This is a genomic window from Streptomyces sp. NBC_01116 (assembly GCF_041435495.1).
In the GTDB taxonomy this organism is placed as follows: Bacteria; Actinomycetota; Actinomycetes; order Streptomycetales; family Streptomycetaceae; genus Streptomyces.
Genome location: NZ_CP108644.1, coordinates 6344383 through 6402053, shown reverse-complemented (window position 1 = coordinate 6402053; position 57671 = coordinate 6344383). Strand labels below are relative to the sequence as shown.

The 57671-nt window shown below is 72.4% G+C and carries 47 protein-coding genes (2 of these 47 only partly in view); 14 read left to right on the top strand and 33 right to left on the bottom strand.

Annotation, left to right across the window (positions count from 1 at the left end):
* A protein-coding gene (locus OG245_RS28345) for an MFS transporter (RefSeq protein WP_371626223.1) crosses the window boundary here: on the top strand, positions 1–925 show its 3' portion. 419 nt of this gene lie to the left of the window's left edge; 925 of the gene's 1344 nt are visible here — the last part of the coding sequence; the start codon falls outside the window, past its left edge; the stop codon is at positions 923–925.
* Here the strand turns inward: OG245_RS28345 and OG245_RS28340 are convergent, their stop codons facing one another.
* The 10 genes from OG245_RS28340 to rimP form a co-directional block, all read right to left on the bottom strand.
* Positions 926–2053, bottom strand: coding sequence for an XdhC family protein (locus OG245_RS28340; protein WP_371626222.1), 1128 nt, complete (start codon positions 2051–2053; stop codon positions 926–928). It abuts the gene before it with no gap.
* 49 nt (positions 2054–2102) lie between these two features.
* Positions 2103–3059 (bottom strand): bifunctional riboflavin kinase/FAD synthetase, encoded by a 957-nt coding sequence (locus tag OG245_RS28335; RefSeq protein WP_371626221.1) that lies wholly within the window; start codon positions 3057–3059, stop codon positions 2103–2105.
* A gap of 43 nt (positions 3060–3102) precedes the next feature.
* On the bottom strand, positions 3103–6657 hold the full coding sequence (locus OG245_RS28330; RefSeq protein WP_371626220.1) for a trypsin-like peptidase domain-containing protein: 3555 nt from the start codon (positions 6655–6657) through the stop codon (positions 3103–3105).
* A 210-nt stretch (positions 6658–6867) separates the two neighbouring features.
* Positions 6868–7767 (bottom strand): tRNA pseudouridine(55) synthase TruB, encoded by a 900-nt coding sequence (gene truB, locus OG245_RS28325; RefSeq protein WP_371626219.1) that lies wholly within the window; start codon positions 7765–7767, stop codon positions 6868–6870.
* A complete protein-coding gene (gene rbfA / locus OG245_RS28320; protein WP_371626218.1) occupies positions 7764–8258 on the bottom strand; it encodes a 30S ribosome-binding factor RbfA in 495 nt (164 codons plus the stop codon). Before rbfA ends, truB begins: the two co-directional genes overlap by 4 nt.
* A 36-nt stretch (positions 8259–8294) precedes the next feature.
* Positions 8295–8588 carry a DUF503 domain-containing protein gene (locus OG245_RS28315; protein WP_030085244.1) on the bottom strand — a complete coding sequence of 98 codons (294 nt, stop codon included), beginning with the start codon at positions 8586–8588 and terminating at the stop codon, positions 8295–8297.
* 199 nt (positions 8589–8787) lie between these two features.
* On the bottom strand, positions 8788–11922 hold the full coding sequence (infB, locus tag OG245_RS28310) for a translation initiation factor IF-2 (RefSeq protein WP_371626217.1): 3135 nt from the start codon (positions 11920–11922) through the stop codon (positions 8788–8790).
* A 149-nt stretch (positions 11923–12071) separates the two neighbouring features.
* Positions 12072–12350, bottom strand: coding sequence for a YlxR family protein (locus OG245_RS28305; protein WP_215107251.1), 279 nt, complete (start codon positions 12348–12350; stop codon positions 12072–12074).
* A 113-nt stretch (positions 12351–12463) separates the two neighbouring features.
* Positions 12464–13504: a transcription termination factor NusA gene (nusA, locus tag OG245_RS28300; protein ID WP_007452815.1), complete on the bottom strand. Its 1041-nt coding sequence runs from the start codon at positions 13502–13504 to the stop codon at positions 12464–12466.
* A gap of 2 nt (positions 13505–13506) precedes the next feature.
* Complete coding sequence (rimP, locus tag OG245_RS28295) at positions 13507–14010, bottom strand: ribosome maturation factor RimP (protein ID WP_215107249.1); 504 nt, start codon at positions 14008–14010, stop codon at positions 13507–13509.
* Positions 14011–14186: 176 nt separating this feature from the next.
* Between rimP and OG245_RS28290 the strand changes: the two genes are divergently transcribed.
* From OG245_RS28290 to OG245_RS28280, 3 genes are read left to right on the top strand one after another with little or no spacing between them, the layout of a single operon-like run.
* Complete coding sequence (locus tag OG245_RS28290) at positions 14187–14723, top strand: hypothetical protein (RefSeq protein ID WP_371626216.1); 537 nt, start codon at positions 14187–14189, stop codon at positions 14721–14723.
* Entirely contained in the window at positions 14720–15238 is a 519-nt protein-coding gene (locus OG245_RS28285; RefSeq protein ID WP_371626215.1) for a ferritin-like domain-containing protein, read from the top strand. The genes OG245_RS28290 and OG245_RS28285 overlap by 4 nt, the downstream gene beginning before the upstream one ends.
* A gap of 31 nt (positions 15239–15269) precedes the next feature.
* A complete protein-coding gene (locus OG245_RS28280; RefSeq protein ID WP_371626214.1) occupies positions 15270–16184 on the top strand; it encodes an aminoglycoside phosphotransferase family protein in 915 nt (304 codons plus the stop codon).
* Between the two features lie 73 nt (positions 16185–16257).
* On the opposite strand, the gene OG245_RS28275 is transcribed toward OG245_RS28280, so the two are convergent.
* The 11 genes from OG245_RS28275 to OG245_RS28225 all read right to left on the bottom strand — a co-directional run bounded on the left by OG245_RS28275 (position 16258) and on the right by OG245_RS28225 (position 33140).
* Positions 16258–17961, bottom strand: coding sequence for a proline--tRNA ligase (locus OG245_RS28275; protein WP_371626213.1), 1704 nt, complete (start codon positions 17959–17961; stop codon positions 16258–16260).
* A gap of 69 nt (positions 17962–18030) precedes the next feature.
* Positions 18031–18609, bottom strand: a complete 579-nt coding sequence (locus OG245_RS28270) for a GNAT family N-acetyltransferase (RefSeq protein WP_371626212.1) — start codon at positions 18607–18609, stop codon at positions 18031–18033.
* Positions 18610–18677: 68 nt separating this feature from the next.
* Complete coding sequence (locus OG245_RS28265; RefSeq protein ID WP_371626211.1) at positions 18678–19523, bottom strand: GNAT family N-acetyltransferase; 846 nt, start codon at positions 19521–19523, stop codon at positions 18678–18680.
* A gap of 187 nt (positions 19524–19710) precedes the next feature.
* On the bottom strand, positions 19711–20868 hold the full coding sequence (gene ispG, locus OG245_RS28260; RefSeq protein ID WP_073739463.1) for a flavodoxin-dependent (E)-4-hydroxy-3-methylbut-2-enyl-diphosphate synthase: 1158 nt from the start codon (positions 20866–20868) through the stop codon (positions 19711–19713).
* 170 nt (positions 20869–21038) lie between these two features.
* Complete coding sequence (locus OG245_RS28255) at positions 21039–22349, bottom strand: RIP metalloprotease (RefSeq protein ID WP_371626210.1); 1311 nt, start codon at positions 22347–22349, stop codon at positions 21039–21041.
* Positions 22346–23599: a 1-deoxy-D-xylulose-5-phosphate reductoisomerase gene (gene dxr / locus OG245_RS28250; protein WP_371626209.1), complete on the bottom strand. Its 1254-nt coding sequence runs from the start codon at positions 23597–23599 to the stop codon at positions 22346–22348. Before dxr ends, OG245_RS28255 begins: the two co-directional genes overlap by 4 nt.
* Positions 23600–23770: 171 nt before the next feature.
* Complete coding sequence (gene aroA / locus OG245_RS28245) at positions 23771–25009, bottom strand: 3-phosphoshikimate 1-carboxyvinyltransferase (RefSeq protein WP_371626208.1); 1239 nt, start codon at positions 25007–25009, stop codon at positions 23771–23773.
* An 85-nt stretch (positions 25010–25094) separates the two neighbouring features.
* Complete coding sequence (locus OG245_RS28240; RefSeq protein WP_371626207.1) at positions 25095–27050, bottom strand: acyl-CoA dehydrogenase family protein; 1956 nt, start codon at positions 27048–27050, stop codon at positions 25095–25097.
* Between the two features lie 214 nt (positions 27051–27264).
* Positions 27265–28710 (bottom strand): aldehyde dehydrogenase family protein, encoded by a 1446-nt coding sequence (locus OG245_RS28235; protein ID WP_371626206.1) that lies wholly within the window; start codon positions 28708–28710, stop codon positions 27265–27267.
* A 190-nt stretch (positions 28711–28900) separates the two neighbouring features.
* Positions 28901–30475, bottom strand: coding sequence for a PucR family transcriptional regulator (locus tag OG245_RS28230; protein WP_371626205.1), 1575 nt, complete (start codon positions 30473–30475; stop codon positions 28901–28903).
* A 232-nt stretch (positions 30476–30707) separates the two neighbouring features.
* Entirely contained in the window at positions 30708–33140 is a 2433-nt protein-coding gene (locus tag OG245_RS28225; RefSeq protein ID WP_371626204.1) for an ATP/GTP-binding protein, read from the bottom strand.
* Positions 33141–33416: 276 nt separating this feature from the next.
* On the opposite strand from OG245_RS28225, the gene gabT reads away from it, so the two are divergent.
* Together gabT and OG245_RS28215 are read left to right on the top strand one after the other, a co-directional pair.
* Positions 33417–34757, top strand: a complete 1341-nt coding sequence (gene gabT / locus OG245_RS28220; protein ID WP_371626203.1) for a 4-aminobutyrate--2-oxoglutarate transaminase — start codon at positions 33417–33419, stop codon at positions 34755–34757.
* Between the two features lie 148 nt (positions 34758–34905).
* A complete protein-coding gene (locus tag OG245_RS28215; protein WP_371626202.1) occupies positions 34906–35754 on the top strand; it encodes a phosphatase PAP2 family protein in 849 nt (282 codons plus the stop codon).
* On the opposite strand, the gene OG245_RS28210 is transcribed toward OG245_RS28215, so the two are convergent.
* The 8 genes from OG245_RS28210 to OG245_RS28175 form a co-directional block, all read right to left on the bottom strand.
* Complete coding sequence (locus OG245_RS28210) at positions 35705–37531, bottom strand: chitinase (RefSeq protein WP_371626201.1); 1827 nt, start codon at positions 37529–37531, stop codon at positions 35705–35707. The genes OG245_RS28215 and OG245_RS28210 overlap by 50 nt on opposite strands.
* Before the next feature lie 88 nt (positions 37532–37619).
* The gene (locus OG245_RS28205) at positions 37620–38093 is read right to left on the bottom strand and encodes a hypothetical protein (protein ID WP_371626200.1); all 474 of its coding nucleotides are present in this window, start codon (positions 38091–38093) and stop codon (positions 37620–37622) included.
* 147 nt (positions 38094–38240) lie between these two features.
* Positions 38241–39656: an NAD(P)/FAD-dependent oxidoreductase gene (locus OG245_RS28200; RefSeq protein WP_371626199.1), complete on the bottom strand. Its 1416-nt coding sequence runs from the start codon at positions 39654–39656 to the stop codon at positions 38241–38243.
* A gap of 23 nt (positions 39657–39679) precedes the next feature.
* Complete coding sequence (locus tag OG245_RS28195) at positions 39680–40483, bottom strand: ABC transporter permease (RefSeq protein ID WP_371626198.1); 804 nt, start codon at positions 40481–40483, stop codon at positions 39680–39682.
* Positions 40483–41424 (bottom strand): ABC transporter permease, encoded by a 942-nt coding sequence (locus tag OG245_RS28190; protein WP_371626197.1) that lies wholly within the window; start codon positions 41422–41424, stop codon positions 40483–40485. Before OG245_RS28190 ends, OG245_RS28195 begins: the two co-directional genes overlap by 1 nt.
* Complete coding sequence (locus OG245_RS28185; RefSeq protein ID WP_371626196.1) at positions 41421–42575, bottom strand: ABC transporter ATP-binding protein; 1155 nt, start codon at positions 42573–42575, stop codon at positions 41421–41423. Before OG245_RS28185 ends, OG245_RS28190 begins: the two co-directional genes overlap by 4 nt.
* Before the next feature lie 96 nt (positions 42576–42671).
* Positions 42672–43919: a PotD/PotF family extracellular solute-binding protein gene (locus OG245_RS28180; RefSeq protein WP_371626195.1), complete on the bottom strand. Its 1248-nt coding sequence runs from the start codon at positions 43917–43919 to the stop codon at positions 42672–42674.
* Between the two features lie 62 nt (positions 43920–43981).
* Positions 43982–45496: a gamma-aminobutyraldehyde dehydrogenase gene (locus OG245_RS28175; RefSeq protein ID WP_371626194.1), complete on the bottom strand. Its 1515-nt coding sequence runs from the start codon at positions 45494–45496 to the stop codon at positions 43982–43984.
* 207 nt (positions 45497–45703) lie between these two features.
* Here OG245_RS28175 and OG245_RS28170 point away from each other — a divergent pair, with 207 nt between their 5' ends.
* On the top strand, positions 45704–46261 hold the full coding sequence (locus OG245_RS28170; protein WP_371626193.1) for an NADAR family protein: 558 nt from the start codon (positions 45704–45706) through the stop codon (positions 46259–46261).
* 411 nt (positions 46262–46672) lie between these two features.
* On the opposite strand, the gene OG245_RS28165 is transcribed toward OG245_RS28170, so the two are convergent.
* Entirely contained in the window at positions 46673–47386 is a 714-nt protein-coding gene (locus OG245_RS28165) for a DUF4190 domain-containing protein (RefSeq protein ID WP_371626192.1), read from the bottom strand.
* A 120-nt stretch (positions 47387–47506) separates the two neighbouring features.
* Between OG245_RS28165 and OG245_RS28160 the strand changes: the two genes are divergently transcribed.
* The 3 genes from OG245_RS28160 (at position 47507) to OG245_RS28150 (ending at position 50157) form a co-directional block, all read left to right on the top strand.
* Positions 47507–48541: an adenosine deaminase gene (locus OG245_RS28160; RefSeq protein WP_371626191.1), complete on the top strand. Its 1035-nt coding sequence runs from the start codon at positions 47507–47509 to the stop codon at positions 48539–48541.
* A 22-nt stretch (positions 48542–48563) separates the two neighbouring features.
* A complete protein-coding gene (locus OG245_RS28155; protein ID WP_371626190.1) occupies positions 48564–49277 on the top strand; it encodes a glycerophosphodiester phosphodiesterase in 714 nt (237 codons plus the stop codon).
* An 82-nt stretch (positions 49278–49359) separates the two neighbouring features.
* Positions 49360–50157 (top strand): SAM-dependent methyltransferase, encoded by a 798-nt coding sequence (locus OG245_RS28150; protein ID WP_371626189.1) that lies wholly within the window; start codon positions 49360–49362, stop codon positions 50155–50157.
* Between the two features lie 18 nt (positions 50158–50175).
* Here OG245_RS28150 and OG245_RS28145 read toward each other — a convergent pair whose 3' ends face one another.
* From OG245_RS28145 to OG245_RS28135, 3 genes are all read right to left on the bottom strand, one after another.
* Positions 50176–50718 carry a hypothetical protein gene (locus OG245_RS28145; protein ID WP_371626188.1) on the bottom strand — a complete coding sequence of 181 codons (543 nt, stop codon included), beginning with the start codon at positions 50716–50718 and terminating at the stop codon, positions 50176–50178.
* Between the two features lie 54 nt (positions 50719–50772).
* The gene (locus OG245_RS28140) at positions 50773–51936 is read right to left on the bottom strand and encodes a spermidine/putrescine ABC transporter substrate-binding protein (protein WP_371626187.1); all 1164 of its coding nucleotides are present in this window, start codon (positions 51934–51936) and stop codon (positions 50773–50775) included.
* A gap of 175 nt (positions 51937–52111) precedes the next feature.
* Entirely contained in the window at positions 52112–53551 is a 1440-nt protein-coding gene (locus tag OG245_RS28135; RefSeq protein ID WP_371626186.1) for a gamma-aminobutyraldehyde dehydrogenase, read from the bottom strand.
* A 177-nt stretch (positions 53552–53728) separates the two neighbouring features.
* On the opposite strand from OG245_RS28135, the gene OG245_RS28130 reads away from it, so the two are divergent.
* The 4 genes from OG245_RS28130 to OG245_RS28115 form a co-directional block, all read left to right on the top strand.
* Entirely contained in the window at positions 53729–54220 is a 492-nt protein-coding gene (locus tag OG245_RS28130; RefSeq protein ID WP_030589729.1) for an Lrp/AsnC family transcriptional regulator, read from the top strand.
* Positions 54205–55584, top strand: a complete 1380-nt coding sequence (locus OG245_RS28125) for an aspartate aminotransferase family protein (RefSeq protein ID WP_371626185.1) — start codon at positions 54205–54207, stop codon at positions 55582–55584. The genes OG245_RS28130 and OG245_RS28125 overlap by 16 nt, the downstream gene beginning before the upstream one ends.
* Before the next feature lie 216 nt (positions 55585–55800).
* Complete coding sequence (locus OG245_RS28120) at positions 55801–56538, top strand: ABC transporter ATP-binding protein (RefSeq protein WP_371626184.1); 738 nt, start codon at positions 55801–55803, stop codon at positions 56536–56538.
* A protein-coding gene (locus tag OG245_RS28115) for a hypothetical protein (RefSeq protein ID WP_371626183.1) crosses the window boundary here: on the top strand, positions 56520–57671 show its 5' portion. The gene runs 9 nt beyond the window's last position; 1152 of the gene's 1161 nt are visible here — the first part of the coding sequence; the start codon lies at positions 56520–56522; the stop codon falls past the right edge of the window. Before OG245_RS28120 ends, OG245_RS28115 begins: the two co-directional genes overlap by 19 nt.

Below are 57671 nucleotides of genomic sequence, written 5' to 3'. Positions count from 1 at the left end.
CGCCGAGCGCTGCGGTACGCCCCTGGTACGGGCCACCGGCCTGTCCGGCGTGATCGAGCGGCTCGCCTCCACGATCGGTCCGGCGGCGGGCGGCGCCCTGGTGGCGCTGCTCGGCCCCATGGCGGGCCTGGTCGTCAACGCGGTCTGCTTCGCCCTCGGTTCGGTGATCGTCGCCGTCGCGCTGCCTCGCGGTACGGGGCGTCCGGTCGTGGACCCCTCGGCACCGGCCGGCGGAGAGGAGGCGGGCTACTGGCGCCGGTTCGGCGAGGGCCTCACCTTCCTCCGGCACGAGCCGCTGCTGCTCGCCGTGATCGTCATGGTCGGGATCACCAACCTGCTGGACGCGGCGATGACCACCCTGCTGGTGCCCGTCTGGGCGGGGGAATCCGGAAACGGCCCGGCGGCGATCGGCCTGATCGGCAGTGTGATGGGGGCGGCCGCGGTGGGCGGGAGTCTCATCGCCGCGATGGCCGCGCACCGGCTCCGCCGCAGGGTGGTGGTCCTCGGCGGATTCCTGCTGGCCGGGGCGCCGCGATTCCTGGTCCTCGCCGCCGACGCCCCCTTGGGCGCGGTCCTGGCCGTCTTCGCCGTCAGCGGGTTCGGGGCCGGGTTCATCAACCCCGTGCTGGGGGCCGTCCTCGTGGAACGGGTGCCGCGCCGGCTGCTGGGCCGGGTCAACGCGCTCGGTGACTCCCTGTCCTGGTCCGGGATCCCGCTCGGTGGGCTGCTCGCCGGGGCGGCGGTGTCCGCGGTCGGACTGACTCCGGTGCTCCTCGCCTGCGGGGCCGCGTATTTCCTGACCACGAATCTGACGGGGCTGCGGCCGGAATGGCGCGCGATGGACCACCGTCCGCGCGAGGGCGACGGCGTCCTGCCGCCGCGGGCGGAGAAGGGCGCCGAACGAGGCGGGGCGACGGTGCCCTGACTACCCCCGGGCGGCCGGCCCGCCGTGGTGGATCGCCCCCGTCAGTTCGCCGAGCGGGCGTCCCGTGCCGCCCCAGCGGTGCTGGATGATCTCGGCCGCGATGGACACCGCCGTCTCCTCCGGCGTACGGGCTCCGAGGTCGAGGCCCACGGGTGAGGCGAGGCGCGCGAGGTGCGCCTCGTCCACCCCGGCCGCGCGCAGCCGGGCCAGCCGGTCGCGGTGGGTGCGTCGGCTGCCCATCACCCCGATGTACGCGGCGGGCGTGCGCAGGGCCGCGGCGAGCAGGGGCACATCGAACCTGGGGTCGTGGGTGAGCACGCAGATCACGGTGCGGGCGTCGACCGCGGTGGACTCCAGGTAGGTGTGCGGCCAGGCGCGGACGACCTCGTCCGCCGTGGGGAAGCGCTCCCGGGTGGCGAAGGCGGGTCGGGCGTCGCAGACGGTGACCCGGTAGCCGAGGAACGAGCCGATCCGGGCGGTGGCCGCCGCGTGGTCGATCGCGCCGAAGACGAGCATCCGGGGCGGCGGGGCGTACGTCCGGACGAAGACGGCGACCTCCTGCATCCGGCGCTGGCCCCGCGCCCCGTACCACTGGATCGCGGTGTGTCCCTGGGCCAGCAGCCCCCGGGCGTCGTCGGTGACGGCGGCGTCCAGCCCTTCGGAACCGAGAGTGCCTCGGCTGCCGGGGCTGTCGGCGGGCCGGACGACCAGGCGGGCCCCGGTCTCCGCCGCGCCGGACAGGACCGTGGCCTCGGCGACCGGCAGACCGGCGGCGATCAGGTCCAGCACGGCCGCGAGTTCCTCGCGTTCGGCGGCGGTCGCACAGGCGCGCACCAGGACCTCGATGGTGCCGCCGCAGGTCAGGCCTACGCCGAACGCCTCGTCGTCGCTGATCCCGTACGACACCACGCGCGGCGCGGCCCCGGCGAGCACCTCGCGGGCGACCTCGTACACATCGCCCTCGACACAGCCTCCGGAGACGCTGCCGAGCACCGTCCCCGCCGCGTCGACGGCCAGCACGGCGCCCGGGTCGCGGGGCGCGCTGCCGTGCACGGCGACGACGGTCGCCAGGGCGAAGGGGATGCCGTCGGCGCACCGGGCACGGAGGTCGGGCAGGATGTCGCGCACCCTGTCAGCATCCGCCGTCGCCGGGCGGAGCGCGAGCCCCGGAGGTACGTCAGTGGGAGCCGTCGTACGCGGCGGTCAGCTCGCTGGAGCGCTTCACATCGGCGGCCATGGCGACCAGGAGGTCGTCGATCGAGTCGAACTTCAGCATGCCGCGGATGTACGCGAGGAAGTCGACGGCCACGTGCAGCCCGTACAGGTCGAGGTCGACGCGGTCGATGGCGTACGCCTCGACGGTCCGCTCGACGCCGTCGAACTGCGGGTTCGTGCCGACCGAGATCGCGGCGGGCATCGACTCGCCGGCCACCTCCAGCCAGCCGGCGTAGACGCCGTCGGCGGGGATCGCGGTGTGCGGCAGGGTCTCCAGGTTGGCCGTCGGGAAGCCCAGCTCCCGGCCGCGCTGCGCGCCGCGCACCACGATGCCCTCGACCCGGTGCGGGCGGCCGAGGATCTCGGCGGCGCCGGAGACGTCCCCCTCGGCGATCAGCCGCCGGGTGAGCGTGGAGGAGAACGGCTGTCCGCCGCCCGCCTCGCCGGTGACGTACAGGTCGATGACCTCGACGGTGTAGTCGTAGGCGGCGCCCAGCTCGGTCAGGAGCGCGACGTTCCCCGCGGCCTTGTGGCCGAAGCGGAAGTTGGGGCCCTCGATGACGGTCCTGGCGTGCAGCCGGTCGACGAGGACCTTCGCGATGAAGTCGGCGGGCGACAGCTTGGAGAACTCGGCGGTGAACGGCAGGATCAGCAGGGCGTCCACGCCCAGCCGGTCCATCAGCTCGGCGCGGCGGTGGTGCGGGGCGAGCAGCGGCGGGTGGCTGCCGGGGCGGACGACCTCGCTGGGGTGCGGGTCGAAGGTGACGACGACGGACGGGACGCCCAGCTCACGGGCGCGCTCGACGGCCCGGCCGATGATCAGCTGGTGTCCGCGGTGCACGCCGTCGTAGGAGCCGATGGTGACGACGCTGCGTCCCCAGTCCTGGGGGATGTCCTCCAAGCCACGCCAGCGCTGCACTGTGACCGCTCCTCGCCCGAACCTGTGTACGTGTGTATGTCGATTACGCAGGTCTAAGACTGCCATGCTCACGTCCCGCCGCCTGCATCGGCATCGGCATCGGCGGAGGTGATGTCTCCAACGCCTCGACCGTGCGCCGGGCGCTCGGGCCCACGACCGCCGCCCATTCCTGGGGGGCGTCGGCCAGCCAGCGGGTGACGAGTGCGGCGAATCCGGGCACCTCGCGGGCGAGCCGGACCAGGCCCCGGTCGAAACGGGCGGCGCCCTCGGGGGTGCGGACCAGCAGCATCCCGGTGCGGTGGACGAGTGCGCGCGTACGGATCTCCGGGCGGTGCCCGGCACCCTCGGCCGCGGCCCGCAGCAGGGCCTCCAGCACATCCGGGTCCCGGCCGGTGACCTGCTCGAACTCCAGCAGCACCTCCAGCAGCTCCGACCGCAGCGGCCGGGACGCGGCGCTCCCGGCCCCGGCGAGGACCCGGGCGAGCGCGGCGCGGACCGGCGGCGGTGCGGGGCGGTCCCGCAGCAGCCCGGTCACCAGGGGCAGCAGGAGCGCCCGGGCGGCCGGACCGTGCTCCAGGCGGAGGTCGACGTACTCGGCGGCGTGCGTGCCGTCCTCGGGATGGGCGTCGATGTACTCCCGTACGAGTCCGGCGACGTGCAGCGCGAGCGCGGGCGTGTCGAGCCCGGCCAGGGCCCGCAGCACCGCTCCCCCACCGTCCCCGGGTCGGGCGAGGCGGGCGCTGAGGGCGGCGAGGACCGCCTCCTGGTGAGCGGGGAACACCTCGGCGAGCAGCTCGACGGGCAGCCGCGGGTCTCCGGCGGCGAACGCGCGCAGCGCCCCCGGGAGATGGCTCCTCCTGGCCACCGGGTCGCGGACGAGGAGGGTGAGGGCGGCGGCGTGCAGGGCGGCGTCCTCGGGCCGGTCCAGCAGTACGAGCGCGGCGGAGCGCAGCAGGGCCAGGTCGCCCTCGGCCGTGACCCGCTGCTGGAGGAGTCCGGCGTAGCGGGCGGCGGCGGAGCGGCGGGCCGGGCGGTCCTCGTCGCGGGCCCAGCGCTCCACGGCCCGGCAGAGCGCGGTGGGCTCGTCCTCGGCGAGGGCGAGCAGCAGCTCCCCGGCGCGCTGGTGCGGGGTGGCGATCAGCGCGTCGGCCAGGCCGTCGGGGGCGAGGTCGCGGCGGGCGTACAGCAGGGCCTGTGCGGCGGCGGCGACCGTGGGGCGCAGTGGGACGTCCGGGGCCCCGGGGCCCACGAGCAGCGGGCGTTCGTCGGTGAACCAGCGGCACAGCAGCGGCTGCACGGCCGGGGCGTCGCGGGCGAGGCGGCGGGCGACCGCGTCCAGATAGCGTTCGTCGCCGTCGGTGCGGGGCAGCCCGTCGGCGGGCACGAGGCGGCGGAGCAGATCGATCCGGTCCTCCTCGGGCAGCCGCAGCCGCCGCCAGAACCAGGGCCCGAACTCCCCGTACGCCCCGGCGCCGCCGGGCCCTGCGGGGGCGGCGGAGCGGCGGGTGATGCGTCCGGCGAGGACCCGCAGGACGCCGAGATACGGGCGGGCGTCGGGCACTCGCAGCAGGCTGCCGTTCAGCAGGTGGGCCGCCCACCAGGCGGCGTCCTCGTCGCGCGGGCCCGCGTCGGTCCACAGCCGGTCCAGCGCCTCGATCAGGTCGGCCATCCGGTGCGCGAGCGCGGCGGTGCCCTGGCGGCGGCCGAGGAGCACCATCGCCTGGATCACCGGTCCGATGCGGTGCCGGGGCACGGGCAGGCTGCGGGGCTCGCCGGTGGTGCGGGGGTGCGGCACCCGGTCCGGGCCGCCGCTCCCCCGGTGCCAGCGGTGCACCAGGGACCGCAGGGCCGCGTCCAGGTCGAGGTGGGCGCCCTGCACCCAGTCGCCGAGCTCCTCGTGGGCGAAGCGGTAGCCCGCCCCGGCGGGGACGAGGAGGCCCTCGGTGAGGACGGCGGAGGCCCAGCCGGTCCGCCAGGGGAAGACCTGCTCGAACGCCACCCGGTCCAGCTCGCCCTGGCCCGGGCCCAGGCAGCGGCGGGCCGCCTCGTGGACCTGGCCCGCCACCCGCGCGGCGAGCCGGCGCACGGCGGCGCCGCGGGGCTGTTCGTCGGCGGCGGCGGCCGCGATCCGGACCGCGACGCGCACGCACAGCAGGTCGAGGTGGGCGCCGAAGACGTCCTCCGTGTCGGGGCGGCCCGGCACCCCGGGCGGCAGTGCGGCGCGGACCTCGGCGAGGAGCCGCAGGGTGAGCGGGTGCCGGTCGTGGCCGGGGGCGAGGGCGGCGGACGGGATGGCGTAGGCCTCCTTGGCCCGCTCGGCCTGCTCGGGTGTGAGGTCGCCGAGGCGCAGGGCGGGCGGCAGCCGGCGGGCGGGGCGGTCCGGGCGGTGCAGGACGCCCGGCGGGTGGAGGAGGCCCGCGGTCTCCCAGTGCTCGGGACGGCAGGCCACGACGAGCCGGACGCCCCGCTCGCGCAGCCAGGCGGCCGTACCCGCCGTCCAGGCGGCGAGCCGGTGGGCCAGCAGCGGCGGCATCTCCTCGGGGCCGTCGAGGACCACCAGGAGCGGCTGTCCGGCGTCGGCGGCGAGCCGGGCGACGCGGTCCGGGGTGGCCGTGCTCATGTCGCCGCGGGCGCCGGCGGCGGTGACGATCCGGGCCGCGCGGATGAGCGTGCGGCCCGCGGCATCCGCGATCGAGGTGTCCTCGGCCAGCAGGTCCGCGCCGCGCAGCCAGAGGGTGGGTGCGGGCGTGCCACCGTCCGCGCGGCGGGCGGCGAGGGCGGCCAGCTCGGTGGTACGGCCGGTGCCGGGTGCTCCGACGAGGCCGAGGACCAGGGCCGTACCGGCGGCGAAGGCGGCGAACTCGGCGTGGACGTCGGAGCGCTCGACGGGGGCGGTGCGGGCCTTCGGGCCGTCCGCCGACCCCACGGAGGTGGCCGTGAGCTGGAGGGCGCCGGCGAGGTTGAGATCGGGACCGTAGGCGGGGGCGGCGGTGGCGTTGCGGCGCAGCAGGGCGTCCAGCGTGTCGTCCGCGCCCCGGGTGATCGGGAGCGCGAGGCCGGCCGCCTCGTGCGGGGCCGTGAGGGCGGTGCAGAGGACCCCGACGACCGCGCCGGTGGCCGGGTCGGTGACGGGCCCGCCGATGGCCGCGCCCCCGGAGCGCAGGGCGTCGCGGCCGTCGGTGCCGAGGGCCAGCTCCAGGGCGGCGGGGACCGGGTGGCCGATGCCGTCCGGTGCCGTGTAGACGGCGGGGGTGGTCCCGAGCACCCGGGCCTCGCGCCGTCCGTGGGCGGCGATGTCCACGTAGCGGCCGGGCTCGGCGCGGTCGCGTCCGGCGATGGGCAGGGGCTCCGCGTCGAGTGCGTCGGGGCCGCCGGTGCGCAGGAGGGCGAGGCCGAGGGCGGGCAACGCGGTGATGTCGTCGGGGGCGACGGCGCGGGTGCGTCCGTCGGTGCCGTGGAGGAGGAGCGGCCCCGGGGAGGTCACGGCCTGGTGGGCGGTGACGACCGTGCCGCGGTCGTCCGCGACGAATCCCGTCCCTCGCGGCCGGCCGGCCCGATCACAGATTCTTACCAGCTTCGACCGGTCCCCACTGCCCATGGTGCGACGGTAGGCCGCCCGTGATCGCGTGGAGCGCACGAAGGGTGAAAGCGCCCCCCACGCCCCCGGTATTCACTCCGAGCGCCCGTCCGATGGGGTGAATAAGCGTGTCCCTCGGGGAGCAGGGATGGTGCCGGGGAGGGGAACGTGGAGCGGGCACCGGGTGGGGCATGGGTGCCCGCTCCACGGAGGGCGGGGTGTGGCTCCGGCTCAGGCGAAGACGGCGAGGCTCCTGGCCTTGCCCTTCTCCTCCTCGACGAGCACGAGGAACGCGCCGTCGGGCCCGAAGACCGCGACCGGCCCCGGCGGATGGGCCGGCATGTCCAGCCGTACGCCGTTGAGGAGCAGCTTGGCGCGCTTCTCGTCCACGTCCCAGCGGGAGAACGCGGAGGCGGCCGCCTCGGCGACCGGCATCACGGTCAGCTTCTCCTGGTGCTGGTCGAGCGTCCGGGCCGCGTCCAGTCCGTACGGGCCGACCCGGGTGCGGCGCAGCGCGGTGAGGTGGCCGCCGACGCCGAGCCCGGCGCCGAGGTCGCGGGCGATGGCCCGGATGTAGGTCCCCGAGGAGCAGACGACCGAGACGACCAGGTCGAGGACGGGGGTGCCGTCCTCGGCGACGGCCTCGCGGACGTCGTAGACGCGGAAGGAGGAGATGGTCACCGGGCGGGCCGGGATCTCGAACTCCTCGCCGCCGCGCACCCGCGCGTAGGACCGCTTGCCGTCGATCTTGATGGCGCTGACCTTGGACGGGACCTGCATGATCCGGCCGGTCAGCGCGGCCACCCCGGCGTCGATGGACTCGCGGGTCACCGCGGAGGCGTCGGTGGACGAGGTGATCTCGCCCTCGGCGTCGTCGGTGACGGTGTCCTGGCCGAGCCGGATCGTGCCGAGGTACTCCTTCTCGGTCAGGGCGAGGTGGCCCAGCAGCTTGGTGGCCCGCTGGACGCCGAGCACGAGGACGCCGGTCGCCATCGGGTCCAGCGTGCCGGCGTGGCCGACCCGCCGGGTGCGGGCGATGCCGCGCATCTTGGCGACGACGTCGTGCGAAGTGAAGCCGGACGGCTTGTCGACGATGACAAGGCCGTCCGGCGTGGTGGTCTGCTCGGTCATGCGGAGGCCGGGCCCTCGTTCTTCCCGGAGGATCCGTCGGTCCCGGTCCCGGTCCCGGTCTCGTCGTCCTCGTCCTCGGGCTTGCGGTACGGGTCGGCGTCGCCGGCATAGCTCGCGCCCGTGGACACCTGGCGCACCTCCGCGTCCTTGGCCCGCGCCTTGTCGAGGAGGTCCTCGATGGTGCGGGCGTTGTCCGGGAGGGCGTCCGGGACGAAGGCCAGGCTCGGCGTGAACCTGACCCCGGTCTGCCGGCCGACCTCGGTGCGGAGGACGCCCTTGGCGCTCTCCAGCGCCGCGGCGGAGGCCGCGCGCTCCTCGTCGTCGCCGTAGACCGTGTAGAAGACCGTGGCCTCCCGCAGGTCTCCGGTGACCCGGGCGTCCGTGATCGTCACGAATCCCAGCCGCGGATCCTTGATTCGCCGGTCCAGGGTCTCCGCGACCACGACCTGGATGCGATCGGCCAGCTTGCGGGCCCGCGCGTTGTCGGTCACCGGTCCGTCACTCTTCCTTCTGATTTCGCTCGACTGTCAGTCTTCGTCACTGTGCAGCCGCCGTCTCACCGACAGCAGCTCCACCTCGGGGCGTCCCGCGACCAGCCGTTCGCAGCGGTCCAGCACGTCCGTGAGGTGTCCGGTGTCACCGGAGACCACGGCAAGGCCGATCTCGGCCCTGCGGTGGAGATTCTGTCCGCCGGTCTCGGCCACGCTCACCGCGTACTTGCGCTGGAGCTCGGCGACGATCGGGCGGACGACGGAACGCTTCTCCTTCAACGACCGTACGTCGCCGAGGAGCAGATCGAAGGACAGGGTCCCCACATACATGTGTGTCCGGATGTCCCGCCGGTTCGGGTTCGTGCCCCGCCAGAGCTTGCCGGGGACATCAGAACCGTACCGGAACGGCCGGGGCCGATCGACGGAAATACGACCCGTCGACCGGCCCCGACCTCGGTGGAGGGGGGCCGGGAGCGAACTCCCGGACCCCTTCCGCATCCCTGCGGATCCTCGCGGACCCGGGAGGTGATCAGCCTCGCGGCTTCTCGCGCATCTCGTACGTCGCGATGACGTCGTCGATCTTGATGTCGTTGAAGTTTCCGAGGTTGATACCGCCCTCGAAGCCTTCGCGGATCTCGGTGACGTCGTCCTTGAAGCGGCGCAGACCGGAGATGTTGAGGCTCTCCGCGATGACCTTGCCATCGCGCAGCAGGCGCGCCTTGGTGTTGCGCTTGACCTCGCCGGAGCGGACCAGCACACCGGCGATGTTGCCCAGCTTGGACGAGCGGAAGATCTCGCGGATCTCCGCCGTGCCGAGCTCGACCTCTTCGTACTCCGGCTTGAGCAGACCCTTGAGGGCCGCTTCGATCTCCTCGATCGCCTGGTAGATGACCGAGTAGTACCGGACGTCCACGCCCTCGCGCTCGGCCATCTGCTCGGCACGCCCAGCGGCGCGCACGTTGAAGCCGATCACGATGGCGTCGGAGCCGGTCGCCAGGTTGATGTCCGACTCGGTGACCGCACCCACACCGCGGTGCAGGATCCGGATGTCGACCTCTTCGCCGACGTCGAGCTGGAGCAGCGAGGACTCGAGAGCCTCCACCGAACCGGACGCGTCGCCCTTGATGATGAGGTTGAGCTCCTGGACCAGACCGGCCTTGAGCGCCTCGTCCAGGTTCTCCAGGGAGAACCGGACGCCCTTGCGGGCGAAGTTGGCGTTGCGCTCACGGGCGGCACGCTTCTCGGCGATCTGACGGGCCGTACGGTCCTCGTCGACCACCAGGAGGTTGTCGCCGGCGCCCGGGACGTTGGTGAGACCGAGCACCAGGACGGGGGTCGAGGGACCCGCTTCCTGGACGTTCTGACCGTTGTCGTCGAGCATGGCGCGCACGCGGCCGTAGGCGTCGCCCACGACCACCGTGTCGCCGATGCGCAGCGTTCCGCGCTGGACCAGGACGGTCGAGACGGCACCGCGACCGCGGTCGAGGTGGGACTCGATCGCAATACCCTGCGCGTCCTGCTCCGGGTTGGCCCGCAGGTCGAGCGAGGCGTCGGCGGTGAGGACGACGGCCTCCAGGAGCGCCTCGATGTTGAGGCCCTGCTTGGCGGAGATGTCGACGAACATGGTGTCGCCGCCGTACTCCTCGGCCACCAGACCGAACTCGGTGAGCTGACCGCGCACCTTGGTCGGGTCGGCGCCCTCGACGTCGATCTTGTTGACCGCGACCACGATCGGCACCTCGGCCGCCTTGGCGTGGTTCAGCGCCTCGATCGTCTGGGGCATCACACCGTCGTTGGCCGCCACCACGAGGATCGCGATGTCGGTCGACTTCGCACCACGGGCACGCATGGCGGTGAACGCCTCGTGACCCGGGGTGTCGATGAAGGTGATCTTGCGGTCCTCGCCGTTGACCTCGGAGGAGACCTGGTACGCACCGATGTGCTGCGTGATCCCGCCGGCCTCGCCCGCGACGACGTTCGTCTTGCGGATCGCGTCCAGCAGTCGGGTCTTACCGTGGTCGACGTGACCCATGACGGTCACGACCGGCGGACGCGAGACCAGAGCCTCTTCGCCGCCCTCGTCCTCGCCGAACTCGATGTCGAAGGACTCGAGCAGCTCGCGGTCCTCCTCCTCGGGGCTGACGATCTCCAGGACGTAGTTCATCTCCTCGGCGAGAAGCCGGAGCGTCTCGTCGGAAACGGACTGCGTGGCGGTGACCATCTCGCCGAGGTTCATCATCACGGCGACGAGCGACGCCGGGTTGGCGTTGATCTTCTCCGCGAAGTCGGTGAGCGAGGCGCCGCGCGACAGCCGGACGGCCTGTCCGTTGCCGCGAGGCAGCATGACGCCGCCGACCGACGGGGCCTGCATGGCCTCGTACTCCTGGCGCCTCTGCCGCTTCGACTTGCGGCCACGACGCGCCGGACCGCCGGGACGGCCGAACGCACCCTGTGTGCCACCGCGGCCACCGGGGCCGCCGGGACGGCCACCGAAGCCGGGACGACCGCCGAAGCCGCCGCCGCCACCGGGACGACCGGCACCGCCGCCGCCACCGGGACCGGCCGGACGACCGGCGAAGCCGCCGCCACCGCCGCCACCGGGACGACCCGCGAAGCCGCCGCCGCCACCGGGACGACCGCCGCCACCGGCACCGCCGGGACGACCGCCACCGCCGCCGGGACCACGGCCACCGCCGGGGCCACCGCCGGGACGCGGACCCGCGGCGGGACGCTGCGGCATCATGCCCGGGTTCGGACGGTTACCGGCGGGACCGCCGCCGGGACGCGGGGACTGCGGGCGGGGCATGCCGCCCGGAGTGGGACGGGCGCCGCCCTGACCCTGACCGCCCTGCGGGCGCGGGGCGCCGCCGGGGCCACTGCCCTGGGGACGCGGGGCGCCGGGGCGCTCCGAGCCGCCACCGGGGCGCGGGGCACCGCCGGGACGGGGCGCCCCGGGGCGCGCCATGCCGGTGGAACCGCCGGAGGTGAAGGGGTTGTTGCCCGGACGGGGACCGGCCGGACGGGCGCCGCCGGGGCGCGGGGCGCCCTGGCCCGCGGGACGTGCGGGGCGGTCGCCGCCACGCTCGCCACCACGGCCGCCGTCGCGCTGGCCACCGTCACGGCCGCCGTCGCGCTGACCGCCGGCCGGAGCCGGACGGGCGGGACGGGGACCCGGGGTGGCACCCGCGGGACGCGGGGCCTGGGGCTGCTGCGGGGCAGCCGGCTGGGCCGGAGCCGGAGCCGAGAACTCGGCGGCCGGGACCGGGGTCACCGGGGCCGCCTTCGGCGCGGGCTTCGGGCCCGGACGGGGGCCCGCGGACGGCGCGGACGGCGCCGCCGGGGTGCTGCTGGGGGTCTCGGCCTCGGCGGCCGGCTTGGGAGCCGGTGCGCCGGGCTTCGGGGCCCCGGGACGTGCCGCAGCGGCCGGGGAGGGCGCTGCGGGCTTCACGGGCGCCGCCTTGCGGGGCGCACCGGGCTTGGCAGCGGACTTGCCGGCGTTGCCGCCGGGCCCCTGCAGTGCGTCGGTCAACTTACGTACAACCGGCGCCTCGATCGTCGAGGACGCCGAACGGACGAATTCACCGAGTTCTTGGAGCTTGGCCATGACGACCTTGCTCTCGACGCCGAACTCCTTGGCGAGTTCGTATACCCGGACCTTAGCCACTTCGCTCCTTTTAGGTCCGGGTTACCGCCGGACCGTCGCTACTTCATGGGCGTACTCATCGCGTACTCATCGAGTGCTCATCGCAATCTCGACCTACTTCCAACTCGCGAGGTACCTGACCGCACGGGGACCCGTGCCGTTCAATTTTCCTACGGTGCAACCCGCTCGACGAACCGCGTCAGTGCCGCGGTGTCGAACGGCCCCTTGGCCTTGAAGGCCCGGGGGAACGCCCGGCGGCGGACCGCCAGGTCGAGGCAGACGGAGACGGGGTGCACGTAAGCACCCCGGCCGGGCAGCGTACCGCGTGGATCAGGGGCGCAGGCGCCCTCGTCCACCACGATGCGCAGCAGCTCGCTCTTGGCCGCTCGCTCCCGGCATCCCACACAGGTTCGTTCGGGGCAAGCGCGAGCTTGCGTCCGGCCAGACACGTTTAAGTCTACCTCCCCGTACCGACCTCGCCGCTTTGGGGCAGAAATCGAACGGATGTTGTCGTGATCTCAGCGGCGTACCGCTCAGATCTATTCCCTGGAGCCCCTCCGGGTCAACGCCTTTCCGAGCGCTCCCGGGCCCGCTCGGCCCGCTCGCGGTCGGCGTTCTCGCGCTCCTCGTCCGTCTCGGTGTCCGGTCGGATGTCGATGCGCCAGCCGGTGAGGCGGGCGGCGAGGCGGGCGTTCTGCCCTTCCTTGCCGATCGCCAGCGACAGCTGGTAGTCGGGCACGGTGACACGGGCGGAGCGGGCGCCGAGGTCGACGACCTCGACCTTGCTCACCCGGGCGGGCGAGAGGGCGTTGGCGACCATCTCGGCCGGGTCGTCGGACCAGTCCACGATGTCGATCTTCTCGCCGTGCAGCTCGGCCATCACGTTGCGCACACGGCTGCCCATCGGGCCGATGCAGGCGCCCTTGGGGTTCAGGCCGGCCCGGGTGGAGCGCACGGCGATCTTGGTGCGGTGGCCGGCCTCGCGGGCGATGGCCTCGATGACCACCGAGCCGTCCGCGATCTCCGGGACCTCCAGCGCGAAGAGCTTCTTCACCAGGTTCGGGTGGGTGCGCGAGAGCGTCACCGACGGGCCGCGGACGCCCTTGGCGACCCGCACGACGTACGTACGAAGGCGCAGGCCGTGCACGTACTCCTCGCCCGGGACCTGCTCCTGGACCGGCAGCATGGCTTCCATCTTGCCGATGTCGACCAGGACGTTCTTGGGGTCCTTGCCCTGCTGGACGACGCCCGTGACGACATCGCCCTCGTGGCCCGCGTACTCCCCGAAGGTGCGGTCGTCCTCGGCGTCGCGCAGCCGCTGCAGGATGACCTGCTTGGCGGTGGTCGCGGCGATCCGGCCGAATCCGGACGGGGTGTCGTCGAACTCCTTGGGCTCCTGGCCCTCTTCGAGGTCGGCCGGGTCCTCCTTGGCCCACACCGTGACGTGGCCGTTCGCGTCGAGCTCCACGCGGGCCCGGCGGTGGCTGCCGTCGGTGCGGTGGTAGGCGATGAGGAGGGCCGACTCGATCGCCCCGACGAGCACGTCGAAGGGGATCTCCTTGTCCTGCGCCAAGCCCTTCAGAAGCTTCACATCGATGTCCACGGCTACGCCTCCTCTTCCTTCTTGTCCTTGCGGTTGAATTCGATCTCCACGCGCGCCTTGGCGATCTCGTCGAAGGCGAGGCGGCGGGCGGTGGGCTTGCGGCCCTTGACGCCGGGCACTTCGAGGTCGAGCCCGTCCTCGTCCACCGCGAGGATGCGGGCGACCAGCTCACCGGAGCCGTCGCCGGCCAGGTGGAACCTGGCCAGCCGGCCGATGGCGCGTACGTAGTGGCGGTGCTCGGTCAGCGGGCGGTCCGCGCCCGGGGAGCTGACTTCGAGGACGTACTCGCCCTCGCCCATCGCGTCGGTCTCGTCCAGCTTCTCGGAGATCGCGCGGCTCAGCTCCGCGCAGGCGTCCAGCTCCACGCCCTCCTCGGAGTCCACGATGATCCGCAGCACTCCCCGTCGGCCGGCCCGGGACACCTCGATCTCCTCGAGGTCCAGCTGCTGTGCGCTGACGAGCGGTTCCAGCAACCCGCGCAGCCTCTCGCTCTGGGTGGTGCTCATCCGGGTGACTCCTCGGCCGCGTGTGCTGTTGTGGGGATCGTCGTGCGTCAGGTCAAAGGGTATCCGGTCGCCAGGGGTGTTGCCGTCCGCCTGCCCCTCGGCCGCGGGTACGCTCGCCTGCGGTGATCACATCAGGACAGATCCTGTCAGGACCGGTCCAGGCCCGAAGGAGAAACGTGCGGCGCACGGGGACGACGCGCAGGGGGGCGCTCACCGCTACGGGAGCCCTCGCCCTGGGTGCGGTGCTGACCGGCTGCGGGGGCGGCGACGAGACGGACGGCGGGGAGCCCGCGCACTCCGGCGCGCGGGCGGTCGCCGCGGAGACCGAGAGGAAGCTGCGCGAGAGGGCGGCGCGCGACGGCGCCCTCCTGCTCGCCCGGTACGACCTGGTGGCCGAGGCGCACCCCGTGACGGCTGCGGGCCTGGCGCCTCTGCGGGCGGCCGTGCGGGAGCACGGGAAGGCACTGGCGCCCCCGCGCGCGAAGGGCGCCCCGAAGGCCGACGCCCCTCCGGCCGCGCCCGGCCCGGTGTCCGCCGACCCGAAGGCCGCGGTGAAGGAGCTGGCCGCCGACGAACGCCGCCGGGCCGACGCGCACGCCGGAGCGCTGCTGGACGCCGGACCGGAGCTGGCCCGGCTGCTGGCCTCGGTGGCGGCGGCCGCGGCGGCGCACGCGTATCTGCTGACCGAACTGGCCGAGGAGACCGCCGCATGAGCACCCGATCCGTCCGGCCGTCCGAGGAGGACGCCGACTCCCCCGAGCTGACCGCCTTCCAGGCGGCCCTGGCCGCCGAGCACGCCGCGGTGTACGGCTACGGGGCGCTGGGTGGCCGCGTCGGCGGGAAGCGGGGCGCCGAGGCCCGCGCGGCGCACGACGGGCACCGGGCCCGACGGGACGCGCTGGCGCGCTCCGTACGGGACCTGGGCGGGAGGCCGGTGGCCTCGGACGCCGCCTACGCCCTGCCGTTCGCCGTCGCGGACTCCCCGTCGGCGGTACGGCTGGCCGCGGTGCTGGAGGACCGGATCGCGGGCGCCTACGCCGATCTCGTACGGGCCACCGAGGGCCCTCGCCGCGCGGAGGCCGCGGGCGCGCTGCGGGAGGCCGCGGTGCGGTCGGCCCGCTGGCGGGGCGGCAACGTAGCCTTTCCGGGGCTCGCCGAGCGGGCCGCCGGCGCGGATCCGGCCACGACGGGCCCGGTGGAGGCCGCCGGCGCGGACGGCGCGCGCTGATCCGAGGAACCGGAAAGGGAACACACGACGTATGGGTTGCGAACCGCCGCAGCGCCTGGTGCGCGCGCTCGGTGAGATGTACGGGGACGCCGCGGCGGCCGACTGGCTGGACGCGCTCCCCGCGCTGACCGGGCAGGCGCTCACCGCCGGGGACGGGCTCACCGCGGAGCGGGTGGCCGCCCCCGGCGGGCGCAGCTCCCTGGTGGTCCTGGTGCGGCGTGCCGACGGGACCCCGGCCGCGCTGAAGATCGCCCCGCCGGTCGCCGGGCCCGGCCCGGAGCGGGCGGCGCTGGAGCACTGGAACGGGTGGGGCGCGGTGCGGCCGCTGGACGCGCCGGAGCTCGACGCGTCCGGCGCGCTGCTGCTGGAGCGGCTGCACCACGAGGTGTCGCTGCGCTCGCTGCCGGAGGCGAAGGCGCTGCTGGAGGCGGCGGGCACGTTGCGGCGGCTGTGGGTGGAGCCGCCGGCCGGGCACGCCTTCGAGAGCGTGGCCGCGCGGACCGACCGGCAGAGCGCCGGGATGCGGGCGGCCGCCGAGGCCGATCCGGAGCTGGCGCCGCTGGTGGAAGCGGCGCTCGCGGCGCGGGCCGAGCTGGTCGAGGGATCACCCGAACTCCTCCTGCTGCACGGCAACTTCCGCCAGAGCAAGGTGCTCTCCGGGGAGCGGGCGCCGTGGCTGACGGTGGGTCCGGAGCCGCTGGTGGGCGAGCGCGCCTATGACCTGGCGCGGCTGGTGCGGGACCGGGCGGAGGATCTGATCGCCTCCCCCGGCGGCCCGGTGACGGCCCGGCGGCGGGTCAAGAGGCTGGCGGAGTCGCTGGAGGTGGAACAGGCGCGGCTGCACGGCTGGACGCTGTTCCGGGCGGTCGAGTCGGGCACCCGCGCGCTGGCCGAGGGACGGCGGCAGATGGGCGAGGTCAACCTGGAGTTCGCGGGCTGGCTGTAGCCCTGCCCGTACGGCGAAGGCCCCCGCGCGATCCCGCGCGGGGGCCTTCCTCGTACGGGATCGGCGGGGGCGATCAGGCCAGGTCGGCCGTGAGGCGGGCGATCGCCTCGTCGACGGTCAGCTCCTCGCGCTCGCCGGTGCGGCGGTCCTTCAGCTCCAGGACGCCGTCCGCGGAGCGGCGGCCGGCGACCAGGATCTTGGGGACGCCGATCAGCTCGGAGTCGGTGAACTTCACGCCGGGCGAGACGCCGGGGCGGTCGTCGACCAGGACGCGCAGGCCCGCCGCGTTGAGCTTCTCCGAGACGTCGAGGGCCAGCTCCGTCTGGAGGGCCTTGCCGGCGGCGACGACGTGGACGTCGGCCGGGGCGATCTCGCGGGGCCAGCACAGGCCCTTGTCGTCGGCGGTCTGCTCGGTGATGGCGGCCACGGCGCGGGAGACGCCGATGCCGTACGAGCCCATCGTGACGCGGACGGGCTTGCCCTGCTGGCCGAGCACGTCGAGCTGGAAGGTGTCGGCGTACTTGCGGCCGAGCTGGAAGATGTGGCCGATCTCGATGGCGCGGTCCAGGGTGAGGCCGGTGCCGCACTTCGGACAGGGGTCGCCCTCCTCGACGACGACGACGTCGAGGTACTCGTCGACCTCGAAGTCACGGCCCGCGACGACGCTCGCAGCGTGCTTGCCCTCCTTGTTGGCGCCGGTGACCCAGGCGGTGCCGGGGGCGACGCGGGGGTCGGCGAGGTAGCGGACCTTCTCCAGGCCCTGGGGGCCGACGTAACCGCGTACGAGGTCGTCGCGGCCGACGAAGTCCTCGGCGGTGACCAGCTCGACGACGGCGGGGGCCAGGTGCTCGCCGAGCTTGCCGAGGTCGACCTCGCGGTGGCCGGGGACGCCGACGGCCACGATCTCGCCGTCCACCTTGACCAGCAGGTTCTTCAGGGTGGCGGAGGCGGGGACGCCCAGGTGCGCGGCGAGCGTCTCGATGGTCGGGGTGTCGGGGGTGTCCAGCTCCTCGACCGGGCCGTGCGCCGAGCCGTCGACCGGGGCGAGCGCGAAGGTCACGGCCTCGGTGTTGGCGGCGTAGTCGCAGTTCGGACAGTCCGCGAAGGTGTCCTCGCCGGCGGCGGCGGGGGCGAGGAACTCCTCGGAGGCCGAGCCGCCCATCGCGCCGGAGACGGCGGAGACGATGCGGTGGTCGAGGCCGATCCGCTCGAAGATCTTGATGTACGCGGCCCGGTGCAGGGCGTAGGAGTGCGCGAGGCCCTCGTCGGTGGTGTCGAAGCTGTACGAGTCCTTCATCTGGAACTCGCGGCCGCGGAGCACGCCGGAGCGGGGGCGGGCCTCGTCGCGGTACTTCGTCTGGATCTGGTAGAGCATCACCGGCAGGTCCTTGTAGGACGTGCACTGGTCCTTGACGGTCTGGGTGAAGACCTCCTCGTGGGTCGGGCCGAGGAGGTAGTCGCCGCCCTTGCGGTCCTTGAGGCGGAAGAGCAGGTCGCCGTACTCCTCCCAGCGGCCGGACGCCTCGTAGGGCTCCTTGGGCAGCAGGGCGGGCAGCAGGACTTCCTGGGCGCCGATGGCGTCCATCTCCTCGCGGACCACGCCGGAGATGTTGTCCAGGACCTTCTTGCCGAGCGGCAGCCAGGACCAGATGCCGGCCGCGTTGCGGCGGACGTACCCGGCGCGGACCAGCAGCTTGTGGCTGAGCGTCTCGGCGTCCGCCGGGTCGTCGCGCAGTGTCTTGACCATCAATCGGGACATGCGCTGGACCTGGGCCATGGTGAACTCCTGCTCGCAAGGGTGGTGAGCCCGAGGTTAACCGGGCGGTGCGGGCTGGCGGAAATCCGTTCAGGCCCCGGGCCGCGCGTGCGGCAGCGGCAGGGGCGCGCCCATGACCGCGTAGGGCTGCGGGGCACTCGGGAAGACGACCTGGCGGGCCAGATCGCGGTAGCCGAGGGAGTGGTACAGGGTGCGGGCCGGGCTGTCCTTGTCGATCGCCGAGAGGATCGACCTCGGGTGGCCGACGGAGTCGGTGATGGCGGTGATCAGGGTGCGGCCGATACCGCGCCGCTGGTGGTCCGGGTGGACGTGGAGTTCGGTGATGACGAAGGAGTCGTCGAGCCAGCCGTCGGAGCCGGTGGCCCGCAGATAGGGCTCGACGACGGTGGACCACCACTGGGAGCGGTCGTTGGGCAGCCCGTAGACGAAGCCGACGAGCCGTCCGTCGGGGGTGAGGGCGCCGAGTGCGCGGGCGTGGGGGTGTTCCAGGTGTCTGAGGACGATGTGGCGGCGTACGTCGATCTCGTCCTGGCTCAGACCGAAGGCGGCCGCCTGGACGCGCAGGGCTTCGTCGACGCGGGCGGCCAGGTCGACGGGGCCGACCTCGGCGTCGGGTGCTGCGGGGCCTTCCCCGGGGACTGCTGCCATGCGCGAACCCTACTGGCCGGAACGGACGGTCAGAACCGCGCGGTCCCGGGGCGTGCGCGCCGGACGGTTCAGAACAGGACGCTCATGAACGCGCCGACCTCGCGGAAGCCGACCCGGCGGTAGGCCTTGCGGGCGGGGGTGTTGTAGTCGTTCACGTACAGGCTGACGACGGGGGCGACGTCGGCGAGGGCGTAGCGCAGGACGGCGGCCATGCCCGTTTCGGAGAGGCCCTTGCCTCGGTGCTCGGGGGCGACCCAGACGCCCTGGATCTGGCAGGCCTGCGGGGTGGCCGCGCCGATCTCCGCCTTGAAGACGACCTTGCCGTCGTCGATGCGGGCGAAGGAGCGGCCGGTGCCGATGAGTTCGGCGACGCGGGCCTGGTAGAGGAGCCCGCCGTCGCCGGCGAGCGGGGAGATGCCGACCTCCTCGGTGAACATCGCCACGCAGGCCGGCATCAGGACCTCGCTCTCGTCCTTGCGGATGCGGCGGACGAGCGGGTCGGGCGTGACGTCGGCGGAGAGGCTCTCGGTGACCATGAGGGGCTGGTTGGCGCGGACCTCGCGGGCGGGGCCCCAGGTCGGTTCGAGGAGCCGCCAGAGCTGGGTGGTGGGTTCGGCGGGGCCGACGATGGAGGAGCAGCGGCGGCCGGCCCTGCGGGCCCGGTCGGCGAAGGCGCGGACGGCCTCGGGGCCTGCGCAGATGGGGACGAGGTTGGCGCCGGAGTAGCACAGGGAGCGGAGCATGCCGTCGGCGTACCAGCCCCACATCTCGCCGCCGAGGCGCCAGGGGTCGAGTCCCGCGACCTGCACGCGGGACGTCACGAAGGCGTTGGCCACGGGCTCGCTCTCCAGGATGGCGAGCGCTGCCTGGAGGTCGCTGGGTTCGAGGACCCGGGTGGTGGTCTGCGTCAACACGAGGGGGCCTCACCATGCGGTCTGCTGATTTCCGCACTTTAACCGACGAGCCTGTCGAACGCCGCTCGAGTCCGCAGGACGGTCTCCGGGCAGGGCGGTGGTGTAGGCGGGAGCCGGTCCCCGGACACACCGCCGCCCCACCGGGCGCGGGGCCCGGTGGGGCGGTGATGGTGTGGAAGGGCGCGGGTCAGGCGCCGATGGAGACCTGGGGTTCGCCGGACGCGATGCCGTCCTTCTCCATCTGATCGGCGATCTTCAGGGCCTCTTCGATGAGGGTCTCGACGATCTTCGACTCGGGGACGGTCTTGATGACCTCGCCCTTCACGAAGATCTGGCCCTTGCCGTTGCCGGAGGCGACGCCGAGGTCGGCCTCGCGGGCCTCGCCGGGGCCGTTGACGACACAGCCCATGACGGCGACGCGGAGCGGGACCTCCATGCCCTCCAGTCCGGCGCTGACCTGGTCGGCGAGCTTGTAGACGTCGACCTGGGCGCGACCGCAGGACGGGCAGGAGACGATCTCCAGGCGGCGCTGCTTGAGGTTGAGCGCCTCCAGGATCTGGAGGCCGACCTTGACCTCCTCGGCCGGCGGAGCCGAGAGGGAGACGCGGATGGTGTCGCCGATGCCCTCGGAGAGCAGCGCGCCGAACGCGACGGCCGACTTGATGGTGCCCTGGAACGCCGGTCCGGCCTCGGTGACGCCGAGGTGCAGCGGGTAGTCGCTCTGGGCGGCGAGCTGGCGGTAGGCGTTGACCATCACGACCGGGTCGTTGTGCTTGACCGAGATCTTGATGTCGCCGAAGCCGTGCTCCTCGAAGAGGGACGCCTCCCACAGGGCCGACTCGACGAGGGCCTCGGGGGTGGCCTTGCCGTACTTCTTCAGGAGCCGCGCGTCCAGGGAGCCGGCGTTGACGCCGATCCGGATCGGGGTGCGGGTCTCGGCGGCCGCCTTCGCGATCTCCTTGACCTTGTCGTCGAACTGCTTGATGTTGCCCGGGTTCACCCGGACCGCGGCGCAGCCGGCGTCGATCGCGGCGAAGACGTACTTCGGCTGGAAGTGGATGTCGGCGATCACCGGGATCTGCGACTTCCGGGCGATCGTGGCGAGCGCGTCGGCGTCGTCCTGCGTCGGGCACGCGACCCGGACGATCTGGCAGCCGGACGCCGTCAGCTCGGCGATCTGCTGGAGCGTGGCGCCGATGTCCGACGTGCGTGTCGTCGTCATCGACTGCACGGATACGGGCGCGTCGCCGCCGACCGCGACCGTGCCGACCTGGATCTGTCGGCTGACCCTTCGGTCGGCGAGCTTGGTCGGAACGGCCGGCATTCCGAGAGAAATCGCAGTCATGCGCTGTGCATCCCCAAGGTGTGGATCAAGGTCCCGAGATCGGCGGGCTCCAGCCTTCGAGGTTACGGCACCGGAGGCGGGACGGACGCACCGTGTCGACAAGTCCACCCGTTGGTGAGCGGCCGGACACGGGGTGTGCGCCCGGCCGACACCTGGGTTCCGCGCGGCCGTCAGGAGATCTTGACGGGGTTCACGATGTCGGCCACCAGGACCAGCAGCGTGAAGCAGATGAAGAGTCCGGCGACCACGTAGGCGACCGGCATCAGCCGGGCCACGTCGAACGGGCCGGGGTCGGGACGCCGGAAGACCTTGGCCACATTGCGCCGCAGGGACTCCCAGAGCGCGCCCGCGATGTGGCCGCCGTCCAGCGGGAGCAGCGGGAGCATGTTGAACAGGAAGAGCGAGAGGTTGAAGCCCGCGAGCAGGAACAGCATCATCGCGACCTGGTTCTGGGCCGGGATGTCGAGGTTCATCACCTCGCCGCCGATCCGGGCCGCGCCCACCACGCCGACCGGCGAGTCGTCGGCCCGCTGGCCGTCGCTGAAGGCGGCGTCCCAGAGGGCCGGGATCTTGGACGGCAGGGCGATGATCGAGTCGACGCCGTTCTCGATCATGTCGCCCATGCGGACGGTGGAGTCGGCGAAGGAGAGCGGCACGATCTCGGTCCGGGCGGCGAAGCCGAGGTAGCCCGCCTTGATGAACTGGTCCGGGACGACCTGGCCGTTGCCGTCCTTCTTCGCGACGGCGTTCTCGCGCAGGACGGCGTCGAGGGTCACCTGCCCGCCGTCGCGCTCGACGACGATGGTGGCGGGGCCGATGGTCTCGCGGATGCGGTCCGAGAGCGTCGCCCAGTCGTCGACCCTCTTCCCGTCGAAGGCGACGATCTTGTCGCCCTCCTGGAGGCCTGCGGCCTTGGCGGGCGAGACCGGGTCGCCGTCCTTGCAGGTCTCGCGCTTGTCGCTCTGCGAGATCACGCACTGCTGGACGCCCGCGACCTCGGTGGTCTGCGTCTGGAAGCCGAAGGTCATCGCGACGCCCATGAAGATGGCGACCGCGAGGATGAGGTTCATGAAGGGGCCCGCGAACATCACGATGACGCGCTTCCACGGCTTGCGCGTGTAGAAGAGCCGCTTCTCGTCGCCCGGCTCCAGCTCCTCGTAGGCGGCGGAGCGGGCGTCCTCGATCATGCCGCGCCACGGTGAGGTGGAGCGGGCCTCGAGGCGGCCGTCGGCTCCCGGCGGGAACATCCCGATCATGCGGATGTAGCCGCCGGCCGGGATGGCCTTGATGCCGTACTCGGTGTCGCCCTTCTTCTTCGACCAGATCGTCGGGCCGAATCCGACCATGTACTGCGGCACCCGGATGCCGAACATCTTGGCCGTGGAGAGGTGGCCCAGCTCGTGCCAGGCGATGGAGAAGAGCAGGCCCACGACGAAGACGGCGATCCCCAGGACCGTCAGCAGGACCGAGGTCAGACTCATGCGCGCGCCTCCGCTGTCGCTTTCGCCGAGAGTTCCCGGGCCCGTGCGCGGGCCCACGTTTCCGCTTCGAGGACGTCCGCGACGCTGAGCGAGGTTCCCGGGGCGGGGGTGCCGTGTTCCGACACCACAGCGGTGACCGTATCCATGATTCCGTTGAAGGGCAGCTGTCCGGCGAGGAAAGCGTCCACGCATTCCTCGTTCGCCGCGTTGAAGACGGCCGGCGCGGTCCCGCCGAGCCCGCCGACGTGCCGGGCGAGGCCGACCGAGGGGAAGGCCTCGGTGTCCAGCGGGAAGAACTCCCAGCTGGCCGCCTTCGTCCAGTCGAAGGCGGGGGCGGCGTCCGGGACGCGCTGGGGCCAGCCGAGGCCGATGGCGATGGGGCCGCCCATGTCCGGCGGGGTGGCCTGGGCGAGCGTGGAGCCGTCGCTGAACTCGACCATGGAGTGCACGTAGGACTGCGGGTGGACCACGACCTCGATCCGGTCGAACGGGATGTCGTAGAGGAGGTGCGCCTCGATGACCTCCAGGCCCTTGTTGACCAGGGTCGCGGAGTTGATGGTGATCACCGGTCCCATCGCCCAGGTCGGGTGGGCGAGCGCCTGCTCCCGGGTGACGTCGGCCAGTTCCTCGCGCGTACGGCCCCGGAAGGGTCCGCCGGAGGCGGTGACGACGAGCTTGCGGACGTCGGCGCGGGTGCCCGCGGCCAGCGCCTGGAAGAGCGCGGCGTGCTCGGAGTCGACCGGGATGATCTGGCCGGGGGCGGCGAGCGCCTTCACCAGCGGGCCGCCGACGATCAGCGACTCCTTGTTGGCGAGGGCGAGCGTGCGGCCCGCCTTCAGCGCGGCCAGGGTCGGGGCGAGCCCGATGGAGCCGGTGATGCCGTTCAGCACGGTGTGGCAGGCGCTCGCGGCGAGGGTGGTGGCCGCGTCGGGTCCGGCCAGGATCTCGGGGAGCGGCTCGCCGGGCCCGTAGCTCTCCCGCAGCGCCGTGCGCAGGGCGGGGACCGCGTCCTCGGCGGCGACGGCGACCGTGCCGACCCGCAGCCGGCGGGCCTGCTCGGCCAGCAGGGCGACCCGGCCGCCGGCGGCCGAGAGCGCCGTGACCCGGAAGCGGTCGGGGTTGCGCAGGACCAGGTCGATGGCCTGGGTGCCGATGGACCCGGTGGAGCCGAGGATCACGAGATCCCGGCGGCCGTCCGCGGCGTCGAAGACGAGATGCGGATCGGCGAGGGGGGCGGGGCTGTCGCTCATGCCCCCATTGTTGCCGCTCCGGCTGAGTGCGGGGACAGCGCGTCCCGGGTGGGCCGCGGATTCACCGGGTCCGCGGCCCCGGCGGCGGGCCCGGGGGTATCCGGCGTCACGCCCACGGGCCTCCGGTTTCCGGCTCGCGGGCTCCGGTTTCAGGCCCGGGGGCTGCCGGTTTCAGGCCCGCGGGCTCCCGGCGAAGTCCGCGAACACCTCGTGGAAGCGCGGGAACGTCTTGCGTACGCAGCCGGGGTCGTCGTACGTGAGACCGGGGGTGCGCAGTCCGGCGACCGCGAAGGACATCACGATCCGGTGGTCGCCGTGGGTGGCGATCCCGGTCGGCTTCGGCGTCCCGGGGTGGATCTCGATCCAGTCGGGCCCGGTGTGGACGGTGACGCCCATGGCGCGCAGGTTCTCGGCGCACGCCTCCAGCCGGTCGCACTCCTTGACCCGGGTGTTGGCGACGTCCTCGATCCGCACGGGTCCGTCCGCGAAGGGGGCGATGGCGGCGAGGGTCGGCATGGTGTCGGAGATGTCGCGCATGTTGACGGTGAGGCCGCGCAGCCGGCCGGTGGAGCGGACGGTGGTCGCGTCCGGGCCCACCGCCACCTCGGCGCCCATGTCCCGCAGGACGTCGACGAAGCGCAGGTCGCCCTGGAGCGCGCCGATGCCGAGGCCGGGGACGGTGACCTCGCGGCCGGTGAGGGCCCCGGCGGCGAAGAAGTAGCTCGCGGTGGAGGCGTCGGGCTCTACGGCGTAGGCGGTGGCCCGGTAACCGCCGGAAGGGACGGTGAAGGTGTTCCCCTCCCGCAGCACCTCCACGCCGAAGCCGCGCATCATCGCGAGGGTGATCTCGACGTACGGCGCGGAGACCAGGTCGGTGACCTCGATCCGCAGCCCCTTCGCGGTGAGCGGTCCGAGCATCAGCAGCGCGGTGAGGTACTGGGACGACTCCCCCGCGTCCAGGGTGATCTCGCCGCCCTCGATCCCGGCGGCCCGGACGGTCAGCGGGTGGTGCCCCTCGGCCGCCTCGTGGCGCAGGTCGACGCCGAGGGCGGTGAGGGCGCGGGTGAGCGGGGCGAGCGGGCGGCGGCGCATCTGGGCGGAGGCGTCGAAGCGGTACGTGCCGGAGGCGGCGGCCGCGACGAGGGTGGGCAGGAAGCGGGCGGTGGTCGCGCCGTCGCGGCAGTAGACGTCGGCGTCGCGCACGGCGGGCCCGGCGGGGCGGCCCTCGACGTGCCAGCGGTCGGCCTCCCGGTCGACCGCGTAGCCGAGGCTCTTCAGGCCCTCGGCGAAGCCCTCGGTGTCGTCCGAGCGCAGCGGCCTCAGCAGGGTGGTGGTCCCGTCGGCGGCGGCGGCCAGGAAGAGGGCGCGGGCGGTGACGGACTTGGAGCCGGGGATGTCGATGACGGTCACGGCCTCATCCTGCCCTGCGGCGGGCGGGCCGGCGGGGTGCGTCCGGTGCGTGGACGTGGTGGACGCACCCCGTACGGGACAGCGCTCAGCGCACCGGGCGGTGCCGGTTCTCCCGGGCGGAGGGTCCCGGGGTGGCGTCCGCGATCCAGGGGCCCTCGCCGCTGGGGTCGACGACGCCCTCCTCCAGCCAGGTGTACGTCCCCGACAGGACGCCGTCGACGACGCGCCGGTCGAGGTCGTCGGTGTTGGACCACAGGCGGGTGAACAGCTCCTCGACCCGGACGCGGGCCTGCCGGCAGAAGGCGTCCGCGAGCTGGTAGGCCTCGCGGCCGTGCCCGCCCGCCCCGCGCAGGTGCTCGGCGCGGACGCAGGCGGCGCTCATCGCGAAGAGCTCCGCACCTATGTCGACGATCCGGCCGAGGAAGCCCTGCTTGGTCTCCATCCGCCCCTGCCAGCGGGACATGGCGTAGAAGGTGGACCGGGCGAGCTTGCGCGAGCACCGCTCGACGTACCGGAGGTGCCCGGAGAGGTCGCGGTGGCCGGAGGGGTGGAACTCGGCGTACGTACGCGGGAGTTGTCCGGCGCCCGTGACCAGCTGGGGCAGCCAGCGGGCGTAGAACCCGGCGGCGTTCGCGCCCGCCCTCGCCTTGGCGGAGAGCGGCTTGTCGGGGTCGATGATGTCGCCCGCGACCTTGAGGTGGGCGTCGACCGCCTCGCGGGCGATCAGCAGGTGCATGATCTCGGTGGAGCCCTCGAAGATCCGGTTGATCCGCATGTCCCGGAGCATCTGCTCGGCGGGTACGGCGCGTTCGCCGCGGGCGGCCAGCGATGCGGCGGTCTCGAAGCCGCGGCCGCCACGGATCTGGACCAGTTCGTCGGCGATCAGCCAGCCCATCTCGGAGCCGTACAGCTTGGCGAGGGCCGCCTCGATGCGGATGTCGTTGCGATCCTCGTCGGCCATCTGCGAGGAGAGGTCGACGATGGCCTCCAGGGCGAAGGTGGTGGCCGCGATGAACGAGATCTTCGCGCCGACCGCCTCGTGCCCGGCGACGGGCCTGCCCCACTGCTCCCGGACCCCGGACCATTCGCGGGCGATCTTCAGGGACCACTTGCCGACGCCCACGCACATCGCGGGCAGCGAGAGACGGCCGGTGTTGAGGGTGGTCAGGGCGATCTTCAGCCCGGCCCCCTCGGGCCCGATCCGGCACGCGCCGGACACCCGGACCCGGTGGAAGCGGGTGACGCCGTTCTCCAGGCCGCGCAGGCCCATGAAGGCGTTGCGGTGCTCGACGGTGACGCCGGGGGCGTCGGCCTCGACGACGAACGCGGTGATGCCGCCGGGATGCCCCTCGGAGACGGGGACCCGGGCCATGACGACCAGGAGGTCGGCGACGACGCCGTTGGTGGTCCAGAGCTTCACGCCGTCGAGGACGTAGTCCGGCCCGTCGGGCACGGCGGAGGTGGCGAGGCGGGCCGGGTCGGAGCCGACGTCCGGCTCGGTCAGCAGGAAGGCGGAGATGTCGGTGGTGGCCAGCCGGGGCAGGTAGACGTCCTTCTGCTCCTGGGTGCCGAAGATCTTCAGGGGCTGCGGTACGCCGATCGACTGATGGGCGGAGAGCAGCGCGGCGATCGCGGGGCTGGCCGAGCCGACCAGGGCGAGCGCCTTGTTGTAGTACACCTGGGTGAGGCCGAGCCCGCCGTAGGTGGTCTCGATCTTCATCCCGAGCGCGCCCAGCTCCTTGAGCCCGCTGATCACCTCGTCGGGGATCTTCGCCTCGCGCTCGATCCGCGCGCTGTCGACCTGTGTCTCGCAGAAGGTGCGCAGCCGCGCCAGGAACTCCTCGCCGCGCCGGATGTCGTCGGGCGGCGGCAGGGGGTGCGGATGGATCAGGTCGAGGCGGAACCGCCCCAGGAACAGCTCCTTGGCGAAGCTCGGCTTGCGCCAGTCCTGCTCCCGGGCGGCCTCGGCGACCCGTCGGGCCTCGCGTTCGGTGACCTTGGGCGCCCTGGGGACCTGGGGGGTGTTGTGTGGTGCGGACATGAGGGACCTCACCTCGCCGCTCGTCGCTGCTGCTACTGGGCTGCTCTGGTCCGTATGTAACCCGTCCACCCGTGGTTCGGCACCCGCACCGGCCCCCGCGGGCGGATACGCGGACGGCCCGAACCCCCGCACAGTCGGGTTCGGGCCGTCCGGTGCGCGCCCCCGCCCGCACCCGCTGTCCGGGCGGGGGCGCGGGCGGGGGTCGTCCGGGGTGTTACAGGGCGAGGCCGGTGAGGACCAGGACGCGCTCGTAGGTGTAGTCGTCCATGGCGTAGCGGACGCCCTCGCGGCCGACGCCGGACTGCTTGGCGCCGCCGTACGGCATCTGGTCGGCGCGGTACGAGGGGACGTCGCCGATGATCACGCCGCCGACCTCCAGGGCGCGGTGGGCGCGGAAGGCGGTCTGGAGGTCGTGGGTGAAGACGCCGGCCTGGAGGCCGTACTTGGAGGAGTTGACGGCGGCGAACGCCTCGGCCTCGCCGTCCACCTTCTGGAGGGACATGACCGGGCCGAAGACCTCTTCGCAGGAGAGCTTCACGTCGTCGGGGAGGCCGGCGACGACGGTCGGGGCGTAGGTGGCCCCGTCGCGCTTGCCGCCGGTGAGCAGCTGGGCGCCGCCCCGGACGGCCTCGTCGACCCAGGACTCGACGCGCTCGGCCGCGTCCTCGCTGACGAGGGGGCCGACGTCGGTGGCGGCGTCGGCCGGGTCACCGGTGACCAGGGCCTCGACGGCGGCGACGATCTTGGGGACGAGCCGGTCGTAGACGGCGGCGTCGGCGATGACGCGCTGCACGGAGATGCAGGACTGGCCGCCCTGGTAGTTGGAGAAGGTGGCGATCCGGGTGGCGGCCCAGTCGAGGTCCGCCTCGGACGCGTAGTCGCCGAGGACGACGGCCGCGCCGTTGCCGCCGAGCTCCAGGGTGCAGTGCTTGCGGGGCACCGACTCCATGATCGCGTAGCCGACCGGGCCGGAGCCGGTGAAGGAGATGACCGGCAGCCGCTCGTCCTGGACGAGGGCGGGCATCTTGTCGTTCGGGACCGTCAGGACGGACCAGGAGCCGGCCGGGAGGTCGGTCTCGGCGAGCAGCTCGCCCAGGACGAGGGAGGAGATCGGGGTGGCCGGGGCGGGCTTGAGGATGATCGGGGCGCCGACGGCGATGGCCGGGGCGACCTTGTGGGCGCTGAGGTTCAGCGGGAAGTTGAAGGGCGCGATGCCGAGGACGGCGCCGCGCGGGAAGCGCCGGGTCAGCCCGAGGCGGCCGGTGCCGCCGAGGTCGGTGTCGAGCCGCTGGGCCTCGCCGCCGTTGAAGCGGCGGGCCTCCTCGGCGGCGAACCGGAACACGGACACGGCCCGGCCGACCTCGCCGCGGGCCCACTTGATCGGCTTGCCGTTCTCCGCCGAGATCAGCTGGGCGATCTCCTCGGTGCGCTCCGTCAGCCGCCGCACGACGTGGTCGAGGGCCGCGGCCCGGACGTGCGCCGGGGTGGCGGCGAACTCGTCGCGCACCGCGTGGGCGGCGGCGACGGCCTCCTCGACCTGGGCGTCGGTCGGCACGCTGACGGTGCCGACGAGGCGTCCGTCGTACGGGTTGGTGACGTCGAAGCTGTCGGCACCGGTGGCCTGGCGGCCGGCCACCCAGAAGGCGTGGGGCGAAGTCATGGAGGTTCCGGCCCTTCGGAGGTCGTGAGGAGGTCGTGACCGAAGTCGCGACGAAGATCGTGGGCGCCCGGGAGGCTCCCCTCTGTGGTCCCACGGTAGGGCGCGAGGGGCGCGATCGCGTTTGTCCGGGGTGGAGTGGGGCGGGTGTCCGCTGCTCCGATTTGGCCAGGGCTCTCGCGTGGGCCCGGAGCTACTCCTCGGCGGGCGTCGCCGCCTCGGTCGTCTTGAGGGCGAGCCACAGCTCCATGCGGACGTCCGGGTCGTCCAGCGAGCGGCCCAGGATCTCCTCCACGCGGCGCATCCGGTAGCGCAGGGTGTGCCGGTGCACGCCCAGGTCGGCGGCGGCGGCGTCCCACTGGCCGTGGCGGGAGAGCCAGGCGCGCAGGGAGGCCACGAGGTCGCCGCGGCCCTTGGCGTCGTGCTCGTACAGCGCGCGGAGCATGCCGTCGGCGAAGGCCCGTACCGCGTCGTCGGCGAGGAGCGGCAGCACCGAGCCCGCGGCCAGCTCCTCGTGCTCGACGAGCGCCCTGCCGCGGCGGCGGGCGACGGAGAGGGCCTGTTCGGCCTGCTTGTACGCGGCGGAGACGGCGATCGGCCCGGAAGGGGCGGAGAGGCCGACCACGACGTCGCTGTCCTCGGCGCCGCCCTCGCGCGGGGCGCGGTCGTCCTGGGCCTCGGCGTAGGCGGCACAGGCGGCGACGGCGGCACCGCCGTCCGCGGCCAGCACGACGACGCGCTCCGCCTCGGGGACCAGGAGCAGCGCCTCGCCGGTCCGGGCTGCGGCGGCCTCCATCGTCTCGGTGAGCAGCTCGGACCCGGCGGGGACGGCGGCCTCGGCGATGAGCAGCCGGAACGGGGCGTCGAGCAGCCCGCCGTAGAGGTCTCCCGCGACGGCCCGCGCGTGGTCGGGCTGCCCGGCGAGCAGCATGCGCAGGACGGCGGCGCCCAGGCGCTGCTCGGCGCCCTGGAGGGAACGGGAGCGGGCGGTGGTCAGGGTGAGCAGGGCGACGGCGGAGTGCACGGCGTAGCGCTCGGCGGTCCCGAGCGCCGCTCCCGTACCGACGGCCAGCGCGCCGCGGGCCCGGCGGCCGAGGCCCAGCGACTGGAGCTCGACCCGGTCCTCGCTGCCGCCGACGACGACGCTGGCGGGGGCGGGGCGGTCCCGGAGGCGTTCGACGTCGGGGGTGAGGCGGGCGGCGCGGCGGGCGGCCCAGTCGGGGGCGGCGGCGAGGACCGCGCCGGAGGTGTCGTACAGCGCGGCCCAGCCGTCGATGTGCGCGGCGAGCCGGGCGAGGAGGTCGGCGGGCCCGTCCCCGGCGAGCGCGGCCTTCGTCAGCTCGCGCTGGGCCTCGAAGCCGGCGGTGACCGCGCGGTACTGGTCGGCGGCGATGGCGGCGGAGACGGCCTTGCTGATGGCGATGAACGGGGTGCGGCGGGGGACTTCGAGGAGCGGCAGCCCGGCCTCCTCGGCGGCCGCCACGAGGGCGGCCGGGACGTCGTCGTAGTTCACCCCGACCGCGAACCCCACCCCGGCGACCCCGGCCCCGGCGAGGCGCCGCACGTAGCGCCGCATGGACTCGGGGTCCTCGGCATCGAGATTGGTGGCGGTCACGAGGAGGAGTTCGCCGCCGTCCATGTACGGGACGGGGTCGGCCAGCTCGCTGGCGTGGGCCCAGCGCACGGGGGTGCCGAGCCGGTCCGCGCCCGCCCGCACGGTGAGCTTGAGCGCCGAGTGCTGGACGAGCGAGGCGAGCGTTGGGGGCATGGGCCGGGAACCCTCAAGGTCGGGGACGGGGTCGCGGCGCCGCCGTACGGACGGCCGGATCGCCGGCCGGATCGGTGACGCCGAATTTCGCCGTCGCGTATGAACGGCTGTCTCCGATTCTGCCAGGGCGGCAGAGTGCCGGTAACCGCTCTCTCAGCCGCCTTTCGCGCTACTTCCCGGTAGCCGCCTCAGGCCCTCCCCGCTGCTGCGTCAGCGCCTCCCGGCAGGCGCGTCAGCCGTCGAGGTGGACGAGGAGAGGGGGTGCGTGTTCGCCCTGGACCGTGGCCAACCGGATGACCGCGTGGCCGGCGGGCACCGCGTAGGCCAGCTCCGAGGCCGACCAGCGCTCGCGCTCGACCTGCCGGACGGTCACCGCGTCCGTGGTCACGGCCTTGCCGGTGACGAGCTTGCGCAGGGCGTGCAGGGCGCGGGTGAACGGCTGGTCCGCGAAGACGGTGTGCTGGGCGACCTCGCGGGTCTCGACCCATTCCTTGCCCCAGGCCTCGGCGAAGCGTTTGCCGTCCCAGGTGGTGATCCCGGAGAAGGCGGCCGTGCAGCCGACCGCCCCGAGCAGCGGAGTGTGCAGGGTCTCGGGGACGTCGTCGACGGTACGGAGGGCGAGGACGGCGCCCGCGTTGACCGAGCGCAGCCTGCGGATGCCCCGCACGGTCTCGGCGGTCACGGCGTGGGTGGCGTCGTCCAGGACGAGGCAGGCGAAGAGCGTGGTGTCGGTACGGGCCGCGGTGATCGCGGTGAACTGGGCCAGGAGGAGCCGCGTGAGGAGCCGGGACGCCTCCGCGTGGCCGCGCTCCGGCAGGTCGACGCGGACCCGCAGCGGATGCTGGCCGAGTGCCCGCAGCGAGAACGGTTGGGCGTCCGGGCCGGTGGCGAAGAACCCGGTGAACGCGGGCCGGTCCAGCAGGGCGACCCGGTCGGCGAGGGCCGGTGCGGGGTCGCCGGGTCCGCCCGCCTGCCGGGACCGCGCGTCCAGCTCGCGGAGCATCGCGTGGTGGCCTGCGGATTCGAGGGAGGCGCGCAGGCCGGCGAGCGCGGCCGGTGTGCCGTCGAGGAGTTCGCGCAGTTCCGGGACGGAGGGGAAGTGGCCGTGGGCGGCGCGGTAGGGGCCGAGCAGCTGGGCGAGGACCGTGGCGGCCCGGCGGCTGTCGAGGCTGCCGACATCGCCGACGAGCCCTTCGGCGAGGACGGCCGCCGCCTCGTCGGGGTCGGTGGTGCCGCCGTACAGGTCGAGGTCGTGGGCGGAGCCGGGGTGGCCGACCCGGACAACGACGTCGAAGGCGTCGTCCGGTCCGAGCAGGGCGCCCGCCCCTCCGACGGCGAGGACAGCGGCCTGTCCGGCCAGTGCGCGCAGGGCGAGGGCCTCGACGACCGGCCGGATCAGCCGGGCGGACTTCCCGGCGCCGGGCGGCCCGACCGCGAGCAGGGAGGTGCCGAGCAGCGCGGGTTCCAGGGCGAGGCCCGTGCCCCGGCGGACGTAGGGGTTGTGCGGGTCGTCCGCGCACCGGCCGATCCTGACCTGGCCGGTGAGGACGTCATGACGGGCTCCGCGCCGGGGTAGGTCGCGGTGTCCGGAGGGGTGCAGGGCCGCGGCTCCGCCGGTCCGCAGGACGGCCTCCGCGAGGGGGGCGAGCCGGTCGGGCCGCCGGGTGGCGAGCGCCCACGCCTGCCGGAGCCGGGCCACGTCCACGTCGTTCATCCGGCCGGTGCGGACCTCGGCGGTGAGGGTGTCCGCCGCGTCGGTCCAGCCCGCGGCGCGCAGCTCGGGCCACTGGTCGGCGGAGGTCTCGGCCGCGGGCGCCGCCGCGTGGCCGTCCGCCGCCCGCTCGGCGGTCCCCCGGCGTGCGGCGATCAGTTCGCGCCAGCGGCCGAGCCGGGCGAAGGGGTAGAGCACGGCGGCGGCGATCACGGCGTAGACGACGTTGACGACGGTCTGGCTCTGGTAGATCTCGCCGCCCGCGACGGAGGCGACCAGGACCAGGACCGGGCGGACGACCGGAAGCGTCTCCTTCCAGACCAGCACTTGGGCCAGGCCCGCCGCGGCGGCTGCCGCGAGCGCGAGGAAGGGCTGCCCCCGGTCGGCGACATGGCGGCGGAACAGCTCGGCGAAGTTGCCGATCCGGCCGCAGCCGTAGGCCAGCAGGCCGAAGAGGATCGCCTCGTACACCGTGAGGGCGTCGCTGCCCTCGATGGTGCGGGGGCCGCCGGACGTGCCCGGGTTCCACCACTCCCCCGGAGTGAACAGCTTCAGCGGGACGAGACGGTAGGGCAGGTAGCCGTTGCGCCACAGCGACCACAGCAGCAGCGCGGAGAGCAGCGAGATCAACGCGCCGACCAGCAGCGACCGGTTCGAGACGCCCTCGGGCTCCTCGGGCGGCGGAGGGGTGTATCCGTAGCGCCAGACGCCCGGTTCCTGCGGCGGGCGGGGCGTGCGCAGCCAGGCGTCGACCGGGGCCCCGGGGAGCGGCTGCTCGACCGGCGGGGCCGATCCGGGCCGGGCCGGGCGCTGCTCGACGGGCGGGGCCGCCGGACGGGGGCCGGCGGCGGGCGGGGGCACCCGCGGCGGGGTCGTGGGCGGTGGCGGGAGGGCCGGTCCGGGGACCCTGCCCGCGCTCGATCCCCGTACGCCCCGCGTGCCGTCGTCGTCCATGAACCACTGCCCCCTTGACCTGCCGGTCCGTCCGCTGCCCCGGTCAATCTAGTGGGCGCACACGGTGAGTTCAGCAACGCGCCCGGATAGTGACCGTCCTGGAAGGCGATGCGGACGCGACCGCCCCGCCCCGCCGTCCGTCGGCCATCCGTCCGCCACCTGTCCGCCAAGGACAAGGACACGCCGCCACCACTCCCGATCGGAGCATGCCCGCACCCCTCCCCCGCCCCTAGCCTGCGAGGAGAAGAGCGTCCGAAACACCCCCAGGAGCCCCTCATGACCGCAATCCCGCAGGAGCGCCGCGTCGTCACTGCCATCCCCGGCCCGAAGTCGGTGGAGCTGCAGGCCCGCCGTCTCGCCGCCGTCGCCGCAGGTGTGGGCTCCACCCTGCCGGTGTTCACCGCCCGCGCCGGCGGCGGGATCATCGAGGACGTGGACGGCAACCGTCTGATCGACTTCGGGTCCGGGATCGCCGTGACCTCCGTGGGCGCGTCCGCCGAGGCCGTCGTGCGGCGCGCCACCGCGCAGCTCGCGGACTTCACCCACACCTGTTTCATGGTCACGCCGTACGAGGGGTACGTCGAGGTCTGCGAGCAGCTCGCCGAGCTGACGCCGGGCGACCACGCGAAGAAGTCCGCCCTGTTCAACTCGGGCGCCGAGGCCGTCGAGAACGCGGTGAAGATCGCCCGTGCCCACACCAAGCGCACCGCCGTCGTCGTCTTCGACCACGGCTACCACGGCCGCACCAACCTCACCATGGGCATGACCGCGAAGAACATGCCGTACAAGCAGGGCTTCGGCCCGTTCGCGCCCGAGGTCTACCGCGTCCCGGTCGCCTACGGCTACCGCTGGCCGACCGGGCCCGAGAACGCCGGCGCCGAGGCGTCCGCGCAGGCCATCGACGAGATCACCAAGCAGATCGGCGCGGACAACGTCGCCGCGATCATCATCGAGCCGGTGCTCGGCGAGGGCGGCTTCATCGAGCCGGCCAAGGGCTTCCTCCCGGCGATCGCGCGGTTCGCGAAGGACAACGGCATCGTGTTCGTCGCGGACGAGATCCAGTCCGGCTTCTGCCGTACCGGCCAGTGGTTCGCCTGCGAGGACGAGGGCATCGTCCCGGACCTGATCACCACGGCCAAGGGCATCGCCGGCGGTCTGCCGCTGTCCGCCGTGACGGGCCGCGCCGAGATCATGGACGCCGCGCACGCGGGTGGCCTGGGCGGTACGTACGGCGGCAACCCGGTGGCCTGCGCCGGTGCGCTCGGGGCCATCGAGACGATGCGCGAGCTGGACCTGAACGGGAAGGCCAAGCGGATCGAGGAGGTCATGAAGGGCCGCCTCGCCGAGATGCGGGCGAAGCTGCCGAACGGCGACATCATCGGTGACATCCGGGGCCGCGGCGCGATGATCGCGATCGAGCTGGTGAAGTCCGGCACGAAGGACCCGGCCCCGGAGGCGGCCGGCGCGCTCGCGAAGGCCTGTCACGCCGAGGGCGTCATGGTCCTGACCTGCGGTACGTACGGCAACGTCCTGCGCTTCCTGCCGCCGCTGGTGATCGGCGAGGACCTGCTGAACGAGGGCCTCGACGTGATCGAGCAGGCATTCGGCACGCTCTGATCCTTCGAACCCGGGAACGGGCGGCGGCGGCCTTCGGCCGCTTCCGTCCGCCATCCGGGTGAGGGCCTGTGAAGAACGTGTGCGGGGGCGATGGCGGGAGGTGGTGGCGACTGTCGGCCACCCCTCCACTGCCGTACGGTTTCTGCAGATGAGAGAAACACCTCGGTCGCGGGAAACCGCGGCCGACGCCGGGCCGGGGCTTCCCCAGCGCCGTCCCGGGCGTGCGTTCGCGCACACCGGAGCCTCCGGCTCCGGGACTCCTCACCGATCGGACGGCCGCCCGCCCCACACCCCCCGGGGCGCGCGGCGAACCGATCTCGCCGGCCATCCCGGAACAACCCCCCCTGTTCCCGGGTGGCCGGCCCCTCTCGTTCTCCGCTTCCTCGGCCTGCTCGCGGCACTCTTCTCGCTGATCACCTGGCAGGTCGCCGTCGAGGGTCCGCTCCTGCGGCTCGACGAGCGCGTGGGCGGGGAGCTGTTCGGCCACGGCCCGGCCGGGCTGACCCAGGTCTTCTCCGACCTCGGCGGGATGCCGGTGGCTCTTCCGGTGCTGACCTGCGCGATCGGGTACGCCCTGTGGCGTCGTGCCCTGCGGCTCGCCGTGTACGCGGCCCTCACCATGGCGGCGGTGCCCGCGCTGGTGATCCCGCTGAAGGTGGCCACCGCCCGGCAGGGCCCGCTGACCGAGGCGGTCAACTACTTCCCGTCCGGCCATACGGCCACGGCCGCCGTGGCGTACGGGGCGTCGGCCCTGGTGCTGCTGGCCCTGCCCCGCCCGTCGTGGCTCCGGGGGGCTTCCTGGCCCCGGGCGTGGATGATGCCCGTCGCCGCGATCCTGTTGACCACGGCGACGGGCATCGGTCTGGTGCTGCACGGCTACCACTGGCCGCTGGACGTGCTGGCCAGTTGGTGCCTGGGGCCTTGCGTGCTCGCGCCCCTGTGGTGGGTCAGCTGCCGAAGTAGGCGTCGAAGTTCTTCGAGAACTCCCAGTTGTTGAAGCGGTCCCAGTTGATCGACCAGGTCATCAGGCCGCGCAGGTCGGACCAGGTCCCGTGGGTCTGGTAGGAGCCGCAGTCGGTCTTCTTGGTCAGGCAGTTGAGCGCCTTGTTGACCTCGGCCGGTGAGGTGTGGCCGTTGCCCGCCTGGGTGGAGGCCGGGAGACCGATGGCGACCTGGTCGGGGCGCAGGCCCGGGAAGACCCGGCTGGTGTTGCCCGCCACCGGGAAGCCCGCGAGCAGCATGTCGGTCATCGCGATGTGGAAGTCCGCGCCGCCCATGGTGTGGTACTGGTTGTCCAGGCCCATGATCGGGCCCGAGTTGTAGTCCTGGACGTGCAGCAGGGTCAGATCGTCGCGCAGGGCGTGGATGACCGGCAGGTAGGCGCCGGCGCGCGGGTCCTGGCCGCCCCAGGGGCCGGAGCCGTAGAACTGGTAGCCGAGCTGCACGAAGAAGGTCTCGGGCGCCATCGTGAGGACGAAGTCCGGGCCGTACTTCGCCTTGAGGGACTTCACCGCGGAGATCAGGTTGACGATCACCGGCGAGGTGGGGCTGCGGAAGTCGGTGTCGCCGGTGTTGAGGGAGAGGGAGTGGCCCTCGAAGTCGATGTCCAGGCCGTCCAGGCCGTAGGTGTCGATGATCTTCGAGACGGAGGTGACGAAGGCGTCCCGGGCGGCGGTGGAGTTGAGCTGCACCTGTCCGTTCTGGCCGCCGATCGAGATCAGCACCTTCTTGCCCGCGGCCTGCTTGGCCTTGATCGCGGCCTTGAACTCCGCCTCGGACTCGACGTTCGGGCACTCGGCGACCGGGCAGAGCGCGAAGCGGATGTCGCCGGAGGTGACGGAGGTGGGCTCGCCGAAGGCGAGGTTGATGACGTCCCAGGAGGCGGGCACGTCCGCCATCCGGGTGTAGCCGGAGCCGTTGGCGAAGCTGGAGTGCAGGTAGCCGACGAGGGCGCGGGGCGGGAGCTTGGTGCCGCCGCCGCCTCCGCCGCCCGCCGTGGTGGTCGCGGTGACGGCGGCCGACTGCGCGGACTCGCCGGCCGCGTTGGTGGCGCTGACCTGGAAGCTGTACGCGGTGGAGGCGGTCAGGCCCGTCACGGTGGCGGAGGGACCGGTGGCCGTGGCGACCTTCGTACCACCTCGGTAGACGTTGTAGCCGCTCGCGCCGGAGACGGCGTTCCAGGAGAGGGCGACGGAGGAGGAGGTGATCGCGGTGGTCTTCAGGCCGGCGGGGACGGCCGGGATCACGACGGGTTCGCCGCCGGGTCCTACGAGGGTGAGGTCGTCGGCGTAGTAGGCCGGGGTGCCGTACCAGCCGTGGGTGTAGACGCTCACCGAGGTGGTGGAGGGGCCGGTCTTGAAGGTGGTGGTGAGCTGCTTCCACGCACCGGGGGACTGGGTCCAGGTGGAGACGTCGGTGGTGCCGGTGCCGGACGCGCCGAGGTAGACGTAGCTGCCCTGCACCCAGGCGCTGAGCGTGTACGAGGAGTTGGGCTTGACCGTGATGCTCTGGGAACACTTCGCGTGGTCGCTGCCGGCCGGGGTCGCCTTGAGCGCGGAGGTGCCGCTGCGGGCGGGCGTGGAGACGGCCGCGCCGCTGGAGTTCGCGCAGTTCCAGCCGTCCAGGCCGGCCTCGAAGCCGCCGTTGCGTGCCAGGTCCACATCGGCGGCGCCCGCCGCCGGGGCCATGGCGACCAGGGCTCCGGCGGCGAGCAGGCCGGCCGAGCAGACGGCCAGAAGTCTGGAGAATCCGACAGTTGGTCCGGTGCGTTCCACAACAGCCTCCGCGCAGGGGGGAATTCGGGTTGGCGTGCGCACAACATGGTCCAGACCAATCAGGTTGTCAAGACCTCTGGCGGTCGACTCAGCCCTCCGGGCGCTCCCCGCGGGCGTCCAGGGCGGCCGCTCCCGCCGCCTCGTGCATCGCGCGTTCGAGGAGTCCGGCGTCGGTGAGGGTCCCCGAGCCGTCCGGCGGGACCAGCCAGCGCACTCCCCCGGTGGCCCGCCCCGGGTAGGGGACGACGATCCAGGTGCCCAGGCCGCAGCCCCTGATCCCGGTGCCGATCCAGCGGGAGACGGTGCCCGGCGGGACGAAGAAGCCCATGCGCGACTCCCCCGAGTCGGCGAGAACGGGGCCCGGACGGTTGATCAGGCGGCCGAGGACGTCGAGCGTCGGGTAGCCCAGCTCGCCCGGAAGGATCAGAACGTCCCAGCGCCTGCCGGCCGGAAGGAGCGCGATCCCCTGCGGACTGCGCTCCCACTCCCACCGACAGGCGGCCGGGTCCGGTGCCACCGATGTGAGCCACTCGACCGCGGCCTTCGTTTCCGAGCCAGTCATGACCAGCCTCCCGTTGACGTGAGCACCGGCGGGGTTCCGCCGGTGCGTACACGTGCGAGAGAGCGTTCGGCGCCGACTATGACGCGGGTTGGGGCTACCAGTTGGTAGTGAACTGGGTCACAGCCCCTGACCTGGGACGCAGGCGGCTCAGCTGTCGAAGCCGAGGCCCAGCTTGTCCATGGCCCTCAGCCACAGGTTCCGGTGCCCGCCGTTGCTGTCGGCACGGGCCAGGGACCGCTTGGTGAGTTCGATCCCGGCCCACGCGAAGGGCTCCGGCGGGAACGGCATCGGCTTGGAACGGACCATGTCCAGGCGGGTCCGCGCCGTCTCCTCGCCGGAGAGGAGGTCGAGCATCACATCGGCGCCGAAACGGGTCGAACCGACACCGAGACCGGTGTATCCGGCGGCGTACGCGACCCGCCCCTGATGGGCCGTTCCGAAGAACGCCGTGAAGCGGGAACAGGTGTCGATCGCGCCGCCCCAGGCGTGCGAGAAAAGCAGTCCGGAAAGCTGCGGAAAACAGGTGAAGAACTGCTCCGCGAGTTTCAGGAACGTCTCCGGCCGCTGGTCGAGATCGGCGCTGAGCCGGCCCCCGTACGGATAGATCGCGTCGTATCCGCCCCACAGGATCCGGTTGTCCGCGGAAAGCCGGAAGTAATGGAACTGATTGGCGCTGTCGCCGAGCCCCTGGCGCCCCTTCCAGCCGATGGAGTCGAGCTGTTCCGGGGTGAGCGGTTCGGTCATCAGCGCGTAGTCGTAGACGGGCACGGTGTACGGGCGGATCCGCTTGACGAGCGACGGGAAGATGTTGGTGCCGAGGGCGACACGGCGTGCGAAGACCCGGCCGTACGGCGTACGGACCGCCATCCCCGATCCGGAGCGGACCAGGTCCAGGCCCCGGGTGTGCTCGTGGATCCGTACGCCCAGCTCCAGGCAGGCCCGCTTCAGGCCCCAGGCGAGCTTCGCCGGGTGCAGCATCGCGACGCCCCGCCGGTCCCAGAGCCCGCCGAGGAAGGTGGGCGAGTCGACCTCCGCGCGCAGGGCGTCACGGTCCAGGAAGTCCACGCCCGTGATGCCGAGGCCGACGATCTCCTCGTGCCATTCCCGCAGCTCATGGAGCTGGTGGGGTTCGGTGGCGACGTCGATCTCGCCGGTCCGCTCGAACTCGCAGTCGATGCCATAGCGGGCGACCGCGGCCTCGATGGCGTCGAGGTTCCGCTCCCCCAACTCCTCCAGCTTCGCGATCTCGTCCGGCCAGCGCTCCACGCCGTTGGCCAGGCCGTGGGTGAGGGAGGCGGCGCAGAAGCCTCCGTTGCGGCCCGAGGCGGCCCAGCCCACCTCGTGCCCCTCGATGAGGACGACGTCCCGGTCCGGGTCGCGCTCCTTGGCGATGAGCGCGGTCCACAGACCGCTGTAGCCGCCGCCGATGACCAGCAGGTCGGTGTGCTCGTCGCCGGTGAGGGCGGGCAGCGCCTCGGGCCTGGCCGGGTCGTCGAGCCAGTAGGAGACCGGCTTGGCGCCGGAAAGGGATTGTGCAGCAGTACGCATGGCAGCTGGGGCCATGGTTTCCAACTCCTTCAGGAATTTCAGTTTCGAGCGTTGCTCTTGCGGCGGCTCGCGATGAGCTGACCGACAAGAACCATCAGTACCGCAAGGACGAACATCGCGGTGCCGATGACGTTGATCTGCACGGGCGTGCCGCGCTGTGCCGATCCCCAGACGAACATGGGGAAGGTGACGGTGGAGCCCGCGTTGAAATTCGTGATGATGAAATCGTCGAACGAGAGCGCGAAGGCGAGCAGCGCTCCCGCCGCGATTCCCGGGGCCGCGATGGGGAGGGTCACCCGCAGGAAGGTCTGCACGGGTCCCGCGTACAGGTCGCGGGCGGCTTCCTCCAGTCGCGGGTCCATCGACATCACACGCGCCTTGACGGCCGTGACCACGAAGCTGAGGCAGAACATGATGTGGGCGATGAGCACGGTCCAGAAGCCGAGCTGGGCGCCCATGTTCAGGAACAGCGTGAGCAGGGAGGCGGCCATGACGACCTCGGGCATCGCCATCGGCAGGAAGATCAGCGAGTTGATCGCGCCGCGCGCCCGGAAGCGGTAGCGGACCAGCGCGAACGCGATCATCGTGCCGAGCGCGGTCGCCCCGAGCGTCGCCCAGAAGGCGATCTGGAGCGAGAGGGAGAGCGAGCCGCACAGGTCGGCGACGCCGCACGGGTCCTTCCAGGCGTCCAGCGAGAACCGCTGCCAGGCGTAGTTGAAGCGCCCGTTGGGCTTGTTGAACGAGAACACCATCACGACGATGTTCGGAAGGATCATGTACGCGAGGGTCAGCAGACCAGCGATGACGACCAGGTTCCGGCGTATCCAGCGCAGTACGGGCATCAGACCAGGTCCTCCGTCCCGGAGCGGCGGATGTAGAGGGTGACCGCCAGCAGCACGATCGCCATGAGGATGAACGAGAGCGCGGCGGCCGTCGGATAGTCCAGGACCCGCAGGAACTGGCTCTGGATGACGCTGCCGACCATCTTGGTGTCGGTGGAGCCCAGCAGTTCCGCGTTGACGTAGTCGCCGCTGGCCGGGATGAAGGTGAGCAGGGTGCCGGAGACGACGCCGGGCATGGAGAGCGGGAACGTCACCTTGCGGAAGGTGGTGGCGGGCGTGGCGTAGAGGTCGCCCGCCGCCTCGTGCAGCCGGCCGTCGATCCGCTCCAGCGAGGTGTAGAGCGGCAGGATCATGAACGGCAGGAAGTTGTACGTGAGGCCGCAGACGACGGCCATCGGAGTGGCGAGGACCCGGTTGGACTCGGTCCAGCCGAGCCAGCTGGTGACGTCCAGGACGTGCAGGGTGTTGAGCACGTCCACGACCGCGCCGCCGTCGGCGAGGATCGTCTTCCAGGCCAGCGTACGGATGAGGAAGCTGGTGAAGAACGGGGCGATGACCAGGACGAGCACGAGGTTGCGCCAGCGGCCCGCCTTGAAGGCGATGAGATAGGCGAGCGGGTAGCCCAGCAGCAGGCACAGGATCGTGGCGGTGCCCGCGTACAGCAGGGACCGGATGAACTGCGGGTAGTACTCGCGCAGCGCCTCCACGTACGTCTGGAAGTGCCAGGTGACCTCGAAGCCCTGCTCCAGCGAGCCGGTCTGTACGGAGGTGGAGGCCTGGTAGACGAGGGGCAGGGCGAAGAAGACGACCAGCCAGAGGATGCCGGGGAGCAGCAGCCAGTAGGGGACGAGGCGTTTGCGGGTGGAGGGCTTGCGGAGCTTGAGCTCCTTGGGCTCCTCCGGCTGCGAGGGGGGCGCGGGCGGCGCCTCGGTGAGGCTCACGCCGCGTCCTCCACGCTCTCCACGCCGGCGTCGATGTCCTGGTCGGCGTCGAGTCCGAAGGTGTGGGCGGGGTTCCAGTGCAGCACCACCTCGGCGCCGGGGAGGAGTCCCGTGCGCCGGTCGACGTTCTGCTCGTACACCTGGAGCGCCTTGCCCGCCGGGCTCTCGACGACGTACTGGGTGGAGACGCCGATGAAGCTGGAGTCGACGATGCGGCCGGTGACGCGGTTGCGGCCGGCGGCTATGGAGTCCGCGTCGTCCGCGTGGACCAGGGAGATCTTCTCGGGCCGGATGCCGAGGAGGAGCCGGCCGCCGCTCGTCGTGGGCGCGGAACATCGCTCGCGGGGCAGGGTGAGCTTGCCGCCGCCCGCGGCCACCACCAGATCGCCGCCCGTGGAGACGACCTCGCCCTCGATGAGGTTGGACGTGCCGAGGAAGTTGGCGACGAAGGTGGTGCGCGGGTTCTCGTAGAGGTCGGCGGGGGCGCCGAGTTGCTCGACGCGGCCCCCGTTCATCACCGCGACGGTGTCGGCCATGGTCATGGCCTCCTCCTGGTCGTGGGTGACGTGCACGAAGGTGATGCCGACCTCGGTCTGGATCCGCTTGAGCTCCAGCTGCATCTGACGGCGGAGCTTGAGGTCGAGGGCGCCGAGGGGTTCGTCGAGCAGCAGGACCTGCGGGTGGTTGATGAGCGCGCGGGCGACGGCGACGCGCTGCTGTTGGCCGCCGGAGAGCTGGTGCGGTTTGCGGCGGGCGAAGTCGCCGAGCTGGACCAGCTCCAGCATGTCGTCGACCTGCTTCTTCACCGACTTGACGCCGCGCCGGCGCAGCCCGAAGGCGACGTTCTCGGTGATGTCCAGGTGCGGGAAGAGCGCGTAGCTCTGGAAGACGGTGTTGACGGGCCGCTTGTACGGGGGCAGGTCGGTGATGTCCTTGTCCCCGAGGAAGACCGTGCCGGTGGTGGCCTCCTCCAGGCCCGCGATCATCCGCAGGGTGGTGGTCTTGCCGCAGCCGGACGCGCCGAGCAGGGCGAAGAAGGAGCCCTGGGGCACGGTCAGGTCGAGCGGCTGCACGGCGGTGAAGGAGCCGTAGGTCTTGCTGATCCCGGCGAGGCGGACATCGCCGCCCGCGGTCTGCTGCTGCTGTGTCATGGGTCGCAGTCCCAGTGTGTTCGGGGGGAGTTCAGGGAAGGGAGAGGGTGACCTGGCGGGGGCCCGGCCTGTGACGGGGCCGGTTTCCGGGCCGGGTCAGGCGCCGATGAGCTTGGCGAACTTCTCCTCGTACGCCGTCTCTTCCTTCGTGCTCAGGGAGCGGAAGGAGCGGGACTTCGCCGCCATCTCCTTGTCGGGGAGGATCAGCGTGTTGGAGGCCATCGACTCGTCGATCTTCGCGAGTTCCTCGCGTACGCCGTCGACCGGGCAGACGTAGTTGATGTACGCGGCGAGCTGGGCGGCGACCGGCGGCTCGTAGTAGTAGTCGATGAGCTTCTCGGCGTTGGTCTTGTGCCGGGCCTGCGCGGGGACCAGGAGGTTGTCGCTGGAGGTGATGTATCCGGCGGCCGGGATCGCGAACTCGATGTCCGGGTTGTCGGCCTGGAGCTGGATGATGTCCCCGGCCCAGCCGACGCAGGCGGCGATGTCGCCCTTGCTGAGGTCGGCGGTGTAGTCGTTGCCGGTGAAGCGGCGGATCTGCTTCTTGTCGACGGCCTTCTGGAGTCGGCCGATCGCGCCGTCGAACTCGGCGTCGGTGAACTTCCCCGGGTCCTTGCCCTGGTCGAGGAGGGTCATGCCGATGGTGTCGCGCATCTCGGAGAGGAAGGAGACGCGGCCCTTGAGCTTCGGGTCGTCGAGCAGCTGGGTGACGGAGTCCACCTTGCGGCCGCCGGTCGCCTTCACGTTGTACGCGATGACGGTCGGGATACCGGTCCAGGGATAGGAGTAGGCGCGGCCCGGGTCCCAGTCGGGGGTGCGGAACTGGGCGGAGACGTTCGCGAAGGCGTGCGGGAGGTTCGAGGGGTCGAGCTTCTGCGCCCAGCCGAGCCGGATGATGCGGGCGGCGAGCCAGTCGGTGACGCATATGAGGTCGCGCCCGGTGTTCTGGCCGGCCGCGAGCTGCGGTTTGATCTTCCCGAAGAACTCGACGTTGTCGTTGATGTCCTCGGTGTACCTGACCCTGATCCCGGTGCGCTTGGTGAAGGCCTCCAGGGTGGGGCGGCCCTTCTCGTCCTCGCTGACGTCCATGTACTCGGTCCAGTTGGAGAAGGTGACTTCCTTCTCCTTGGCCGAGTGGTCGTCGGAGGCCGTCCCGGCGTCGGCGCGCCCCGCGGGCGGGATGCCGCACGCGCCGAGGGTGGCCATGCCGCCCAGGGCGAGCGCGCCCATGCCGGAGGCGCGCAGCAGGGAGCGGCGGGTGAGGGCGCCCCGTCCGCTGGTCAGGGATCGCCTCATGGCCGCCAGTTGGGCGGATGAGAGGCGCTCGGGCTCGTAACTCTCCATACGCGTTGCCCTTTCGGGTGGGAGGCCGCTCGGGCCCGTGGGCCCCGGTCGCGCGGCAGCTGCTATCGGTCCCCGAAGATCGTGCGGTGCCAGTCCTTGCGGGCGACCGCGGTGTTGTCGTACATGACGTGCTTGACCTGCGTGTACTCCTCGAAGGAGTACGCCGACATGTCCTTGCCGAAACCGCTGGCCTTGTATCCGCCGTGCGGCATCTCGGACAGGATCGGAATGTGGTCGTTCACCCACACACAGCCCGCCTGGATCTCGCGGGTGGCGCGGTTCGCGCGGTACAGGTCGCGGGTCCAGGCGGAGGCGGCCAGTCCGTACGGGGTGTCGTTGGCGAGTGCGACGCCCTCGTCGTCGGTGTCGAAGGGCAGCACCACGAGGACGGGGCCGAAGATCTCCGACTGGACGATCTCGCTGTCCTGGGCGGCGTCCGCGACGAGGGTCGGCCGGTAGTACGCGCCGTCGGCGAGGTCGCCGCCGGGGGCCTCGCCGCCGGTGACGACCCGGGCGTAGCCGCGGGCCCGCTCGACGAAGGCGGCGACGCGGTCGCGCTGGGCGTGGCTGATCAGGGGGCCGAGGTCGGTCGACGCGTCGAAGGGGTCGCCGAGCCGGACGGTCTCCATGAGCGCGGCGACGTCCCGGACGAAGGCGTCGTAGAGCGGGCGCTGGACGTAGGCGCGGGTGGCGGCGGTGCAGTCCTGGCCGGTGTTGATGAGGGAGCCGGCGACCGCGCCGTGCACGGCGGCCTCCAGGTCGGCGTCGTCGAAGACCACGAAGGGGGCCTTGCCGCCGAGCTCCAGGTGGAGGCGCTTGACGGTGGCGGTGGCGATCTCCGCGACCCTCTTGCCGACGGCGGTGGAGCCGGTGAAGGAGGTCATCACGACGTCGGGGTGGCCGACGAGGTGCTCGCCGGCGTCCCTGCCCGCGCCGGTGACGATGTTGACGACCCCGTCGGGGATACCGGCCTCGGTGGCGGCCTGGGCGAACATCAGCGAGGTGAGCGGGGTCAGCTCGGCGGGCTTGAGGACGATGGTGTTGCCCGCGGCGACGGCCGGGAGGACCTTCCAGGCGGCCATCTGGAGGGGGTAGTTCCAGGGGGCGATGGAGCCGACGACGCCGATCGCCTCGCGGCGTACGTAGGAGGTGTGGTCGCCGTCGTACTCGGCGGCGGCCTTGCCCTCCAGGTGGCGTGCCGCGCCCGCGAAGAAGGCGGCGTTGTCGACGGTGCCGGGGACGTCGAACTCGGTGGAGAGCTTGATCGGCTTGCCGCACTGGAGGGACTCGGCGTACGCGAAGTCCTCCGCCTGCTCGGCGAGGACGGCGGCGAAGCGGTGCATCGCCTCGGAGCGTTCGCCGGGGGTGGCGCCGGACCAGCCGGGGAAGGCGGCGCGGGCGGCGGCGACGGCCGCGTCCACGTCGTCGGGGCCCGCCAGCTCGTAGCGGAGCACGCTCTCGCCGGTCGCGGGGTTCACCACGTCGTGGTGGTTCCCGGAGGTGCCGGGGAGCAGCTTGCCGCCGATGTACTGGGCACCTTCCGCGAAGCGGTCCTGAACCTGGAAGCCGTTGCTCATGACGCTCTCCTCCGCCGCTGTACCCGCTGGGCGGGGTCGGCGTAGCTTCTTCGTGAATTGAGTGCCGATCCTGACAGAGGGGTTCGAGCCCAACAAGTGATTCCGTTGTTGCCTTTTGGTTACGCGACGGAATCTGTCGACCATGTGTCGTGTCGGTGCGGAAATCCCCGTACGGAGTGTCAGTGGCGGATGCCACACTCACATGCCATGGGACCGATCGATGGGCTTCTGGCGGACGTGGCGCAGGGCAAGCGGGTGAAGTATCTGCCGTTCTGGGGGCACCGGCCGCGGCCGGACGGGCGGATCGGCGCGAGCTGCCTGAGCCAGTGGTGGCCTTCGCCGTTCACGGTGGACGGAGTGACCTACGCGAGTGCCGAGCACTGGATGATGGCCGGCAAGGCGCGGCTCTTCGGCGATGTCGAGGCGGAGCGGGCGGCGGTGTCGGCGACGAGCCCGGCGGCGGCGAAGAAGGCGGGGCGCCTGGTGCGCGGCTTCGACGAGGACGTGTGGACACGGGAGCGGTTCGCCCTGGTGGTGGCGGGCAGCACGCACAAGTTCGGGCAGGACCCGGAGCTGGCCGCCTTCCTCCTGGGCACCGGGGACCGGGTGCTGGTGGAGGCGTCCCCGCTGGACCGGATCTGGGGCATCGGGCTCGCGGCGGACGACGAGCGGGTGGAGCGGCCGCAGGAGTGGCGGGGGCTGAATCTGCTGGGCTTCGCGCTGATGGAGGCACGGGAGAGGCTGCGGGCGGGCGCGGCGGCCTGAGGCTGGTCCGTGGGTGGTACGGAGGCGGCCTGAGACTGGTCCGGTGGTACGGGGGCGGCTGAGGCGGCTCCCGTGCGCAGGGGTCCGAGGCGGCTCCCGTACAGGGCGCGGCGGGGCGGGTGCGGCCACCGGCGGCCGGCCGGGCGGGGAGTGATCCCCGCCCGGCCCACAACGTGCGGCCCCCGCGCCGGTGGGGCTGGGGCGTGTTTCGAAGGTCCCGCCTGCTCGGCGACGCCCGGCACTTCCCCGAGCTCTCGGCTTCGCTCGAGCAGGGGAGGCCCCATCCCTCGCCGCGTTGTCGGGTCGCCCCGATACCTCCGGTATCGGGGCGACCCTCCGCCTGGCGACCGCACGCACCGGACGCCGCCGAGCCCGCCCTCCGGGCGGACGGCGCTGCTTTCGAACAACGCCCTAGCGGTGGTCCTCGACGACCAGCGACGTGGCGAACGGGTCGTCGTAGGTGCCGTCGTAGTCGCTGTCGCTGTCACTGTCACTGTCGGAGCTCGTCCCGGCCCAGATGATCAGGCCGAGGATCACGGCGCCCACAACGATGCCGACCGAGCCGAGGATGACCCCGGCCAGCGCCATGCCCCGGTTGGTGGCCTCGCCGCGCTTGGCACGGCCGAGGCCGATGATGCCGAAGATCAGCGCGAGGATGCCGAGGATGATGTTGAGGCCGTAGAGGCAGAAGCCGGCCACCGAGATGATGCCGATGACCATCGCGGCCGTGCCGAGGCCGTTGTTGGGCGCGGGGGCCCAGCCGGACGGACCTGCTCCGTAGGCGCCGTAGCCCGGGTAGCCGCCGTACGGCTGCGGGGGCGGGGCGGGGTAGCCGTAGTGCGCGACGGGCGGCGGGGCCGCGTGGCCGGGGCCGTTCGGGCCGATCGGCGGCGGCGGTACGTCCGAGGGCGCGGGCCCGAAGCCTCCGGCGTGAGGTATGGGCCCGGTGCCGCCCCCCGCGGCCGGACCGGCGCTCGGCATCGACGTCACGGTCGGCTGGTCGTGGACCGGGGCGGGCGGCGGTGTGTGCGCTCCCGCCTTGCCCAGTTCCACCCTGCCGTCCGGCGGTGCCCACGGATCGCGCGGCGCGGCCCCGCCCCCGGGCTGCTCTGTGTTGTCTGACATGGGCCTCCCCCATCGTGGTCCCGTCATGCTACGGCCAGGGCTCACCGCCCAGGACCCCGCCTGCGATGATCGGTGGGGCCGGTACGCCCGGCCGTCGTCACGCCGAACGGGAGATTTCCGATGACCGATCCGCATCCCTTCATCGCCGGGCTGCCCAAGGCCGAGCTCCATGTCCACCATGTCGGGTCGGCCTCGCCCCGGATCGTCGCGGAGCTGGCCGCCCGCCACCCCGACTCCGAGGTCCCCACGGACCCGGAGGCGCTGGCCGACTACTTCACGTTCACCGACTTCGCGCACTTCATCGAGGTCTACCTCTCGGTGGTGGACCTGGTCCGCACCCCCGAGGACGTCCGGCTGCTCACCTTCGAGGTGGCGCGGGACATGGCCCGGCAGAACATCCGGTACGCGGAGCTGACCGTGACCCCGTTCAGCTCGACCAGGCGGGGCATCCCCGAGGTCGGGTTCATGGAGGCCATCGAGGACGCGCGCAGGGCCGCGGAGGCCGAGCTGGGCGTCGTCCTGCGCTGGTGCTTCGACATTCCGGGCGAGGCCGGTCTCCAGTCGGCCGAGGAGACCGTCCGGCTCGCGGTGGAGCACCGGCCCGAGGGGCTCGTCTCCTTCGGCCTCGGCGGACCGGAGATCGGGGTGGACCGCCCCCAGTTCAAGCCCTACTTCGACCGGGCCATCGCCGCGGGTCTGCACTCGGTGCCGCACGCCGGGGAGACCACGGGACCGCAGACGGTCTGGGACGCGCTGACCGCGCTGCGCGCCGAGCGCATCGGCCACGGCACCAGCTCCGTCCAGGACCCCCGGCTGCTGGAGCACCTCGCCGAGCACCGCATCGCGCTGGAGGTCTGCCCGACGTCGAACATCGCCACCCGCGCGGTCACGGACATCGAGCTGCATCCGATCCGGGAGATGGTGGCGGCGGGTGTGCTGGTGACCGTCAACAGCGACGACCCGCCGATGTTCGGCACCGACCTCAACAACGAGTACGCGGTGGCCGCCCGGCTGCTGGAGCTCGACGAGCGCGGCATCGCGGAGCTGGCGAAGAACGCCGTGGAGGCCTCGTTCCTCGACCCGGCGGGCAAGCGGAAGCTGGCCGAGGAGATCGACACGTACACGACGAACTGGCTCCGGGCCCCCGGCCGCTGACCCGGTCGTCGACAATGGCCCCATGGCCAACACCGTCACCAGCGTCACCGCCGTGGGGCATCGCGGCGATCCGTACCTCGCGCGCGAGAACACCCTGCCCTCGATCCGCTCCGCCCTCGAACGGGGGGCGGACGCGGTCGAGATCGATGTGCGGGTGACCCGCGACGGGGTGCCCGTCCTGCTGCACGACGCGACGCTGGAGCGGCTGTGGGGCCACGACCGGCGGCTGGACCGGCTGGACCACGCGGAGCTGGAGGAGCTGACGGGCGGCGGGGTGCCCACGCTCCGCGAGGCGCTGCTCGCCGCCGGGGCGCACCGGGTGATGGTGGACCTGCCGGGCTCCACGGACGCCTCGGTGAAGAAGATCGTGGGTACGGTCCGCGAGTGCGGGGCGGGCGACCGGGCGTACTACTGCGCGAGCGCGGACGCGATGCTGCGGGTGCGCGCCGCCGATCCGTCGGCCGAGATCGCGCTGACCTGGACCACGCTGGCCCCGCCGCGTCCGGAGCTGCTGGCCGCGGTGAGGCCGCGCTGGCTGAACTACCGCTTCGGCCTGGTGAGCCGGGAGCTGACGGACCGGGCGCACCGGGACGGGCTGCTCGTCTCCGCGTGGACGGCCGACACGAAGCGCACGATGCGCCGGCTGATCGAGCGGGGCGTCGACTCGATCACCACCAACCGGATCGACACGCTTCACCGGCTGCTGGCCAACTCGCCCGGTCGCGGCGGTTCTTGATCGGTCCGGCATGATGGGGAGCCCCGCACCGCCCGCCGCCGCACCGGGGCGCCGGGCCCTTGGGCATCGAGGAGCAGCTGTGATGGACCCCCGACCGCAGGCGGCCACCGCCCGGATACGTTCCGACGTCGCGCACAACGCCCGTGTGTGGAACTACTGGCTGGGCGGCAAGGACAACTACCCGGTGGACCGGGCGGTGGGCGACCGGGTCACCGGGATGTACCCCAGCATCGGTGAAGTGGCGCGCGAGGACCGGGCGTTCCTGGGCCGGGCGGTGCGTCATCTGGCCGGCGACGTGGGCGTCGACCAGTTCCTCGACATCGGCACCGGGCTGCCGACCGGGAACAACACCCACGAGATCGCCCAGCACACCGCGCCGCACGCGCGCATCGTGTACGTGGACAACGATCCGATCGTGCTGGCCCACGCCCGCGCCCTGCTGACCAGTTCGCTGGAGGGCGCGACGGAGTACGTCGACGCGGACGCGCACCGCCCGGAGCAGATCCTGCAGGCCGCCGAGCCCACCCTGGACCTGGGGCGGCCGGTCGCGGTGATGATGCTCGGCATCCTGAACTTCGTGCTGGACACGGACGAGGCGCGGTCCATCGTGCGGACGCTGATGGCGGCCGTGCCGTCGGGCAGCCACCTGGTGCTGACCCACCCGACGCTGGAGCTGGGCGGCGAGGGCAACGAGGCGGCGATGCGCTTCTGGAACGAGAACGCCACACCGCCCATCACCGCGCGCGGCAGGGAGGAGTTCGCCGGTTTCCTGGACGGTCTGGAGATCCTGGAGCCGGGGATCGTCTCCTGCTCCCGCTGGCGTACGAACCCGCGGGAGCCGGAGGTCGCCCAGTTCGGCGTGGTGGCCAGGAAGCCCTGACCCCGGACCGTTGCCGGCTCAGGCGCTCGCCGGGACGGGCGCCGGGGCCGCGCCGGCCGCCTGCTCCAGTGCCTCCAGGCGCTTGATCATGCGGCGCACGATCAGCAGCGGGATGACGCCGAGGACCCCGAAGGACATGTCGATCAGGCTCCACCAGAACGGGATGTCGCGGATCGGCCCGCAGATCAGGGCGAGCGGGATGATCCCGGCGCAGGCGATCATGCCGAACTCGATGACCCAGATGTTGCGGACCGGGTCGCGGTAGGGGCCGTAGAAGGCGACGGCGATGACCAGGTGGGCGAAGGCCAGCCAGTCGGTGCCGTACAGCATGAAGGGCTGCTCGCGGTCGACGGTGTCGAGCCCTTCGCGGACCCGGGTGATCCACTCCATCAGGCCCGGGAGGTGTTCGGGGACCGGGGAGGCCGAGGCACCCAGCAGCTCCTCGGCCCAGCGGAGTTCGGTGACGAGAGGGAAAGCCGTGAGCCCGCTCAGCACCAGACAGACGATGAAGAACACCAACCACCCGCGTATACGCCGCTTGAGGGCGTGTCGCTCGCTCATGTCCGCAGCGTACGCCCGTGTTTACCGCCCCTTCACGACACCCCTGCCAGGGCTTCACAAGCCGACGATGGAGTTCCACTTCTTGGCGAAGTCCATCCGTTCCTCGGAGGTGATGTCGCGGGCGATGGCGAGCCTCTTCCGCATCGCGTCGTCGGGGAAGATCAGCGGATCCTCGGCGAGCGCGGCCGTCTCCTCGTCCTTCGAGGAGGCCAGGACGTCCCGGGCGGCGGGCACGGGGCAGACGTAGTTGACCCAGGCGGCGAGTTCGGCGGCGACCTCGGGGTCGTAGTAGTGGTCGATCAGCCGCTCGGCGTTGCGCTTGTGGCGGGCGAGGTTGGGGATCATCAGGGACTCCGCCCACAGTTCGGCGCCCTCCTCGGGGACGACGAACTCGATGTCGGGGTTGTCGGCCTGGAGTTGGATGACGTCTCCGGAGTACGCCTGGCAGGCGAGCACGTCGCCGGTGGCGAGGTCCTTGATGTAGTCGTTGCCGGTGAAGCGGCGGATGTGCTTCGAGCGGACCCGCTTCTGTGTCTGCTCGCAGATCTCGTGGAAGTCGTCGGCCGTCCATCGGGTGATGTCGACGCCGTTGCCCTGCATCAGCAGTGCGAACGACTCGTCGAGCCCGGAGAGCAGGGTGACCCGGCCCCGGAGGTCGTCGGCCCACAGGTCGCCCGTGGACCGGATCTCGCGGCCCAGTTTCTTGCGGTTGTAGGCGATGCCGGTGATCCCGGACTGCCAGGGGACGCTGTGGCGGCGCCCCTCGTCGAAGGCGGGGGTGCGCAGTTGGGGGTCGAGGTACTTGGCGACGTTGGGCTGTTTCGCGCGGTCCATCTCCTGGACCCAGCCGAGCCGGACGAAGCGGGCGGCCATCCAGTCGCTGATGACGATGAGGTCCCGGCCGGTCTGCTGGTGGTTCATCAGCGCGGGACTGATCTTCCCGAAGAACTCGTCGTTGTCGTTGATCTCCTCGGTGTACGTGACGGAGATCCCGGTCCGTTTCGAGAAGGCTTCCAGGGTGGGCCGCTTCGACTCGTTGTCGTCGTCGGTGTCGATGTAGAGCGGCCAGTTGGCGAAGTGCAGGGAGTGGTCGGTGGCGGAGCTGTCGCGTCCGGCCCGGTCCCCGGGCTCGACGTAGGCCGCGGGCACCCCGCAGCCGGCCAGGGTGGCGCCGGCCGCTCCCGCCCCGAGGGCGCGCAGCAGGGAACGGCGGGACATGGGGTTCTTCCGGATCGCTCGCACCAGCGCAGAATGCCGGTCGGCGCTCGCGCGGACAATGGACCAAGCGTCCAGCGGGGCGGGCCCGCCCCGCACACCTTGTCCAGCGGACCCGGGCACGGGAACGGCCCCGGGCGGGAGCCCGGGGCCGTACGGCACGACGACGATCCGTGGATCAGTCCTCGATGGACGTCATGACGTGCTTGATGCGGGTGTAGTCCTCGAAGCCGTACGCGGAGAGGTCCTTGCCGTAGCCGGACTTCTTGAACCCGCCGTGCGGCATCTCGGCGGCCAGCGGGATGTGGGTGTTGATCCACACGCAGCCGAAGTCGAGGTTCTTGGACATGCGCATGGCGCGGGAGTGGTTCGTCGTCCAGACCGAGGAGGCGAGCGCGTAGTCGACGCCGTTGGCGTACGCGACGGCCTGCTTCTCGTCGGTGAAGGACTGGACCGTGATGACGGGTCCGAAGACCTCGTTCTGGATGATCTCGTCGTCCTGCTTCAGGCCGGAGACGACGGTCGGGGCGTAGAAGTAGCCCTTGTCGCCGACCCGGTGGCCGCCCGCCTCGACCTTGGCGTGGGCGGGCAGCCGCTCGATGAAGCCGCTGACCTGCTTCAGCTGGTTGGCGTTGTTGAGCGGGCCGTACGCCACGTCTTCGTCGTCCGGCTGCCCGGTCTTCGTGTCGGCGGCGGCCTTGGCGAGCGCGGTGACGAACTCGTCGTGGATCGACTCGTGGACCAGGACGCGGGTGGCGGCCGTACAGTCCTGGCCCGCGTTGAAGAAGCCCGCCTCGGAGACGCCCGCGACGGTCCTGGCGATGTCGGCGTCGTCGAAGACCACGACGGGCGCCTTGCCGCCGAGCTCCAGGTGGACGCGCTTGACGTCCTTGGCCGCGGACTCGGCGACCTGCATGCCCGCCCGTACGGAACCGGTGATGGAGGCCATCGCCGGGGTCGGGTGCTCGACCATGGCGCGGCCGGTGTCCCGGTCGCCGCACAGGACGTTGAAGACGCCCTTGGGCAGGATCTGCCCGATGATCTCGGCCATCAGCACGGTCGACGCCGGGGTGGTGTCGGACGGCTTGATGACGACCGTGTTGCCCGCGGCGAGCGCCGGGGCGAACTTCCAGACGGCCATCATCATCGGGTAGTTCCACGGCGCGACCTGGGCGCAGACGCCGACCGGCTCGCGGCGGACGATGGAGGTCAGACCCTCCATGTACTCGCCGGCCGAGCGGCCTTCGAGGAGTCGCGCGGCCCCGGCGAAGAAGCGGATCTGGTCCACCATCGGCGGGATCTCTTCGCTGCGGGTCAGGCCGATCGGCTTGCCGGTGTTCTCCGACTCGGCGGCGATCAGGTCCTCGGCCCGCTCCTCGAACGCGTCCGCGATCCTCAGCAGGGCCTTCTGGCGTTCGGCGGGCGTGGTGTCGCGCCAAGCGGGAAAGGCCGCCGCTGCGGCCTCCATGGCGGCATCGACGTCGGCCTGACCGGAGAGCGGCGAGGTTGCGTAGACCTCTTCCGTCACCGGGCTGACCACATCGATGGTCCGCCCGTCCGCGGCGTCCCGGAACTCTCCGTTGATGTAGTTGCGCAGACGGCGCACCTCGGTGGTCACAACCACCCCTCCTGTCGGCTGTCCGATGGGTGAGATGTCCACCCTAATCGTTCCGGTGACGCTTTCGACATACCCACCCGCCCATAACTTCGGATTCAGTCAGATCCAGGCACCCAGACAACGAATTTCATCGATCTGGGGTTGCGAGACAGACGAGGAGCGGTGCATGGTGGGTACGTGGCCAGTCGCAGCGCAGACTCCAGGACAGGGAACGGATCACCGTCGGCGGTCGATGCCGTCTCCCTCGCAATCATCGAGCAGCTCCAGGAGGACGGACGGCGTCCGTACGCCGCGATCGGCAAGGCCGTCGGCCTCTCCGAAGCGGCTGTGCGCCAGCGCGTCCAGAAGCTGCTCGACCAGGGCGTGATGCAGATCGTCGCCGTCACGGACCCGCTCACCGTGGGATTCCGGCGCCAGGCGATGGTCGGCATCAATGTCGAGGGCGACCTCGATCCGGTGGCCGAAGCCCTGTCGGCCATGGCCGAGTGCGAGTACGTGGTCATGACCGCGGGCTCCTTCGACCTGATGGTGGAGATCGTCTGCGAGGACGACGACCACCTGCTGGAGATGATCAACAAACGCATCCGGACCCTTCCCGGAGTGCGCTCCACCGAGAGCTTTGTTTACCTCAAGCTCAAGAAGCAGACCTACATGTGGGGAACCCGATAGCCGTGAGCAAGGACCTCAGCCGAACCGCGTACGACCACCTGTGGATGCACTTCACCCGCATGTCGGACTACGAGAACGCGCCCGTTCCCACCATCGTGCGTGGCGAGGGAACGTACATCTTCGACGACAAGGGCAAGCGCTACCTGGACGGTCTCTCCGGCCTGTTCGTGGTCAACGCAGGTCACGGTCGTCACGAGCTCGCCGAGACGGCGTACAAGCAGGGCCAGGAGCTCGCCTTCTTCCCGGTGTGGTCCTACGCCCACCCGAAGGCCGTCGAGCTGGCCGAGCGTCTCGCCGACTACGCCCCGGGCGACCTCAACAAGGTCTTCTTCACCACCGGTGGCGGCGAGGCCGTCGAGACCGCCTGGAAGCTGGCCAAGCAGTACTTCAAGCTCAAGGGCCAGCCGACCAAGTACAAGGTCATCTCGCGTGCCGTCGCCTACCACGGCACCCCGCAGGGCGCGCTGTCCATCACCGGCCTGCCGGCCCTGAAGGCCCCCTTCGAGCCGCTGGTCCCCGGCGCGCACAAGGTGCCGAACACCAACATCTACCGCGCCCCGCTCTTCGGCGACGACCCGGTCGCCTTCGGCCGCTGGGCCGCCGACCAGATCGAGCAGGAGATCCTCTTCGAGGGCCCCGAGACCGTCGCGGCCGTCTTCCTGGAGCCCGTGCAGAACGCGGGCGGCTGTTTCCCGCCGCCGCCCGGCTACTTCCAGCGGGTCCGCGAGATCTGCGACAAGTACGACGTGCTGCTCGTCTCCGACGAGGTCATCTGCGCCTTCGGCCGGCTCGGCACCATCTTCGCCTGCGACAAGTTCGGCTACGTGCCGGACATGATCACCTGCGCGAAGGGCATGACCTCGGGCTACTCCCCGATCGGCGCCTGCATCGTCTCGGACCGGATCGCGGAGCCGTTCTACGAGGGCGGCAACACCTTCCTGCACGGCTACACCTTCGGCGGCCACCCGGTCTCGGCCGCGGTGGGCCTCGCCAACCTCGACATCTTCGAGCGCGAGAACCTCACCCAGCACGTCCTGGACAACGAGAACGCGTTCCTGACGACGCTGCAGAAGCTGCACGACCTGCCGATCGTCGGCGACGTCCGGGGCAACGGGTACTTCTACGGCATCGAGCTGGTGAAGGACAAGGCCACCAAGGAGACCTTCACCGACGAGGAGACCGAGCGCGTCCTCTACGGCTTCCTCTCCAAGGCGCTGTACGAGAACGGCCTGTACTGCCGGGCCGACGACCGCGGCGACCCGGTCATCCAGCTCGCCCCGCCGCTGATCTCCGACCAGTCGACGTTCGACGAGATCGAGGGCATCCTGCGGGCCGTGCTCACGGAGGCCTGGACGAAGCTCTGACCGGCACCAGGATCCCCGGCTGATCGCCCACCGGCGGTCATTTCATACGGTTCACCGGCCCGGATACGCCCCTTCGAGTGAGAAGGGACGTATCCGGGCCGCGTGCTGTGCGCCCGCACCGGTCCGACTATCTACGGTGCCGAGTGACCGATCGGCCGCGTCTTCGTTCCCCCGTACGGGGGAACGGGAAATCTGACCTGAACCGAGGTGTACGCCATGGTGGCCCCGCCGGACAACGACGTGATCTGGGCGCGTTCCCTGCACCACTCCCACAACGGATCGCCCGGTCTCGGCGGTGTCTCCATCGGCGTCCGGGACGCCGAGATCCTCGCCGTGACCGGCCCGCGCGGCAGCGGGAAGACGACGCTGCTGCACTGCCTCTCGGGCCGGCTTGTGCCCCAGGAGGGGGAGGTCTGGTTCAACAGCGTCCCCGTCCACACCATGGCCCCCCGGGTCCGCGAACAGCTGCGCCGCGAGCGCTTCGGCTGGATCGCCTCCGATCCGGAGCTGGTCCCGGAGCTGACCGTCTGGGAGAACGCCGCGCTGCCCCTGCTGCTGCGCGGCGTCCCGCACCGGGCCGCCAGGAAGGCGGCCGGGGAGTGGCTGGAGCGCCTGGACATCGCCGCCTTCGCCAAGAAGCGGCCGCACGCGCTCCTCCAGGCGCAGCGCCAGCGGATCTCCGTGGCCCGCGCCCTCTGCGGCGCACCGACCGTGATCTTCGCCGACGAGCCCACCGCGACCCTGCACCGCGCGGACCGCACCCAGGTGCTGCGCACCCTGACCACGGCGGCCCGCTCGCACGGCATCACCGTCGTGCTGGCCACGCACGACGCCGAGGTCGCGGCCCTCGCCGACCGGACCGTCCCGCTGCTGGACGGCCGCTGCGTCGCCACCGCCACCCTGCCCGCGAAACCGGAAGCGGAGGGCCGCGCGGCGTGCTCGCTCTCCGTCTAGCCCGCGGGTCCCATCCCCTCGTCCTGGTCCGGCGGCTGCTGGTGGCCGCCGCCTCGGCCGGCGTCGGGTTCCTCCTCCTGTGCGCCCTCGGGTACGCCGCCGCGCACCCCGCCTCCGCCGGTTCGGTGCTGCGGCTGCTGTGGTGCTTCGTCCCGCTGGCCGCCACCGTGCAGTTCGCCGTGGCGGTGGCCCGTGCCGATCCGAGCACCCGGCCCCGGCCGGGCCTCTCCTCCGTGGGGCTCGGCCCGGTCCGGCTGTCCGCGCTGGCCGCGGTCTCCACGGCCGTCTCCACCACGCTCGGCTCCATGGTGGCGCTGCTCTTCTTCCTGCATCTGCGCGGCGATCTCACCGGGATGCCGTTCGACGGGGGCGCCGCGGAGTTCCTCGGCGCGGGCAGTCCGCTGCCACTGGCCGCCGCGCTGATGCTGCTGGCGCTCGTGCCGGTGGCAGCGTCGACGGCGAGCGCGCTGGCGCTGCGGACGCGCCCCGACCCGGCCCGGGACGCCTTCGGCTCCGAGGAACTGCCCGCGCCCGCGCCGGCTCCGGCCGGACTCCCCTGGGGCGTCGCGTTGATCGCCGCCGGACTCGCGGTCGAGGCGGTCGCCTCCCGGGGGGCGACCGGGAACGCGTTCCCGCTGCCCGGACGGTACGACTCCACCCCGGTGGCGGTCCTGATCGGGTGGACGCTCACCGCGGTCGGCCTGGCGATGGCGGGCCCGAGCCTGACCCACCTGTGCGGGCGGGCGTTGCAGGCCGTGCGCCCCGGGGCCGTACGGCTGCTGGCGGGGCGGGTGCTGATGGACGAGGCACGCCGGATCGGCCGCCCGCTCGGGGTGGTCTGCGCGGTGCTGTCCGCCGCGATCGCCGCCTCGGCGCTGTACGGGGGCGACGAGCGCCCGTACGGACCGCTCACCGCGCTCGGCGCGGTGCTGGTCCTCGGCTGCACGACGGCGACCCTGCTGACCTCGGCGCTGGAGGCCAAGCACGCCCGCGCCCACACGGTCGAGGCGCTGCTCAGCATGGGCGCTCCGGCCGCCGTGCTGCGCCGGGCGACAGCGCTGCGCGCGGGCGCGCTGCTCGCCCTGTTCGCGCCGCTGACCTGGGCGATCGCGCAGTTGGCGGCCCTTCCGCTG

Excerpts from the sequence above, each read along its gene's own strand:
- OG245_RS28330 (WP_371626220.1), bottom strand. The coding sequence starts at position 6,657 with ATGGGCAGTGGGGACCGGTCGAAGCTGGTAAGAATCTGTGATCGGGCC.
- truB (WP_371626219.1), bottom strand. The coding sequence starts at position 7,767 with ATGACCGAGCAGACCACCACGCCGGACGGCCTTGTCATCGTCGACAAG.
- OG245_RS28315 (WP_030085244.1), bottom strand. The coding sequence starts at position 8,588 with ATGTATGTGGGGACCCTGTCCTTCGATCTGCTCCTCGGCGACGTACGG.
- rimP (WP_215107249.1), bottom strand. The coding sequence starts at position 14,010 with ATGAGCACCACCCAGAGCGAGAGGCTGCGCGGGTTGCTGGAACCGCTC.
- OG245_RS28285 (WP_371626215.1), top strand. The coding sequence starts at position 14,720 with ATGAGCACCCGATCCGTCCGGCCGTCCGAGGAGGACGCCGACTCCCCC.
- OG245_RS28280 (WP_371626214.1), top strand. The coding sequence starts at position 15,270 with ATGGGTTGCGAACCGCCGCAGCGCCTGGTGCGCGCGCTCGGTGAGATG.
- OG245_RS28275 (WP_371626213.1), bottom strand. The coding sequence starts at position 17,961 with ATGGCCCAGGTCCAGCGCATGTCCCGATTGATGGTCAAGACACTGCGC.
- OG245_RS28270 (WP_371626212.1), bottom strand. The coding sequence starts at position 18,609 with ATGGCAGCAGTCCCCGGGGAAGGCCCCGCAGCACCCGACGCCGAGGTC.
- ispG (WP_073739463.1), bottom strand. The coding sequence starts at position 20,868 with ATGACTGCGATTTCTCTCGGAATGCCGGCCGTTCCGACCAAGCTCGCC.
- OG245_RS28255 (WP_371626210.1), bottom strand. The coding sequence starts at position 22,349 with ATGAGTCTGACCTCGGTCCTGCTGACGGTCCTGGGGATCGCCGTCTTC.
- dxr (WP_371626209.1), bottom strand. The coding sequence starts at position 23,599 with ATGAGCGACAGCCCCGCCCCCCTCGCCGATCCGCATCTCGTCTTCGAC.
- OG245_RS28240 (WP_371626207.1), bottom strand. The coding sequence starts at position 27,050 with ATGTCCGCACCACACAACACCCCCCAGGTCCCCAGGGCGCCCAAGGTC.
- OG245_RS28235 (WP_371626206.1), bottom strand. The coding sequence starts at position 28,710 with ATGACTTCGCCCCACGCCTTCTGGGTGGCCGGCCGCCAGGCCACCGGT.
- OG245_RS28230 (WP_371626205.1), bottom strand. The coding sequence starts at position 30,475 with ATGCCCCCAACGCTCGCCTCGCTCGTCCAGCACTCGGCGCTCAAGCTC.
- OG245_RS28225 (WP_371626204.1), bottom strand. The coding sequence starts at position 33,140 with ATGGACGACGACGGCACGCGGGGCGTACGGGGATCGAGCGCGGGCAGG.
- gabT (WP_371626203.1), top strand. The coding sequence starts at position 33,417 with ATGACCGCAATCCCGCAGGAGCGCCGCGTCGTCACTGCCATCCCCGGC.
- OG245_RS28215 (WP_371626202.1), top strand. The coding sequence starts at position 34,906 with ATGAGAGAAACACCTCGGTCGCGGGAAACCGCGGCCGACGCCGGGCCG.
- OG245_RS28205 (WP_371626200.1), bottom strand. The coding sequence starts at position 38,093 with ATGACTGGCTCGGAAACGAAGGCCGCGGTCGAGTGGCTCACATCGGTG.
- OG245_RS28200 (WP_371626199.1), bottom strand. The coding sequence starts at position 39,656 with ATGGCCCCAGCTGCCATGCGTACTGCTGCACAATCCCTTTCCGGCGCC.
- OG245_RS28195 (WP_371626198.1), bottom strand. The coding sequence starts at position 40,483 with ATGCCCGTACTGCGCTGGATACGCCGGAACCTGGTCGTCATCGCTGGT.
- OG245_RS28185 (WP_371626196.1), bottom strand. The coding sequence starts at position 42,575 with ATGACACAGCAGCAGCAGACCGCGGGCGGCGATGTCCGCCTCGCCGGG.
- OG245_RS28180 (WP_371626195.1), bottom strand. The coding sequence starts at position 43,919 with ATGGAGAGTTACGAGCCCGAGCGCCTCTCATCCGCCCAACTGGCGGCC.
- OG245_RS28175 (WP_371626194.1), bottom strand. The coding sequence starts at position 45,496 with ATGAGCAACGGCTTCCAGGTTCAGGACCGCTTCGCGGAAGGTGCCCAG.
- OG245_RS28170 (WP_371626193.1), top strand. The coding sequence starts at position 45,704 with ATGGGACCGATCGATGGGCTTCTGGCGGACGTGGCGCAGGGCAAGCGG.
- OG245_RS28165 (WP_371626192.1), bottom strand. The coding sequence starts at position 47,386 with ATGTCAGACAACACAGAGCAGCCCGGGGGCGGGGCCGCGCCGCGCGAT.
- OG245_RS28160 (WP_371626191.1), top strand. The coding sequence starts at position 47,507 with ATGACCGATCCGCATCCCTTCATCGCCGGGCTGCCCAAGGCCGAGCTC.
- OG245_RS28155 (WP_371626190.1), top strand. The coding sequence starts at position 48,564 with ATGGCCAACACCGTCACCAGCGTCACCGCCGTGGGGCATCGCGGCGAT.
- OG245_RS28150 (WP_371626189.1), top strand. The coding sequence starts at position 49,360 with ATGGACCCCCGACCGCAGGCGGCCACCGCCCGGATACGTTCCGACGTC.
- OG245_RS28145 (WP_371626188.1), bottom strand. The coding sequence starts at position 50,718 with ATGAGCGAGCGACACGCCCTCAAGCGGCGTATACGCGGGTGGTTGGTG.
- OG245_RS28140 (WP_371626187.1), bottom strand. The coding sequence starts at position 51,936 with ATGTCCCGCCGTTCCCTGCTGCGCGCCCTCGGGGCGGGAGCGGCCGGC.
- OG245_RS28120 (WP_371626184.1), top strand. The coding sequence starts at position 55,801 with ATGGTGGCCCCGCCGGACAACGACGTGATCTGGGCGCGTTCCCTGCAC.